Source organism: Mycobacterium sp. D16Q16, assembly GCF_002013745.1.
GTDB lineage: Bacteria > Actinomycetota > Actinomycetes > Mycobacteriales > Mycobacteriaceae > Mycobacterium.
Genome location: NZ_MAEY01000014.1, coordinates 1 through 54,476 on the forward strand (window position 1 = coordinate 1; position 54,476 = coordinate 54,476).

The 54,476-nt window shown below is 64.3% G+C and carries 71 protein-coding genes and 1 pseudogene (1 of these 72 running past the window's edge); 14 read left to right on the plus strand and 58 right to left on the minus strand.

Features of this window, described 5'->3' with window-relative positions:
* The 3 genes and pseudogenes from B4394_RS14970 to dxs all read left to right on the plus strand — a co-directional run.
* Positions 1–384 (plus strand): annotated as a pseudogene (locus B4394_RS14970) (class I SAM-dependent RNA methyltransferase); the annotation flags it as partial.
* Between the two features lie 100 nt (positions 385–484).
* A complete protein-coding gene (gene nhaA / locus B4394_RS14975) occupies positions 485–1,783 on the plus strand; it encodes a Na+/H+ antiporter NhaA (RefSeq protein WP_078315534.1) in 1,299 nt (432 codons plus the stop codon).
* A 21-nt stretch (positions 1,784–1,804) separates the two neighbouring features.
* Entirely contained in the window at positions 1,805–3,718 is a 1,914-nt protein-coding gene (gene dxs, locus B4394_RS14980; protein ID WP_078315535.1) for a 1-deoxy-D-xylulose-5-phosphate synthase, read from the plus strand.
* Here dxs and B4394_RS14985 read toward each other — a convergent pair.
* The 3 genes from B4394_RS14985 to B4394_RS14995 form a co-directional block, all read right to left on the minus strand.
* The gene (locus tag B4394_RS14985) at positions 3,715–4,374 is read right to left on the minus strand and encodes a CatA-like O-acetyltransferase (protein ID WP_078315673.1); all 660 of its coding nucleotides are present in this window, start codon (positions 4,372–4,374) and stop codon (positions 3,715–3,717) included. The genes dxs and B4394_RS14985 overlap by 4 nt on opposite strands.
* A 68-nt stretch (positions 4,375–4,442) precedes the next feature.
* The gene (locus B4394_RS14990) at positions 4,443–5,645 is read right to left on the minus strand and encodes an HRDC domain-containing protein (protein WP_078310920.1); all 1,203 of its coding nucleotides are present in this window, start codon (positions 5,643–5,645) and stop codon (positions 4,443–4,445) included.
* A 22-nt stretch (positions 5,646–5,667) separates the two neighbouring features.
* Positions 5,668–6,204 (minus strand): DUF3000 domain-containing protein, encoded by a 537-nt coding sequence (locus B4394_RS14995; RefSeq protein ID WP_286142094.1) that lies wholly within the window; start codon positions 6,202–6,204, stop codon positions 5,668–5,670.
* Positions 6,205–6,328: 124 nt separating this feature from the next.
* On the opposite strand from B4394_RS14995, the gene hemE reads away from it, so the two are divergent.
* From hemE to B4394_RS15045, 10 genes are all read left to right on the plus strand, one after another.
* Positions 6,329–7,411 (plus strand): uroporphyrinogen decarboxylase, encoded by a 1,083-nt coding sequence (gene hemE, locus B4394_RS15000; RefSeq protein ID WP_078315674.1) that lies wholly within the window; start codon positions 6,329–6,331, stop codon positions 7,409–7,411.
* An 8-nt stretch (positions 7,412–7,419) separates the two neighbouring features.
* On the plus strand, positions 7,420–8,796 hold the full coding sequence (locus B4394_RS15005) for a protoporphyrinogen oxidase (protein ID WP_078315536.1): 1,377 nt from the start codon (positions 7,420–7,422) through the stop codon (positions 8,794–8,796).
* On the plus strand, positions 8,789–9,484 hold the full coding sequence (hemQ, locus tag B4394_RS15010; protein ID WP_078310919.1) for a hydrogen peroxide-dependent heme synthase: 696 nt from the start codon (positions 8,789–8,791) through the stop codon (positions 9,482–9,484). The genes B4394_RS15005 and hemQ overlap by 8 nt, the downstream gene beginning before the upstream one ends.
* Before the next feature lie 119 nt (positions 9,485–9,603).
* Positions 9,604–9,864: a hypothetical protein gene (locus B4394_RS15015; protein WP_176138320.1), complete on the plus strand. Its 261-nt coding sequence runs from the start codon at positions 9,604–9,606 to the stop codon at positions 9,862–9,864.
* Between the two features lie 501 nt (positions 9,865–10,365).
* Entirely contained in the window at positions 10,366–10,908 is a 543-nt protein-coding gene (locus tag B4394_RS15020) for a tyrosine-type recombinase/integrase (RefSeq protein WP_286142077.1), read from the plus strand.
* 40 nt (positions 10,909–10,948) lie between these two features.
* The gene (locus B4394_RS15025; RefSeq protein ID WP_078315677.1) at positions 10,949–11,245 is read left to right on the plus strand and encodes a DUF732 domain-containing protein; all 297 of its coding nucleotides are present in this window, start codon (positions 10,949–10,951) and stop codon (positions 11,243–11,245) included.
* Between the two features lie 52 nt (positions 11,246–11,297).
* Positions 11,298–11,594, plus strand: a complete 297-nt coding sequence (locus B4394_RS15030) for a WXG100 family type VII secretion target (RefSeq protein WP_078315538.1) — start codon at positions 11,298–11,300, stop codon at positions 11,592–11,594.
* A gap of 2 nt (positions 11,595–11,596) precedes the next feature.
* Positions 11,597–11,899 (plus strand): WXG100 family type VII secretion target, encoded by a 303-nt coding sequence (locus B4394_RS15035; protein ID WP_286142078.1) that lies wholly within the window; start codon positions 11,597–11,599, stop codon positions 11,897–11,899.
* Positions 11,896–13,308 carry a GH-E family nuclease gene (locus B4394_RS15040; RefSeq protein WP_078315679.1) on the plus strand — a complete coding sequence of 471 codons (1,413 nt, stop codon included), beginning with the start codon at positions 11,896–11,898 and terminating at the stop codon, positions 13,306–13,308. The genes B4394_RS15035 and B4394_RS15040 overlap by 4 nt, the downstream gene beginning before the upstream one ends.
* A 1-nt stretch (position 13,309) precedes the next feature.
* On the plus strand, positions 13,310–13,798 hold the full coding sequence (locus B4394_RS15045) for an ankyrin repeat domain-containing protein (protein ID WP_078315540.1): 489 nt from the start codon (positions 13,310–13,312) through the stop codon (positions 13,796–13,798).
* 58 nt (positions 13,799–13,856) lie between these two features.
* Here B4394_RS15045 and B4394_RS15050 read toward each other — a convergent pair whose 3' ends face one another.
* The 52 genes from B4394_RS15050 to B4394_RS15300 form a co-directional block, all read right to left on the minus strand.
* The gene (locus B4394_RS15050) at positions 13,857–14,171 is read right to left on the minus strand and encodes a putative phage holin (protein WP_078315541.1); all 315 of its coding nucleotides are present in this window, start codon (positions 14,169–14,171) and stop codon (positions 13,857–13,859) included.
* Between the two features lie 35 nt (positions 14,172–14,206).
* Positions 14,207–14,395 carry a DUF7620 family protein gene (locus B4394_RS15055; protein WP_070940405.1) on the minus strand — a complete coding sequence of 63 codons (189 nt, stop codon included), beginning with the start codon at positions 14,393–14,395 and terminating at the stop codon, positions 14,207–14,209.
* Positions 14,392–14,640 (minus strand): hypothetical protein, encoded by a 249-nt coding sequence (locus B4394_RS15060; protein WP_139360220.1) that lies wholly within the window; start codon positions 14,638–14,640, stop codon positions 14,392–14,394. The genes B4394_RS15055 and B4394_RS15060 overlap by 4 nt, the downstream gene beginning before the upstream one ends.
* A gap of 9 nt (positions 14,641–14,649) precedes the next feature.
* The gene (locus B4394_RS15065; protein WP_078315543.1) at positions 14,650–14,856 is read right to left on the minus strand and encodes a hypothetical protein; all 207 of its coding nucleotides are present in this window, start codon (positions 14,854–14,856) and stop codon (positions 14,650–14,652) included.
* Between the two features lie 26 nt (positions 14,857–14,882).
* Positions 14,883–16,058, minus strand: a complete 1,176-nt coding sequence (locus tag B4394_RS15070) for a hypothetical protein (protein WP_078315544.1) — start codon at positions 16,056–16,058, stop codon at positions 14,883–14,885.
* Positions 16,055–16,711, minus strand: coding sequence for a M15 family metallopeptidase (locus B4394_RS15075; protein ID WP_078315545.1), 657 nt, complete (start codon positions 16,709–16,711; stop codon positions 16,055–16,057). The genes B4394_RS15070 and B4394_RS15075 overlap by 4 nt, the downstream gene beginning before the upstream one ends.
* A gap of 136 nt (positions 16,712–16,847) precedes the next feature.
* Positions 16,848–17,213: a hypothetical protein gene (locus B4394_RS15080; RefSeq protein ID WP_078315546.1), complete on the minus strand. Its 366-nt coding sequence runs from the start codon at positions 17,211–17,213 to the stop codon at positions 16,848–16,850.
* Positions 17,214–17,228: 15 nt separating this feature from the next.
* Entirely contained in the window at positions 17,229–18,281 is a 1,053-nt protein-coding gene (locus B4394_RS15085; RefSeq protein ID WP_139360221.1) for a glycine-rich domain-containing protein, read from the minus strand.
* 3 nt (positions 18,282–18,284) lie between these two features.
* Entirely contained in the window at positions 18,285–20,858 is a 2,574-nt protein-coding gene (locus B4394_RS15090; protein WP_139360222.1) for an autotransporter outer membrane beta-barrel domain-containing protein, read from the minus strand.
* Between the two features lies 1 nt (position 20,859).
* Positions 20,860–21,963, minus strand: coding sequence for a phage tail protein (locus B4394_RS15095; RefSeq protein WP_078315549.1), 1,104 nt, complete (start codon positions 21,961–21,963; stop codon positions 20,860–20,862).
* The gene (locus B4394_RS15100; protein ID WP_078315550.1) at positions 21,956–22,399 is read right to left on the minus strand and encodes a phage gene 29 protein family protein; all 444 of its coding nucleotides are present in this window, start codon (positions 22,397–22,399) and stop codon (positions 21,956–21,958) included. The genes B4394_RS15095 and B4394_RS15100 overlap by 8 nt, the downstream gene beginning before the upstream one ends.
* On the minus strand, positions 22,399–24,081 hold the full coding sequence (locus B4394_RS15105) for a Gp37-like protein (protein ID WP_078315551.1): 1,683 nt from the start codon (positions 24,079–24,081) through the stop codon (positions 22,399–22,401). Before B4394_RS15105 ends, B4394_RS15100 begins: the two co-directional genes overlap by 1 nt.
* A 4-nt stretch (positions 24,082–24,085) precedes the next feature.
* Positions 24,086–25,153: a hypothetical protein gene (locus B4394_RS15110; protein ID WP_078315552.1), complete on the minus strand. Its 1,068-nt coding sequence runs from the start codon at positions 25,151–25,153 to the stop codon at positions 24,086–24,088.
* Positions 25,153–29,028, minus strand: a complete 3,876-nt coding sequence (locus B4394_RS15115) for a phage tail tape measure protein (protein ID WP_078315553.1) — start codon at positions 29,026–29,028, stop codon at positions 25,153–25,155. Before B4394_RS15115 ends, B4394_RS15110 begins: the two co-directional genes overlap by 1 nt.
* Complete coding sequence (locus B4394_RS15120; RefSeq protein WP_286142080.1) at positions 29,018–29,497, minus strand: hypothetical protein; 480 nt, start codon at positions 29,495–29,497, stop codon at positions 29,018–29,020. Before B4394_RS15120 ends, B4394_RS15115 begins: the two co-directional genes overlap by 11 nt.
* A gap of 2 nt (positions 29,498–29,499) precedes the next feature.
* Positions 29,500–29,808 carry a hypothetical protein gene (locus B4394_RS15125; protein WP_078315554.1) on the minus strand — a complete coding sequence of 103 codons (309 nt, stop codon included), beginning with the start codon at positions 29,806–29,808 and terminating at the stop codon, positions 29,500–29,502.
* Between the two features lie 89 nt (positions 29,809–29,897).
* Positions 29,898–30,152: a hypothetical protein gene (locus B4394_RS15130; RefSeq protein WP_078315555.1), complete on the minus strand. Its 255-nt coding sequence runs from the start codon at positions 30,150–30,152 to the stop codon at positions 29,898–29,900.
* Positions 30,153–30,154: 2 nt separating this feature from the next.
* Positions 30,155–30,709, minus strand: coding sequence for a hypothetical protein (locus B4394_RS15135; RefSeq protein WP_078315556.1), 555 nt, complete (start codon positions 30,707–30,709; stop codon positions 30,155–30,157).
* Positions 30,710–30,807: 98 nt separating this feature from the next.
* Positions 30,808–31,059 (minus strand): hypothetical protein, encoded by a 252-nt coding sequence (locus tag B4394_RS15140; protein WP_078315557.1) that lies wholly within the window; start codon positions 31,057–31,059, stop codon positions 30,808–30,810.
* Positions 31,059–31,448, minus strand: coding sequence for a hypothetical protein (locus B4394_RS15145; protein WP_078315558.1), 390 nt, complete (start codon positions 31,446–31,448; stop codon positions 31,059–31,061). Before B4394_RS15145 ends, B4394_RS15140 begins: the two co-directional genes overlap by 1 nt.
* On the minus strand, positions 31,448–31,786 hold the full coding sequence (locus B4394_RS15150) for a hypothetical protein (protein WP_286142081.1): 339 nt from the start codon (positions 31,784–31,786) through the stop codon (positions 31,448–31,450). The genes B4394_RS15145 and B4394_RS15150 overlap by 1 nt, the downstream gene beginning before the upstream one ends.
* Positions 31,787–31,794: 8 nt before the next feature.
* Complete coding sequence (locus B4394_RS15155; RefSeq protein ID WP_078315560.1) at positions 31,795–32,388, minus strand: hypothetical protein; 594 nt, start codon at positions 32,386–32,388, stop codon at positions 31,795–31,797.
* Entirely contained in the window at positions 32,388–32,636 is a 249-nt protein-coding gene (locus tag B4394_RS15160; protein WP_078315561.1) for a hypothetical protein, read from the minus strand. The genes B4394_RS15155 and B4394_RS15160 overlap by 1 nt, the downstream gene beginning before the upstream one ends.
* Entirely contained in the window at positions 32,636–33,934 is a 1,299-nt protein-coding gene (locus tag B4394_RS15165; protein WP_078315562.1) for a phage major capsid protein, read from the minus strand. The genes B4394_RS15160 and B4394_RS15165 overlap by 1 nt, the downstream gene beginning before the upstream one ends.
* 25 nt (positions 33,935–33,959) lie before the next feature.
* Positions 33,960–34,715, minus strand: a complete 756-nt coding sequence (locus B4394_RS15170; RefSeq protein WP_078315563.1) for an HK97 family phage prohead protease — start codon at positions 34,713–34,715, stop codon at positions 33,960–33,962.
* A complete protein-coding gene (locus B4394_RS15175; RefSeq protein ID WP_078315564.1) occupies positions 34,715–36,019 on the minus strand; it encodes a phage portal protein in 1,305 nt (434 codons plus the stop codon). The genes B4394_RS15170 and B4394_RS15175 overlap by 1 nt, the downstream gene beginning before the upstream one ends.
* Positions 36,019–36,153 (minus strand): hypothetical protein, encoded by a 135-nt coding sequence (locus B4394_RS25780; RefSeq protein WP_286142082.1) that lies wholly within the window; start codon positions 36,151–36,153, stop codon positions 36,019–36,021. Before B4394_RS25780 ends, B4394_RS15175 begins: the two co-directional genes overlap by 1 nt.
* A 67-nt stretch (positions 36,154–36,220) precedes the next feature.
* Positions 36,221–37,792: a terminase large subunit domain-containing protein gene (locus B4394_RS15180; protein WP_078315565.1), complete on the minus strand. Its 1,572-nt coding sequence runs from the start codon at positions 37,790–37,792 to the stop codon at positions 36,221–36,223.
* Complete coding sequence (locus B4394_RS25785; RefSeq protein WP_286142083.1) at positions 37,789–38,244, minus strand: hypothetical protein; 456 nt, start codon at positions 38,242–38,244, stop codon at positions 37,789–37,791. The genes B4394_RS15180 and B4394_RS25785 overlap by 4 nt, the downstream gene beginning before the upstream one ends.
* Positions 38,245–38,384: 140 nt before the next feature.
* On the minus strand, positions 38,385–38,669 hold the full coding sequence (locus tag B4394_RS15190) for an HNH endonuclease (protein ID WP_078315566.1): 285 nt from the start codon (positions 38,667–38,669) through the stop codon (positions 38,385–38,387).
* Positions 38,670–38,675: 6 nt separating this feature from the next.
* Positions 38,676–39,074, minus strand: a complete 399-nt coding sequence (locus tag B4394_RS15195) for a hypothetical protein (RefSeq protein WP_078315567.1) — start codon at positions 39,072–39,074, stop codon at positions 38,676–38,678.
* Positions 39,075–39,215: 141 nt separating this feature from the next.
* A complete protein-coding gene (locus B4394_RS15200) occupies positions 39,216–40,211 on the minus strand; it encodes a hypothetical protein (RefSeq protein WP_406817961.1) in 996 nt (331 codons plus the stop codon).
* Positions 40,212–40,423: 212 nt separating this feature from the next.
* Positions 40,424–40,801, minus strand: a complete 378-nt coding sequence (locus B4394_RS15205) for a hypothetical protein (protein WP_078315568.1) — start codon at positions 40,799–40,801, stop codon at positions 40,424–40,426.
* On the minus strand, positions 40,801–41,097 hold the full coding sequence (locus B4394_RS15210; protein ID WP_286142084.1) for a hypothetical protein: 297 nt from the start codon (positions 41,095–41,097) through the stop codon (positions 40,801–40,803). The genes B4394_RS15205 and B4394_RS15210 overlap by 1 nt, the downstream gene beginning before the upstream one ends.
* A gap of 780 nt (positions 41,098–41,877) precedes the next feature.
* Positions 41,878–42,183 (minus strand): hypothetical protein, encoded by a 306-nt coding sequence (locus B4394_RS15220; RefSeq protein ID WP_078315570.1) that lies wholly within the window; start codon positions 42,181–42,183, stop codon positions 41,878–41,880.
* Positions 42,180–42,425, minus strand: a complete 246-nt coding sequence (locus B4394_RS15225) for a hypothetical protein (protein ID WP_078315571.1) — start codon at positions 42,423–42,425, stop codon at positions 42,180–42,182. Before B4394_RS15225 ends, B4394_RS15220 begins: the two co-directional genes overlap by 4 nt.
* On the minus strand, positions 42,422–43,507 hold the full coding sequence (locus B4394_RS15230; protein WP_078315572.1) for an adenine nucleotide alpha hydrolase family protein: 1,086 nt from the start codon (positions 43,505–43,507) through the stop codon (positions 42,422–42,424). Before B4394_RS15230 ends, B4394_RS15225 begins: the two co-directional genes overlap by 4 nt.
* Entirely contained in the window at positions 43,504–43,866 is a 363-nt protein-coding gene (locus B4394_RS15235) for a hypothetical protein (RefSeq protein ID WP_078315573.1), read from the minus strand. The genes B4394_RS15230 and B4394_RS15235 overlap by 4 nt, the downstream gene beginning before the upstream one ends.
* Positions 43,866–44,450 (minus strand): hypothetical protein, encoded by a 585-nt coding sequence (locus B4394_RS15240; protein ID WP_139360223.1) that lies wholly within the window; start codon positions 44,448–44,450, stop codon positions 43,866–43,868. Before B4394_RS15240 ends, B4394_RS15235 begins: the two co-directional genes overlap by 1 nt.
* Before the next feature lie 330 nt (positions 44,451–44,780).
* Complete coding sequence (locus tag B4394_RS25790) at positions 44,781–45,635, minus strand: DNA cytosine methyltransferase (RefSeq protein WP_286142085.1); 855 nt, start codon at positions 45,633–45,635, stop codon at positions 44,781–44,783.
* Between the two features lie 145 nt (positions 45,636–45,780).
* Positions 45,781–45,957 (minus strand): hypothetical protein, encoded by a 177-nt coding sequence (locus B4394_RS25430; RefSeq protein WP_176138321.1) that lies wholly within the window; start codon positions 45,955–45,957, stop codon positions 45,781–45,783.
* 6 nt (positions 45,958–45,963) lie between these two features.
* Positions 45,964–46,806: a DUF2303 family protein gene (locus tag B4394_RS15250; protein ID WP_078315575.1), complete on the minus strand. Its 843-nt coding sequence runs from the start codon at positions 46,804–46,806 to the stop codon at positions 45,964–45,966.
* A gap of 21 nt (positions 46,807–46,827) precedes the next feature.
* A complete protein-coding gene (locus tag B4394_RS15255; RefSeq protein ID WP_078315576.1) occupies positions 46,828–47,169 on the minus strand; it encodes a YfdP family phage-associated protein in 342 nt (113 codons plus the stop codon).
* A 2-nt stretch (positions 47,170–47,171) separates the two neighbouring features.
* Positions 47,172–48,206 (minus strand): recombinase RecT, encoded by a 1,035-nt coding sequence (locus B4394_RS15260; protein WP_078315577.1) that lies wholly within the window; start codon positions 48,204–48,206, stop codon positions 47,172–47,174.
* Positions 48,203–49,108 (minus strand): YqaJ viral recombinase family protein, encoded by a 906-nt coding sequence (locus tag B4394_RS15265; protein ID WP_078315578.1) that lies wholly within the window; start codon positions 49,106–49,108, stop codon positions 48,203–48,205. The genes B4394_RS15260 and B4394_RS15265 overlap by 4 nt, the downstream gene beginning before the upstream one ends.
* Positions 49,105–49,335 carry a hypothetical protein gene (locus B4394_RS15270; RefSeq protein WP_078315579.1) on the minus strand — a complete coding sequence of 77 codons (231 nt, stop codon included), beginning with the start codon at positions 49,333–49,335 and terminating at the stop codon, positions 49,105–49,107. Before B4394_RS15270 ends, B4394_RS15265 begins: the two co-directional genes overlap by 4 nt.
* The gene (locus tag B4394_RS15275; RefSeq protein ID WP_286142086.1) at positions 49,332–49,625 is read right to left on the minus strand and encodes a hypothetical protein; all 294 of its coding nucleotides are present in this window, start codon (positions 49,623–49,625) and stop codon (positions 49,332–49,334) included. The genes B4394_RS15270 and B4394_RS15275 overlap by 4 nt, the downstream gene beginning before the upstream one ends.
* A gap of 154 nt (positions 49,626–49,779) precedes the next feature.
* On the minus strand, positions 49,780–50,232 hold the full coding sequence (locus tag B4394_RS15280; RefSeq protein WP_286142087.1) for a hypothetical protein: 453 nt from the start codon (positions 50,230–50,232) through the stop codon (positions 49,780–49,782).
* A complete protein-coding gene (locus B4394_RS15285) occupies positions 50,229–50,519 on the minus strand; it encodes a hypothetical protein (protein ID WP_078315581.1) in 291 nt (96 codons plus the stop codon). The genes B4394_RS15280 and B4394_RS15285 overlap by 4 nt, the downstream gene beginning before the upstream one ends.
* A complete protein-coding gene (locus tag B4394_RS15290; RefSeq protein ID WP_286142088.1) occupies positions 50,516–50,746 on the minus strand; it encodes a hypothetical protein in 231 nt (76 codons plus the stop codon). The genes B4394_RS15285 and B4394_RS15290 overlap by 4 nt, the downstream gene beginning before the upstream one ends.
* A gap of 155 nt (positions 50,747–50,901) precedes the next feature.
* Positions 50,902–51,723: a phage antirepressor KilAC domain-containing protein gene (locus tag B4394_RS15295; RefSeq protein WP_139360224.1), complete on the minus strand. Its 822-nt coding sequence runs from the start codon at positions 51,721–51,723 to the stop codon at positions 50,902–50,904.
* Positions 51,720–51,920, minus strand: a complete 201-nt coding sequence (locus B4394_RS15300; protein ID WP_078315582.1) for a hypothetical protein — start codon at positions 51,918–51,920, stop codon at positions 51,720–51,722. The genes B4394_RS15295 and B4394_RS15300 overlap by 4 nt, the downstream gene beginning before the upstream one ends.
* Before the next feature lie 125 nt (positions 51,921–52,045).
* Here B4394_RS15300 and B4394_RS15305 point away from each other — a divergent pair, with 125 nt between their 5' ends.
* Positions 52,046–52,351 carry a helix-turn-helix domain-containing protein gene (locus B4394_RS15305; RefSeq protein WP_078315686.1) on the plus strand — a complete coding sequence of 102 codons (306 nt, stop codon included), beginning with the start codon at positions 52,046–52,048 and terminating at the stop codon, positions 52,349–52,351.
* Here B4394_RS15305 and msrB read toward each other — a convergent pair.
* From msrB to B4394_RS15320, 3 genes are all read right to left on the minus strand, one after another.
* Positions 52,314–52,730, minus strand: coding sequence for a peptide-methionine (R)-S-oxide reductase MsrB (gene msrB, locus B4394_RS15310; protein ID WP_139360225.1), 417 nt, complete (start codon positions 52,728–52,730; stop codon positions 52,314–52,316). The two genes, B4394_RS15305 and msrB, sit on opposite strands and share 38 nt — an antisense overlap.
* Positions 52,663–54,021, minus strand: a complete 1,359-nt coding sequence (locus B4394_RS15315) for a glycosyltransferase family 87 protein (RefSeq protein WP_502688401.1) — start codon at positions 54,019–54,021, stop codon at positions 52,663–52,665. The genes msrB and B4394_RS15315 overlap by 68 nt, the downstream gene beginning before the upstream one ends.
* 76 nt (positions 54,022–54,097) lie before the next feature.
* Positions 54,098–54,476, minus strand: the final stretch of a protein-coding gene (locus tag B4394_RS15320; RefSeq protein WP_078315687.1) for an alpha/beta fold hydrolase. It continues 1,175 nt past the right edge of the window; 379 of the gene's 1,554 nt are visible here — the last part of the coding sequence; the start codon falls outside the window, past its right edge; the stop codon is at positions 54,098–54,100.

Here is a 54,476-nt window from a genome sequence, read left to right on the forward strand (position 1 = left end):
GTGCTGGGGGAGGCGGTGGGACGCACGGGACGTGTTGTCAGTGTCGACACCTCACGTCCGGCGTTCCGTAGTGCCAAGAGTGCATTGGGAGATCTGCGTCAGGTCACCATGATCTGCGGTTCGGTGCGGAACGCCATGCGCGATCTGGGGAAGGCCGATGTCGCGGTGCTGGACCCGCCCCGAGCGGGTGCCGGACGCGAGGTCATCGGGCGAATCGCCGATGCCGGCGTGCCGAGAGTTATCCATATCGGTTGTGAAGCAGCGGCATTCGCGCGCGATGTGGGCTTGTACCTGGAGCGCGGGTATCGGGTGCGTGAGCTGCGGCTGTTTGACGCGTTCCCGCTGACCCATCACATCGAGAGCTTCGCGCTGCTCACCCGATGAGACGGCGCCCGGCGTAAAGATCTTATAAAGTAACTCCTCGGGTGTGCCGGGAAGTCTGGTCGGCGGTACTTTGCCCTGCCAGCAGAACGGACACCGACCCATGCGCCTGAGTCAACGCGTCTTTACCCGCGGAACGTGGGCGGAGTCGTCGCGCGTCGCTGGGATTTTGCGCAAAGAAACCGTCGGCGGCGTGCTGCTGGTGTTGGCGGCGCTGACCGCGTTGCTCTGGGCGAACTCTCCCTGGAGCTCGTGGTACTACCGGCTGGGTGCCATCACCGTCGGTCCGGAGCGGCTGCACCTGAACCTGACTCTCGCGGGCTGGGCGACCGATGGGCTGCTCGCGATCTTCTTCTTCGTTGTCGGTGTGGAACTCAAGCGCGAATTCGTGGCGGGGGATCTGCGGGACCCGGGTCGCGCCGCGTTGCCGATTGTCGCTGCGATCGGCGGCATGCTGGTTCCGGCCGCCATCTATCTGGCGGTGAACGCCTCCGGTGGCGGCGAAGCGATGCGTGGCTGGGCGATCCCCACCGCCACCGATATCGCCTTCGCGCTCGCCGTGCTCGCCGTGATTTCAACGCATCTGCCATCCGCGCTGCGCACCTTTCTGCTGACGCTGGCGGTGGTGGACGATCTGCTCGCTGTCATCGTGATCGCGGTCTTCTATACCGATGAGCTGCATTGGGGGCCGTTGGGCCTCGCGCTCGTTCCCCTCGCGCTGTTCGCGCTGGCGGTGCAGCGTCGCCGCCGGGAATGGTGGCTGCTGCTGCCGCTGGCACTGTCCGCGTGGGCGCTGGTGCACGCCTCGGGTGTGCACGCCACCGTGGCGGGCGTGCTGCTCGGATTCACCGTCCCGGTATTGAGGAGGGACGGACGTACCGATGTGCACGGTATGGCCGAGCGATTCGAACACCGGCTGCGACCGTTGTCTGCGGGTGTCGCGGTGCCTGTATTCGCGTTCTTCGCGGCGGGTGTCACCCTCGGCGGGTTCTCCGGGCTCTGGCAGGCGCTGCTGGATCCGGTGGCATTGGGTGTGGTCCTGGGCCTGCTGGTGGGCAAGCCGATAGGGATTTTCCTGACGACGTATCTGTTGGCGCGGTTCACGCGGGCCAGTCTCGATGACGATCTGAGCTGGCTGGATATCGTCGGCGTGGCGCTGCTCGCCGGGATCGGCTTCACGGTGTCGCTGCTCATCGGCGAATTGGCGTTCGGTGCCGGGTCGGCCGCCGAGCACGTCAAGGTCGGTGTGCTCGCCGGATCGCTGACATCGGCGGCCGTGGCTTCGGTCGTGTTGAGGCTGCGCAACCGGACATATCGGCGCATCGAGGCCAAGGAGACCCTCGATGCCGACCACGATGGAGTGCCTGATGTTTTTGGCTCCGCTCCAAGCGACCGAATCTGAATCGCTGCGTAGACTGACCTGATGCTTGACGACATCAGAGGGCCGGGTGACCTGCAGGGTCTCTCGAAGCGAGAGCTGGACTTGCTCGCCGACGAGATTCGCGAGTTCCTGATCCATAAGGTCGCCGCGACCGGCGGCCACCTGGGGCCCAACCTGGGTGTCGTCGAGTTGACGCTGGCCCTCCATCGCGTGTTCGAGTCCCCGTATGACCCGATCATCTTCGACACCGGGCATCAGGCGTATGTGCACAAGATCCTGACCGGACGTTCCGGAGACTTCGACACGTTGCGTCAGAAGGACGGCCTGTCCGGGTACCCGTGCCGGGCCGAGAGCGAACACGATTGGGTGGAATCCAGTCACGCGTCGACGGCGCTTTCTTACGCGGATGGACTCGCGAAGGCATTCGAGCTGACCGGGCAACGCCGCCGCCACGTCGTCGCGGTGGTCGGCGATGGCGCGCTCACCGGCGGCATGTGCTGGGAGGCTCTGAACAACATCGCCGCCGCCGATCGGCGCATCATCATCGTCGTCAACGACAACGGGCGAAGCTACGCGCCGACCATCGGTGGGCTCGCCTCCCATCTGGCCGGGCTGCGGCTCACCCCCACCTACGAGAAGGTGCTTGACGAGAGCAGGAAGCTGCTGCGCGGCATGCCGGTGGTGGGACCGCTGGCGTACGCGTTGATGCACAGCCTCAAGGTGGGGGTCAAGGACGCGGTATCTCCGCAGGTGATGTTCACCGATCTGGGGATCAAATACGTTGGGCCCGTTGATGGTCACGACGAGCATGCGGTCGAGGATGCGTTGCGCCGCGCCCGCGGCTATGGCGGCCCGGTCATCGTGCACGTCATTACCCGCAAGGGCATGGGGTACGCGCCTGCCGAGGACGACGAGGCCGAGCAGATGCATTCCACCGGCATCATCGACCCGAAAACCGGCCGCTCCATCAATGTTTCGGCTCCGGGCTGGACGTCAGTGTTCTCCGATTCCTTGATCGATGTGGCCAGTGAGCACCGCAATATCGTGGCGATCACCGCGGCCATGCCGGGTCCGACCGGGCTCAGCAAGTTCGGTGAGCGTTTCCCCGATCGGCTTTTCGACGTCGGTATCGCCGAGCAGCATGCCGTCACCTCCGCGGCCGGGCTCGCGATGGGCGGCCTGCACCCGGTGGTGGCGATTTACTCCACCTTCCTGAACCGTGCCTTCGATCAGGTGATGATGGATGTTGCGCTGCACCGGCTTCCGGTGACGTTCGTGCTGGACCGGGCGGGGATCACCGGAAGCGACGGCGCCAGCCACAACGGCATGTGGGACCTGTCGATCCTGAACGTGGTGCCCGGAATGCGGGTGGCCGCGCCGCGTGATGCCTCGCGGCTGCGTGAGGAGCTGACCGAGGCCCTGGCGATCGATGACGGACCGACCGCGCTGCGCTTCCCGAAAGGTGAAGTCGGCGAGGATATCCCGGCGGTCGAGCGGCGCGACGGCGTCGACATATTGGCGCGGCCGCTCAGTGGATTGCATGCCGACGTGTTGTTGGTGGCGGTCGGCTCGTTCGCGTCGACGGCGTTGGCGACAGCCGAGAGGCTCGGCAAGCAGGGGATTGGCGTGACCGTCGTCGACCCGCGCTGGGTGCTACCCGTACCCGACCATGTGATCGAGCTGGCTCGCCAGCATCGCCTGGTGGTAACTCTGGAGGACAGCGGCGTACACGGCGGTGCCGGCAGTGCGGTGACCGCGGCGATGCAGGATGCCGATGTAGACATTCCTAGCCGGGATATCGGTGTGCCACAACAGTTCCTGGACCACGCGTCGCGGGGGCAGGTTCTTGAGCAGCTCGGTTTGACCGATCAGCACATCGCCCGCAAGATCACCGGTTGGGTGGCCGCGATGAGCCGCGAAGCCGCCGACAGTCCGGTTTCCGAACAGGTGGACTAACCCCGTACCCAGTCCGGAGTGGCGAGGATCTCGCGTAGCTCTTCTACGAGGCGCGCGCTGTGGTACCCGTCGGCCGCCGCATGGTGAATCTGCATCGCCAGCGGCATGATGGTTTGGCCGTCCTGCTCATGGAACTTGCCGATGGTGAAGATGGGGGACAGATGTTCCCAGCCGGGGGCGATGGTCAGCGTGAAGCCGGAAAAGCTCGTCCACGGGATGCTGGAGATATCGAACACATTCCGGGGCCGGGGCAATCCTTGTGGGAAAAGTGTTGAGGAGTGCCGATATTCGGCCAGCAGGTCGACGACTTCGGTGTGGAACTCGTCGAAGTCGGTGCTGTAATTGGCGCTGATACCCGCGAAGGTCTCACGGTCGGTATTGAACACGGTGAACGCCGGGTCCACGGTGTCCCAGATTCCCGGATTTCCTTGATCGTCAAGGGCCATGCGGAATTCCGGATAACGATTCACGACGGTCGCCAATGCCCAAATCTGTGTCGGATATGTCTTGCGACTGGATGCGCGAATTGCCCGGAGGAGGTCGGTGACGTCCAGATCGACCGTCATCGAGTAGTAGGTGGGGCAGCGGTCGAGATAGTGCGCGAACCATTCACTGCGTGGCCACTGTTGCACATCGATGGGTTCAAGGGTCGCCATGGAGATCAGCAGAGCGCGTCCTGCGCGGCCGTGCAACTCAATTTCGCCGGCCGGCGAGTTCGCCCCGGCTAGTCGGTCAGCGCCTCGGTGAGGATCGGCACCGTCAGTTCCCGTTGCCATGGGCGCGCGCCGTGGCTGGCGAGTAGCTCCTCGACGTCCCCGTTTCCGTCCCAGTCCCAGCACAGCCGCCGCACGATCTCCGGGGTGACAATGTTCTCCACGGGTACCGAGATCTGCTCGGAGAGCGCCGACAGGACCGTGCGTGCGGCCTCCAGGCGCGCGTAGGCCTCGGGTTTGCGTCGGGACCATCGCGACACTGGCGGTGGCCCGATGGTGGGTTCATTGACCGGCGGAGGGGTGGCTGCGTCGCGGGCTTTCGCCAGCGCCGTGAGCCAACGATCGGCCTGCTGTTTCTGCCGGGGACCGCCGAAGACCGGGAGGGCGATCAGTTCGTTGCGTGTCTTCGGGTCGGCCATCGCCGCTTCGACGATCGCTGAATCGGGTAGCGTCCGGCCGGGGGCTACGTCTCGTGCGCGCGCCAGTTCATCACGGCTGAGCCATAATTCGCGGACGGCCGCCAACTGTCCGGGCTTGCGCACCTTGTGGATTCCAGAGGTGCGGCGCCAGTTGTCCCGTCGGGTGGCCGAGGCAGGCACGTGCGCAAGGTATTCGAACTCCTGCCGGGCCCATTCGGTCTTGCCTTGCTCGTCGAGAACTTTGGCGATCTTCTCGCGCAGTTCGATGAGCACCTCGACGTCCAGCGCCGCGTAGTTGAGCCAGTCGTCCGGCAGGGGACGTTTGGACCAGTCGGCGGCGCCATGTCCCTTGGCAAGGCCCAGGCCAAGCAGTCGATGCACCATCGCCGCCAGGTTTACCTTCTCGAAACCGGCGAGGCGCCCGGCCAGTTCGGTGTCGTAGAGCGACGGCGGTCTCATCTCCACTTCGGCCAGGCACGGCAGATCCTGGTCGGCGGCGTGCAAGATCCATTCGTCGGCGCCCAGCACCTCGACGATCGGTCCCAGGGCGTCCGGAACATTAGTCGGGTCCAGCAGCACCGTTCCCGCGCCGCGTCGGCGGATCTGGATCAGGTAGGCCCGGTTGGAGTACCGGAATCCGGAGGCACGCTCGGCGTCGACGGCGAAGGCGCCGGTTCCGGACGCCAAACGTTCTGCGGCCATGCGGATCTCATCCGTCGAGGCGGTGAGTGGCGGCACCCCTTCGGCGGGGCGAAGCAGCGGAGTCGGTTCGGGAAGCTCGGAGTCGTTGTCCATATCTGAATCAGCAGCGTAGGCCCTAGGCGCGGTGGCGCGACCCCAGATCGGTCACACCCACCGGTGGCAGGCCAGCCGCATGCTCCAGTACCTCGCAGAACGCCTCGACGTGGGTCCCGATGTCGGTACCGGTGGCGGTCCAGGACGCCCGCAGCTCCAACTGGTGAGCACGTCCCGGACCGGCGATATCGCCGTAGCGGACGGAGGTGGTTGCGGTCACAGTTCCGCCCAACGCCGTCACGTCCGCGGTGCGCGTGTTCAACGCGTCCACGAGCCAGCTCCACGCAACTTCCGGCAGCAACGGATCGACGGCCTCGGAGGCATCGAGATCGGCCTGGATATAGGCGACCAGCCGCATGGTGCCGTTCCACGCCTCATCACCATCAGGGTCGTGCAACAGGATTAGCCTGCCGAAGGCGTCACCCTCGGATTGTTCGGGCACGTGATCGGTATCGAGGTGCTTGATCTCCGCGCCGAGTGCGTAGCTGAACGGAGCCAGCCGCTGCGGGGGACGAATAGTGCCCAGCTCAATCTCCGGACGCGCGGTCACGGAGTTCATCGCGTCGACCGCCGCGCGGAACGGGGCTGGTTCGGCAGACGTCACAGCAATGAACGCTAGCGCGCCGGGCCGACATGCTCCCGAAGGCGCGCCGTACGAGGTTGCCGTGGCAGCATGGGCAGTGATGACCGGATTGAACGAAGATCGCGCGACGGAGGCAAAAACCCGTCGTGAGCTGCCGCTTTCTCCCTATCTCGCGGCTGCCGCGGGCAGGGTTCCCAGCCGCCCTCCGGTGTGGTTCATGCGGCAGGCCGGGCGTTCGCTGCCCGAGTACCGCGCGGTACGCGCCGACCACGCCATGCTGGACGCTTGTTTTAAACCTGAACTGGTTTGCGAGATCACGCTGCAGCCGATCCGCCGGCACCAGGTTGACGCCGCCATCTTGTTCTCGGACATCGTGGTGCCTCTCAAGGCCGCCGGGATCGATCTGGACATCGTTCCCGATGTAGGACCGGTGATCGCCAACCCGGTACGCACCACCGCCGATGTGGCGGCACTGCCGCGCCTGGAGCCCGGACAGGTCGAGGCTGTCAGCGATGCCGTGCGACTGCTGGTTGCCGAGCTGGGCGCCACTCCGCTGATCGGCTTTGCCGGTGCCCCCTTCACGCTGGCTTCTTACCTTGTCGAGGGTGGCCCGAGCCGCCACCATCAGCGCACGAAGGCGCTGCTACAGGGCGACCCCCAGACCTGGCACGCGCTGATGACCGCGCTGACCGATATCACCATCGCGTTCCTGCGCGCGCAGCTCGATGCCGGTGTGGACGCGCTGCAGCTCTTCGACTCGTGGGCGGGCGCGCTGTCGCTGGCAGACTACCGGGCTGCGGTATTGCCGCACAGCACAAGGGTTTTCGATGAGTTCGCCGACGCGGGCGTGCCCATGACGCACTTCGGGGTGGGCACCGCCGAGCTGTTGGGTGCAATGGGGGAGGCCGGCGCCACGGTGGTCGGTGTGGACTGGCGCACTCCACTGGATGTCGCTGCGCGCCGGGTTGGCTCCGGAAAAGCCTTGCAGGGCAACCTCGATCCGGCCGTGCTGTTGGCCGGGTGGCCGGTGGTGGAGCGTGAGGTGCGCCGAATCGTGGGCGAGGGGCGCCAGGCCGTCGCCCACGGTGCTGCCGGGCATATCTTCAATCTGGGGCACGGGGTGCTGCCGGATACCGACCCGGCGGTACTCACCGATGCGGTGGCGCTGGTGCATTCGTTGTGACCTCAGCGATGCCGTCGGCCGCTCCCTCCATTGCCATTGTGGGGGGCGGTATTTCGGGGCTGACGGCGGCGTACCGGTTGCGATGCGCGCTCGGCGACGACGTGCACATCACCGTGTACGACCCCGCCGCGCAGCTGGGTGGGATCCTCCGCACGATCACCCTCGGTGAGCACCGGATCGACCTCGGGGCCGAGGCCTTCATCACCCGCCGCCCCGAGGTGCTGGACCTGTTGGACGAACTGGGGCTGGCGGACCGCAGGCTCGACACCACGGGCGCGCGGCCACTCATCTATGCCGGAGGCAGTCTGCATCCGCTGCCCACGCGGACCGTGAACGGCATCCCGGCCTCGGCGTCGTCGGTGGTCGGACTTGTCGACGAAGACACCGTGGCACGCATTGAGAGCGAGCCGCGGCGCGATATGCATTGGACCATAGGAGCCGAACCCACCGTCGCGGACCTGGTCTCGCTGCGGTTCGGTCCGCAGGTGGTCGCGCGGCTGGTCGACCCGCTGCTTGGCGGCGTGTACGCGGGTTCGGCCGCGACGACGGGTCTGCGTACGGCGGCGCCCGGAATCGCCCGGGCGCTCGACGAGGGGGCGGGCAGCCTGCTCGCCGCGGCCCGGCAGGCGTTGCCGCCCATCTCGGATGCCGGCATCTTCGGCGCCATCGACGGTGGTTACGCGGTGCTGCTGGAGGAACTCTGGCGCCGCGCCCGTGCCGAGCACCGGCAGCTCGCGATCACCGGTGTCGCGCGTGATGGCGACGGCTGGGCGGTTACCGGCGGGGATCAAGCCGACAGCACGGCTGACCATTTCGACGCGGTCATCGTCGCGGTGCCGGCGCCCCGCGCGGCGGGGATTCTGGATGCCGTGGCACCCGAATCGGCGGCGGCGGCGCGGACCATTCCGGTTGCTTCCTCGGTGGTCGTCGCGCTGACACTACCCGGCGATGCCCCGATTCCCGCAAATTCCGGCGTGCTGGTGGCGTCGGGAGAAGCCTTGCACACCAAGGCCATAACGTTCTCGACCAGCAAGTGGGGATTACGCGGGCGGAGCACCCAGGTGGTGCGGTTGTCCTATGGGCGCTTCGGTGACACCGTGGCGCGGGCCACCAGCGACGATCAACTGCGGCACTGGGCCGTTGTCGACCTGGAAACCGTGCTGGGTGCGCCTGTCACGCCGATTAATTCGGCGCTGGCCCGGTGGATCGACGCCATGCCGCAGTACGGTCCGGGCCACGCCGACGTGGTCGAGGCGATCCGTGCCGGGTTGCCGCCCGGAATCGCGGTGGCAGGCTCGTACCTGGACGGGATCGGGGTGCCGGCTTGTGTGGCCTCCGCCTCTCAAGCGGTGCGAGCCACCGTGGCACGATGGGGACATGGCTAGCCTCGATTTCGACACCCTCAACTCCACCATTCGCTACCTGATGTTCTCGGTGTTCCAGGTGCGCGACCAGGGTCTGGGCGAGGACCGCGATGCCGCCGCCGACGAGGTGGCCACCCTGATCAAGCGCCATGAAGACGACGGTGTCGTAGTGCGCGGCATCTACGACGTGGCCGGGCTGCGCGCTGATGCCGACTTCATGATCTGGTCGCATGCCGAATCCATCGAGAAGCTGCAGGCGCTGTACAGCGACTTCCGTCGCACCACCGCGCTGGGCCGGGCAAGCACCCCGGTGTGGAGCAATGCGGCCCTGCACCGGCCGGCCGAGTTCAACAAGAGCCACATCCCGGCATTCCTTGCGGGGGAGGAGCCCGGCGCTTACATCTGTGTGTATCCCTTTGTGCGGTCCTACGATTGGTACCTGCTGCCCGATGAGGAGCGGCGCAAGATGCTTGCCGATCACGGCATCGCCGCGCGTGCGTACAAGGATGTGCGGGCCAACACGGTGCCCGCTTTCGCCCTCGGCGACTACGAGTGGTTGCTGGCGTTCGAGGCGCCCGAGCTGTATCGCATCGTCGACCTGATGCGCGATTTGCGTGCCACCGAGGCGCGGTTGCACGTCCGAGAGGAGACACCCTTCTTCACCGGCCCGCGCGTCTCGGTCGAGGAGCTCGTCGCCCGCCTCCCCTAGGAGATCAGGACGGCTGCAGCGTCAGTGAGATCGAGTTGCTTCAATAAGCGGGTCGCGCGCGTAGTCGAATTCCCTGTCCGACTCGCCGACGCTGCATGAGCGCCCCTGAAACCCGTTGCATGACTGCGGGGTTGAATCTGACCGGTCAGCAGCGCATCGAACGCGCAGCTCACGAGCATGGCTGGATCTCAAATGGTGGCGGCGTTGACGATGTGGGGCTCTACAGCTACCGCCGACCCGGCACCGCGTCGTTCGTCCACGTCGCGTACGCAAACGGCATCATCCTGTGGGCCGACGGCCTGACGGCAGCGCGCGAGCCTCGACACTTCGACGGCATCGGCAAGGCCGACCGGCTCGTCGCATTCCTCGCTGAGCGGTAAAAAGAGCCCGACATTCTCATCGCCTGTCAGTTGAATTGTCGTAGCAAATCGCTGACCGTTATCGATAATTAGCTGGAAAGTGTCCAAATGGCAATGCGCAACCATTCCGTTAGCTCACCTTTGTATCTAGTGTCTTCTCACAGCGGGGATACAGAAAAGGGTTGGGGTGGGGGTACCGGGTTGAGTCAGATGTCCGGGGGGTACTACGGGTACAACGTGTCCTACCTCGACGAACATTGCCGTTGGATGATACGTGCTGGCCGTGCTGAGCGAACTGTGCGTGTTCGTCGCATGCATATGCAGTATGTTGCGGATTTTCTTCGACGTGATCCTATTGACGCCACACAAGAAGAACTTGAGTCTTGGCAGGACAGTTTGCCACTAGCGCAGCTCAGATACAAGACTGCCGTTGTTCGACCATATTACGTGTACCTACATCAGCGGGGTATACGTACGGACAATCCGGCTGCGCTGTTGGTGACTCCGCGCAAGAAGCGCAATTTGCCGAGGCCAATCGTGTTCGACGCGATGGAGCGGGCTATACGCACCGCGCCGACGCCGCGCATGCGCGCCTGGTTGATCCTTGCCGCCTACGCCGGGATGCGCGCGAAGGAGGTGGCCTACCTCGAGCGCGATTGCTTCGAGAAGCGACCCGAGGGCGGCGTGTTCATCCGGCTCACGCGCACCAAGGGCGAGTACCAGCGGGTTACGGCACTTCCCGAATGGGCCTGGCAGATCATCGAACCGGCCCTTGCTCCCGAGGGGCTGTGCTTCCGGCGTGAGCGGGGGACCGGGCCGGTCACACCCCAGCAGATCTCGCAGTTGTCGAATGATTGGCTCCACAAGTCGGGTACGCGCTCGACGTTCCACTCGCTGCGTCACTGGGCTGGATCCTCGGGTATCGAGCACGAGGATTTGCGGGTGGTTCAGGAGTTCCTCGGGCACACGAACCCGCAGACAACCGCTATCTACACCGCCGTCAACCCGCAGAGGATTGCCCGGATGGTCGATTCATTCCGTCGACTGGATGATCTACCTGCGTGATCTCCACCCGGTAGCGCCGCTGGCCTGTAATCTCCGGCGCATGAAGAGTGCGAAGGTGGCCGCGACCGTGGCGGCAGTTGCGGTCGCCAGTGTGATGCTTAGCAGCCCGGCGCGGGCCGACGAGGATTCGTACCTCGATGCACTCTCTGGCCAGGGGTTCCAGGTCATGTGGCAGTCCCGGCCATTTCTGATTTCGGCCGGCAATGGCATGTGTAACGACCTGCGCAACGGTGAGACCCCCGAGCAGGTGGCCAGTCACTCGAACTACCCGAACGCGACTCGGGCGAACCTGCTGGCGATGGCGGCGGCGGCCAAATCGCATCTATGCCCGTCGTAGCGAGTGTTGGTACTGTGCCCCGTAGTCGTTAACTACAGGGGCAGGGGGCTCGATGTCGGCACCATTGAATGTTGATCCTGCGCAGCTCCACGCCGCCTCTGGCCTTGCCGCGGAATCGGCACGCGATTTGCAGCGTGAGCTTGATCAGCTGGTGCATCGGTGGGAAGACCTGTCGGGCACGTGGGACGGGGTTGCGTCGCGGGCGTACGGCCCCGAATTCGACGAATGGCGCGAGGGTGCCCGGAAAACCATCGCGGCGCTTGATTCGGCCTCGGTGACGCTGGCGCAGCACGGGTACGCGTTCACTGAATCCGAGGCCACCTCGGCGTCGAACATCGCGGGGGCGTAGCGGTGCACAACGACGACGCGATCCCGTACCGCGTAGACCTTGACGCATTGCAGGCGTTCATCGACCAGTTGGCGGCGTTCGACCGCGCGGCCGAGCGCCGCGCGGCCGAGGTCGACCGGCGTATCAACGATCTGCACGTCGACTGGTCCGGCGCGGACGCGGCAGCGAACCTGGCGTTTCACCAACAGTGGATGGACGGGGTTGGTGAGATGCGCAAGGCCGAGGAAAAACTCGAGGAGGCCGCCGACAAGGCTCTGCGGAACTATCGCGGCGTCGGCGAGCACAACCAGCGGATGTGGCCGTGACTCAGGATGTCGATCCGGCCGCGATCAAACGTGCCGCCGCGAAGTATCGCCAGCTCGCTACCGAGATCAATATGGGCGTCAGCGGGCTTGCGAACACCCTGGGCGGTCTATCGGGAATGGCGGGCAACGACAACGCCGCCAAGGACTTTTGCGAGAAGTACGACCCGGCTGCCAAGGACGCCATGGAGGGCGGTTCGTACACCGTCAACGCGCTCAACACCTGCGCCGATCTTCTCTTTGCGACAGCGGCGAACCATGAGGCCGCCGACAGCGCCTCGGCGCCGAACGGTCAGACCGTCCCCGCCGCCGCGCCGCCCGTGACGCCAGCAGTCGCCACGCCGTCGCTGCCATCGGCTCTCGGCGGCACGCCGCCCCCGAGTTGGTGGGCATCGATTGAGGGATACGTGCAAGGCGCCATGTGGCCCAACGGCGATCCGGAGAAGCTGCGCCAGGCGGCGGGTCGATGGATCACCAACTCCGAGAACATCGAAGGCGAGATTCGGCGGGCGTTCTTTCCGCTCGACGGCGCCAACCCCATCACCGATGTCAGCCACCAGCGCTCGCCAGAGATACCGGCCGCCGTCTCGTCGATGACCTTGGCCCATGACTCAGTTAAGGTGCTGCAAACCGAGTGGGCCGCAATCGGGAAGACGTGCGCGGATCTCGCGACCCGGATTGAGGAAGTCCACAACCGCGTCACCAACGAAATGGTGCTACTGGCCGCGACAGTCGCGGTCACCGAAGGCGCCGCCGCGATCCTGATCCCACTGACGGCCGGTGGTAGCGAGGTCGTCTCCAAGCTGGTGGACACCGAGCGGCTGGTCGCTACAGGCGCGCGCATCGCGGCGATACTCAACGAGTTTCGGATTGGCGCGTCTGCTTGCGCGCTTCCGAACGTGGCTGCCGCTGCAAACCTCATGCGATCGGTCCAGTCGCTCGGTCCGCTCATGGAAGCGCGCGCGTCGCTGTTCTTGGCCGAGGGCGCGGGCGTGGTTCCGGGGCTCACCGCCAAGGAGCTGTACAGCCGCCCAGAGCTGCGGGTGGGAACCAAACGCGACGTGCAAGCCGCAGCGGACACGGCTGGTGGTGGGAAGTACTACGTCAGCGCTACCGACGACACGGTGCTGGTGCCCGTGAGCAAAAGCTATGACGCCGATATTCTCGCGCTGCCGAAAACACCTGACGGCAAGTACTTTATCGATTCCAACGGCATCAGATACCCGGTTAACCCGATCTGGCACTACGGCCATGTTCGCGGCGAGGAACTGTGGCGATGGCAGGAAATCGCGGCCCGTGAAGGGTGGACCCGCCAGAAATGGCTCGATGAAATGAACAACCCGCGCTTGTATCAAATCGAAGATGGCCCAGGCAATTCCGGCCACTACTGGGAACTACCGCGAGGAAAGTAAGATGACTGACGTACACCAGCGAGACCGCGCGGGCCGTACCCCCCTGCACTATGCCGCCATCGACGGGCCGCGCGAGCAGATGGGCTCTGCCTGGCAAGAGGAAGACCCAGCGCGAAAGGCTGAATTGCATGAGCAGAGTGTGGAATTCAAACTCGCCAACGTGCGTCATCTGATCGACAGCGGCGCCGACGTCAACGCCAAGGATGACGAGGGTTGGACCCCTTTGCATTTCGCCGCGACACATGACAGCGCCGAGGTGGTGCGTCAGCTTCTCGATGCGGGAGCGGAGATCGACGCGGTGAATAACAAGGGGGAAACGCCGCTGAGATGTGCAGTCAGCGCGACTTGGATGGACCCGAAGACATTGCAACTACTTCGGGACCGAGGCGCCGACCCATTCAGGCCAGCCAACAACGGACGCAGCGCTATTGACTATCTGCGCATGATTGACCAAGAGGACAAACGAGCCCCATTTTCTGACCTTCTTTGAGGCACCGAAAAAGCGCCCCTGCCGTTATTGGCAGGGGCGCTTTGGTTTTCGGATGCGGTCAGCGTCGTTGGTACCGCACAATCGTGACGCCCAGGCGTACAAGCGTGACGGTCAGTGCGGCATAGAGCAGGGCGCGCACCTCGGATCGCAATGGGTAGTCGTCACCCCACCAGGTCGATAATGCGTTCTGGGACAGCACAAGTGACAGCGACATTCCGAGGGATACGAGATTGCGTCCAACCGGCCGAACCCACCAGGGCGACCGGAGTAGATAGAGCAGCGTAAACGCCCAAGATGCCAGGGCTGCCACGATGAGCAGCACGTCGGCGACCCGGTTGGCCGCGACCCCGCATAGAACGGGCAGGAATGCCACTAGTCCAACACAACTGATGTGCGCGAGACACGCTCTCACGTCGCATACCTCTTTCTCATGGTGCGCTCGATGGCCTCGGCGAAATGGTTTCGGTCGAGTAGTTCGTCGGCGCGGGCCGCCAGCGCCTCGGCGTGGGCGAGGTCGGTCCGAGATTCGTGATGGATGGCGCGCGCCTTCTCGATGCCGGGATCTTCCTCGCGTCCCCAGCGTCGTAGCCACTTCACGACGGCCCCTGACCAATAGCCTCGGCGACCGCCACGCCCAACCGGCTCGACTCGGCCAGCCGTGTGATGGCGGCCTTGTCGTTCTCGTGAGCCTTGGTCAGTAGTGCAATCTGCTGGTCCTTGGTCGCCATCATCTTGTCCACGGTCGTCTTGGGGACCAGGCGGCCGGTGAACACAAGAATCAGCACCCCGCCGAGCAGGATCGCCCACAGGTAGTCGTCCGGACTATTGAGCAGCACGGACATGTCGCCCACCTATTCGCCATTCGTCGGCGGTGTGCGCCGGTCCTGAATGAGCTTGGTCGTGGATAGACCGGCCGTGATGAGACCGGTGCCGGTCACGATCCAGGTAAGGCCCTCGGTCCCTCCGAGCTGGCCAAGGGCGACTAGTGCGACCACGGAGATAATGAATATGAGAAGGCTGGCGGCGTGAATCGCCAACCTTGTGTTGTCACCGGGCATTGCGAGATCCTTTCCAGGGGTGTTGGTTACGCTGCTGCGATAGGGGCGCGGGTCGCCCAATCGCGGACGTGCTGGATGGCCAGGCCGAGATAGGTTTGGCCGGGCCACACTTCGCGGAATTCGTACTGAATGTGCGGCGCCGTGGGGGGATTGGCGGTGACGAATCGCAGTGCGATCACCGCCGCCTGTGCTGCGGCGGCCGGACCGGTCAGCTTGTTGACATCCCCCCAGCCGAGTAAGCCCTGTAGCCCTCCCATGACGAGCGGAACACCCAGCGCCGCAATGCCGGTGGGGCCGCCAGTGAGCGCGCCGAACACGGCCGGGAGCTCGATACCCAAGGCCTTGCTCGCCACTTCGGGGATCTTCGGCAGGATCGCGCCAGCGGCCCCGAGCGGGTCGGAGAGCTGAAACGCGGTCACCATGTCGAAACAGTCGTCCATGATGTCGCCGACGACCCCGAGCGGGATATTGCCGTACATGTCGCCAGGGTCGGTGAGCCAGCAGTGCCGGTGGTCCTTGACATCGCCGAACCGCCACGACGAAATGCCTTGGCCGGCCAAAATGGGGCCGCCGTAATAGCTGCCACCGTAGGGGCGGGTGGGGTCACCGATGCTGAATGAGCACAGGTAGTTGTTGGGGTAGTGCTCGGCGAGCCAGGCGCGGAACTTGGCCGCTGCCACGGCACCGGCCGAGTACCCACCGATGACGACCTTGATGTTGGGGTTGATCCGGAACCGTTCCAGGAAGATGCGTTGCGCATCGGCCACCGCGATCTCGACGGCCTTGGCCATGGAGATGTCACCGGGGCCGCCAGCGGCGCCGACCGGCAGACCACCCATGGTCGCGGCGAACTCGGGGTGCACCTCCTCGACCAGGTTGGCCACGGCCTGCATGACCCGGCTCACGTAATCCAGGCCGATGATGCCCCCGGTACCCCGGAACATCAGGCCGAGGTGCCGGTTGGCGGGCGGGGCCGGGGGCGCAATACCCAACGCGCGTAGATCATCGTCGGAAACCTCGCCCGTGGGTACCTGGCCGGTGCGGCGCTGGTACTCACTTGCCCATGAGGCGGCGCGCGGACCGAACTCGTCGGTGTCTCTTGGCAGAGCGCCGAGTAGCCGGGTGTAGAGCCCTCCGAATCGGTCATTCATCACGCCGCGCCATTGGCGCACGGCGGCATTTCGATCACCGATGCGGATCACTTGGACCACACCTTGTCGCGCAACGTCATTCCCTTGGACGCCCACGTGGGGTCTCCGGGGCCGAGCTGAGCGGCGATGTATTCGAGCAACTCACGGTCCGAGAGATCCTGCGGAAAGCGCTTTTCCACGGGTGTCGATGGCTGCGCCTGCCCGTAGATGCCGAGGTACCCGGCGCGCAGCTTGGCGGCGAATGCGTCGTTGCGCTTGTCGCCCTCGGGCCACGCCAGCTGGTAGTGCATTTCGTCGGGGCGGGACCAGTCGCGTCCCCAGAATACGGCCCCCTCGAATAGTGCCAGGCCCTTGCGGACCTTGGCCTGAGTCGCGGCGTCCATCGTGTACCGCTGCCAGGGATACTTGGGCGCCATCACGTCAACAGCGGTGGCCGACAGGTGATTAGATCCGTCGTTGCGCCCCGGCGTACCCAGTACGTCGTTGGTTGCCGACCAGCCCCACACTGGCGAGGTGATCTCCTCCACGTTGCGGTCATACCAGAACAGCCACGCGCCGAGGATTATCAGCGGTGCGCCCTTGCGTAGTGGTGCGGTGTCGACGAGATACAACTCGGGGATGCGGGCGATGTCGCATTCGTCGCGGTTGCAGCACCGCCAGCCGTCCTCGGTATGGGTGTTGCCGTTCACAGTGCGAAAGCTCATCGTGTGTACTTCCTTTCGATTCGTGGGTCTATTTCTTGTGCGTAGGACGAGAGTTGGTCGGATGCCCACCACCCGAGCCGGAACGCGGCGGCGCTGAGGGTGAGGCACAGGGCAAGCACCGGGAGCAGCTGGCGCATTACTGGCCACCCTTGAATCGGGCTTTCGGGGTGATGTCGAAATTCACGGGGTTGGAACCGATGACTATCGACTGATCAAGGGCGTGGCCGCGTAGGAACGTCGACCCGTTCCAAACCCCATACCATCCAACGGTTTTACCGGCCGGGCCTTGCAGCGTTACGGGGGAGCCTTGCGAGACGCCGTAGCCGGTATCGCCGCCTGCGCCGTCCGTCGCCGATGGCCACGTGGTGGTTCCCGAGGCGGGGGTGGTGGCGATCAATCCGGCGCCGGTTGTTCCGGGGTCCGATTCGTGCGCGGTGATCTTGTTGCCTCGGCCGGTAACGAAGTCGCACCCGGCGCGGTTTTCAGCCGCTGTTGCTGCCATAGTTGTTGCCTTTCTTTAGGATTGACGTGCCCTGAATGAGGCTTTGCCGTTACCGCCCGGACCGCCGCGTGTGCGGGAGCCGAAGATGCCGCCGTTGCCGCCCGCGCCAGCGCCGCCCGGTGCGGTTCCCGTGCCGCCGTTTCCGGTGCCGCCAGCGCCGCCCGTGTAGTTGGTCCCGTCAATGGTTGCGCTGGAGGCTGTTTCACCGTTCTGCCCAGAGGCTTGTCCCGTGCCTCCGGCTGCGGTGACCGTGTTGCCGTTGATCACGGCGGTTGTGCTGATACCTGCGGTGGGTCCGGCGCCGTCGCTGTTGGCGGGCTGCGCACCACCGGTCCCGACGGTGCCCGTGATATTGGCCAGGCTCCACGGAATATCGACGCCGCGTATCAGGGTGCCGGTGATGAGCTGACCGGCCTTGCCGCCCTTGCCTGCGGTGTTGATGGCGCCGTTGCCGGTCTGTCCGGATGCGGCGCCGCCCCAGAGCGCGTAGTCGATGATCAATGACCATTCGGGGACGGGGTAGTTGTAGGCGCCGGTCGCGGTGATGTCCGTACGTACCGGCGCAACCGGTGAGCGGGCGACAGTGCCGCTGTCGTAACCGATCGCATCGTCGCGGCCGGTGAGGTGGACAAGCAGTGCAGCGAGGCTGGAACCGAGCCCGTCGTCGCGGCCAGTGAGGTGTGCGAGCAATGCCGCTGAGTCGTAACCGATTGCGTCGTCGGCGCCTGATAGGAAGTACTTCAGGAACGCCGTGCCCGAGCCGTCTGCAATACCGGTGTCCGTGCCGGTCAGGTGCGCCAGTAGTACCGCCTGGCCGGAACCGAGGCCGTCGTCTTGGCCGGACAGGTGCGCGAGAAGTTCGGCGCGGTCCTCGCCGATGCTGTTGCCGGTCGCCGTCAGGTGCGCCAGGAGGCTTGCTGAGTCCTCGGCGATGCTGGTGTCGGTGGCACGCAGACGCGGTATCCAGTTCCACTTGCCGCCACTGCTTTGGGGCGGCACAACAGGATTCGGGGTCCACTTGCCGCCCGGACGCCTCGGTGGGACGGTCGGGTTGGGAGACCAGGGCATCGGCTAGCCCATCTTGTAAATGCCGAGAAGACCCAATGTGGTTCCAGTCAGGGTGAATACGGCATTGCCGGATCTTGACGAACCGCCGGTGTTTTTCAGGGTCACCGTGTAGCCCAGTTGGATAACATCCCCGGCGTTGAGCCGCACGAACGCCGGTATCGGGACAGCGCTGTGACCGGTCACCCCCCAACTACCCGTGTCGGTGTTCGCCGTGCCGTCGAGCAGCTTGTAATCACCTTCCAGGGTGATGTGATTGACGGTGTTGACCACAACATCGAGTGCCGACGCGGAGGGTTCGATGGCCGTTCCCGCCGTCCATGTCCAGGCGGGGTCACGGTGTTCGACGTAGTAGAGCCCGGAGGTGTTGACGGTGATGGTGCCGTTGGCCGTATTTGGTGTCACGTCATCGGAGTTGAAGCCGATGACGCCGAAGGCTCCCGCGCCCCAGGCGCCGGTCACCGTGGTAGAGGCGTTGCCCGCCAACGAGTATGGATGCGTGGGGCCAGCAGTGTTGGCCGCGCCGACGGCGCGCGTGAGCCGGGCGCCCGTGTAGTTAGTGGCCTTGGCGTAAAAGTCGCCCAGGAACACCGACGCCAGCCGCATCGAGTCATACTGGTAGCTACCCGAAAACCATCCGCCGCTTGAGGTTTTGCGCATCATCACGATGCCGCCGCCGTAGCGGTTGGACGCCCCGGTTGTCACTGTGCTGTTCGTTGCGGTGGCCTTGACATCGCCGCCCACGTCGAGCACCCAGTTGTTGGTTTTGCGGTACGTTGTCACCGCGATGCCCTGCCCGATCGGCCCGGACCAGGACATGAACGGCGCCGCGAACGTGAATGTGGCACCCGAGCGGGTGTACTTGCCGACCTGCACGGTGTTGCCGTTTACCGCCAGGTACGCACCGGTTGAGTCGGTGCTATCGGAGCTGAAAAGGGTGTATGTAGCAATGGAATTCAGGCCGCCCGCGTCACCGATGACAACCGTGGTCTGAACGTCGTCGGTCGTCGTCTGCTTGTTGCAGGTGACGTAGTAGGTGCCATCGGCCTTAGATGCGTCGATACCGCAATAGCCGTTGGCTGTACGGATTTTCAGATCCGTGCCGGTGAACTCGGCAGGCAGCGCAGACCCATCGGAGCCACCGAAGGTGGTGATATAGGTCATCAGTCCCGAGGGCGCGGCCACCTGGTTGCGTTGGTACTGCGCCTGAATGGCTGCGGCGGCTGCTGCCGCTTGTTGGGCGAGCACCGCAAGCTGCGTCGTCTGATTTTGCGCGTCGGTATTGCTGAACCCGGAGCCCCCGCCGCCTAATAGGCCGACCATGCCGTTCACGAACGCGTCCCGCACCGCAGTGACACCGGTCTGCGCCTCGGAGATCGCACCAGCGATACCCGTAGCCCCGTTGATTTGACCGGTAGAGCTGAGCTTGGACAGCCGGTTGAAAATGTCCGTCATGGACGCCCCGACGGTGCCGCCCACGGTGTCCATGAAGGTCTGTATCGCGCTCTTGAGCGCGAAGTCGGCCAGCTGCGCGGCAAGGCCCGAGATCTTGCCAATGGCTATGGCGGGGATGTTGGCGATGTTCCACAGTTCGGCGGCGTCGATCTTGCCGTCGGCACCGATGGCGGCAAGGCGTGCCTCGATGTCGTCGATGGTGGCGTCGACCGCGCCGCCGATGGTGTCGAACAGGCCCTTGATGCGGTTGGTGAAGTCGGTCAGCGCTGCTTCGAGTCCATCAACGAGGTGGGTGGGCAGTAGGTTCGAGGCCCATGGCCGCACGTTGGAAATCCACACCGTGCCTGCGGTCGCGCCAGTGTCGAGAATGACCAGCGGAGTCACCTTGGCGACACCAGCCGGGACAATCCACTCGTCGGTGGGGATCGGTTGCCAATCCGCGGCGTCGGTGGTCGATGGCTGCAACACGCCCTTGATCACGTCGGCCATCGGATTGCCATTGGCGTCGTACGGCGTCCAGCCGACCTTGATCGGATTTGAGCCGGCCGTTGCGGTGAGCCCGGTCCAGCGCGTTCCAGCGCGCAGGTTCAGCACTTGGCCTTCGAACACGTCGAACGGGTTGTCCTTGCGCAACACCTGCTCGGTGCCATTGGCGGCGGCCCTGATTGAGCCACCAGAGAGCCAGCCGGGCATAACCGAGTCCCAGGACCAGAACGGGTTTGCGTCCACGCTGTCGACGTTCAGGAACTCGCCCGCGCCGTTGATCAGGTCTTGGATCACGTCGCCGATCCGGGAGATAGAGATGATCCCGTTAAACAGCTGCTCGGCGCCGTTCTTTAGCAGATCGCCCAAGCTAGCGACGAGCGCCTGCGGGCTCGACAGGTCCAGCTCGGACCGTGAGATCAGCTGGTCGATAAACCAATCGAAGAACTCGGTCGCCGCCGTGAGGTCGATCCCGGTGGCGTCCTTGAGCCACTGCGCCCACGTGTCGCGGATCTGCAACATGAAATCGCGGATGCCCTGACCGGCATACCCGGCGGCCTCGGTGAGGTCATAGCCGAGCAGCCCGGCAAGGGGGTCCTTGTCAGCGACGCGGCGCGGGCGCCGATCGACCACTCTTGGCATGTCAGCTCACGGGGTAAGCGCGCAGGGCCAGCTGGGACCATTCGGCGTCGACGATGTACGAACCGTTACCGCCGATGCGGCGAGCGATTACGTAGACGTTCACCGGCTGGTTCGCGGGTATCCGGCCAACTGCCGACGTAGGCGAGACCGCGCGCATGGGATCGCCCTCGTGGGAGAAGTGCGGCGCGATGTGCGAGACGGTCGTGGTGTCCAGCGTGGAGGGGTCAAATGGCCCCAGGGCGCAGATCGGTGCGTTTCCCGGTACAGACGGCGTGCTGTTCTCGAACTCGATGCGTACCTCGATCTGAACCTGCGCGGTGGATAGCAGCGCGCGACGCCAGCGCACGTGACCCATCACGTCCGGGTACCAGGCCGTCGAACGCGCTTCGATGGTGAGCTGGCCAATGATCTGCTCGCCCGTAGAGAAGCTGCCGTTCTGGAACGCGCCCTGTGGGATCGTGTACAGCTCGGCGGCGTAGGGGGAGAGGTCGCCGGGCTTGTACTTTCCGCTCGCCAGGTCGAACACGATGCCCTGACCGTCGAGCGGGTCGGCGCTGTTGTCGTAGTCCAGGCTGCCCCGGATCGTCGAGTTGTCGCCCTGCGGGCCGGGAATGCCGGGGATCTTGAGGTGAAAATGCGGATCCTCATCGGTGCCGCTGCGGTCCACCACGATCTCGCCGTACGGACCGGAGACGGGCTGGGGCACGATCTCGGCCGACATCGATAGATCCGGCGTCGGTCCGGGCGGGCCGTCGAGGCTGCCTTGCTCCTGGCGCCACGCGCTGCCGGTCCAGATGTTCCAGGTGCCGTCGATGTACCAGGCGCGGCCCGCGTCGAGAATCGTCAGGGCATTCTCCCCGGCGTGCAGTGCCGCGACATTGCTGTAGCCGTGGCCCCACTGCGGCCGGATGATCGGCGACGGGGTACCAGGCTCACCCTTCTCGCCCTTGAGCGCGTTGAGCACCACCACGGCATCCTCGGAATCGAGCGTGAAGGTGCCAATAGTCAGTGGCGGGTCTCCGGGCTTGCGCTGGTAGGCGTAGAACCGCAACAGGGCTCGATGATCACCTAGCCACGTTGGGGCACTGGGCAATACGTCAACCACGGCTGTCCTCCTTGTTTGCCTCGTTGAATGCGTCGGTCATCTTCTGCGCCACCAGACGGCGCACCTCGTCGGGAAGTCGTTGCGTGAGTGCGGTAGCGATCCGCTCGGCCTCTGCCTCGTCCTGTTCGGGCTCGACATCGGCGGCGTCCTCGCGTAGCACCCACTCGACCGAATCCTCGAATACCGCGTGCTGGTCGGGTTGTTTGACGGCCACGATGTAGGCCAGGTCTGGATGCACTCGTACACCGGCCAAAACGCCATGCACGCACCAGAGTTGGAGCATGCCCTCGTCAATCCACAGCGTTGCGCCGTTCGGGGCCTGGCCGTCGCGCATCGCATCGGCCAGCTTGCGCGCCTCGTCGGCAATCTCATCGATCTCATCGCGCGTGAACTTGCGGTCATAGGGGAACTCGGGAAAGACCAGGGAGTCGGTCACTAGAACATGCCTCCTGCGGATGCGATGGTTGCGGCGAAGTTGGCCACGTCGCCGATGGTGCGGAATGCGCGCAAGAGCCCGTCCTCTTCTCGGGTGTCATCTCCCACGAGAAGCGTTGGGCGGCAGGGCTCACCGCGCTTTAGGGTGCGCCGTATTCCCTTGACTTGCTCGGTGTAGAGAATCTCTGCGCGCTCGACGTTGACTCGGTTTCCGAGGCTAAAGTCCTTGTCCAGCACGAACGGGGCCACGTCGCCAACGTCCTGATTGAATGAGACGTATGCCCGGTTCTTGTGGTCCCCGTCGGCTAGCGCCTGCACGGAGCTGACGGTGTACGCCGCCCCGGAGCCCGTCGCCATGAACTCGTTGCGCGCGTATGGCCCTGCCTTGGCTGACGCAAATGGGTTGCGCCACTGCATGAACGGCAAAAACACGTCGTCGAGCTGGCCCTGATAAAGGTTGTCAAGGCCATTGACACCGTATTGCTGGTAGGCGCCGAGCCCGTAGTTGATGACCTGGGAGAGCTGGGCAAGCCCGTAGCGGATCATGAAGCTGATGGCCTGGTTCAGCCACGCCGGGGACTTGCCTCCGGTCAATATGGTGACGGCGCGGCGCTTGTGAATTGACATGGTGGACTTGCGAATACCTCCATGCTCGGCGTCGCGATATGTGTACGGCGACGGTTTGGGCGCTACCCCGAGTAGCTTGCGGATGAACGGATCGGGGATGCCGTCGCCGTCCTGATCCAGCGGGATGATGGTGGATGCCAGGAAGTCGTCGAGAGTTGCTGCGATGAGGTTCATGGCGCCGTCGATCAGCGTTCCTGTCGGGCCGCCAACACCGCTGTTGTCCTCGTAGGACAAGATGATGCATGCCCGCGTCGGCCGGAATATCTCGGCTAGCTCCGGCCCAAACATGGTGTACGGGGCTGGATCTGTGGGCAGCCACGTGTATGCCCGGCATGTCACGCCCGCGTCCTTGAGTAGCGGGGCCTGCGCCTCTTCCAGTGACTTCCACCGCGACGAGAGCACGCACCACCGCGTCTGGTCCAGCAGCGGCACCATCGGCATGACCTGCACGGGCCAGTTCAGAATGTGCAGGTTTTCGAGCCATGTCTTGGGCGCGAACAGGTTTCGCGGGATCGGGTGAAACCCGTTGAGGGTGTATATACGGAATAGGTTGATGAAAGCCGTACTGCCACAGGTCCAGGCCGTTGGGCCGCCGTTCATGAAAATCTTGGGCGCCTGCACCTCCGGAGGGGTGATCGGGTTACTGGCTACGGAGATATACGCCGGGTGATCACGAAAGCTGGTGCATTTCAGCACTGTTCGTGTCGGTTGGCCAGCCTCCACGATGTCGTCAATGTCATCGATCCACCCGCCCCAGCGCGCCTTGAAGTCGTGCGGGTTGGTGACATCAGGGTCGACCGTGAGCATGAGGTTTTCGTCGTATGGGATGTCTCGGGTGATCAGCTTGCGCAGCCACGAGAACCGTTTCCCGGCGATGGTGACCTCGGCGCCGCCAACCTTGTCGTCGAGTTCTTCCCAGACCGCCTCTTCGGGGTCCGCGACCTGGGCGAGTAAACGCATGTCCTTGTCCCACACACGAAATAGCGGAACTAGTGGGGGCCGGTTGATGTACGCGTACCGCTGGCCCTCCAGCCGGTCCATCACTGCGCCGGTCATGGCACTAGGTGGCATGGTCGAACCTCTGTGGCACTACGCACCAGATGCGCCCACCCGGCCGCGAGTGATACACCGGCAACGACGCCTCGGAACGTGCCGGTATCGGAACCGAGAATCCCTGGCCGCGTAGCCGTTCCATGATGGTTTGGCCGCGCTCGCCCGCATTGCCGGTGATCAGCGAGGCGATCTCGGAATTGCGGATGAACTGCAATCCAATGTTGTCTACCGGGTCCTTGTCGCTGATCGCGATGCGGTTACATGGGTCGGTATCGATCAGCGTGTGCTCGTCCTCATAGAGCGTGAAGTCGATGATCATTTCCGGCTCCCGGTGCCGCCGCAGGCCACGCGGGGTCAGCCAGGACAATCCGAATAGTCCGAGTAGGCCAGGGAAGTCCTTGTGGTCCTCGGCGTCTGGGTCGGTGATGACAGCGGAGGGGCCATCGGGGAGCATGACGCGGCCGGGCGCCTCGCAGATGAAATACGGCTTGATCGGTACGTCACTGCGGTTGACCACGCGGATTGAGCCGGTCTTCTGGCCGTTCGTCGACTTCCACATACCGACCCGATCGGGCCGACGCCAGCGCGGGTCACCAGAGGCGGCGAGCACCAGCTCGTGCAGGCTGTAGTTGGTGTCATCCTGCGTCGGGTCGTCTTCGTAGATGGTGTGCACCGAATCGCGCAGCACAGGGAGCCAGACCTCGCCGTGTAGCCGCGAGGTGACGGTGAACCACGACGGGGTATCAACCTTGATGCCATCCATGAACCGGCGGCGTGTGCCGTACCAGCCGAACGCGTGATCATCAATGAGCAGAGCCCGAAACGCGATTTCATGCCGGCCATCGATCCACCGCTCGAAATACGGTGCACTGTTGGCTGTCTCGGACCACACTCCCTTGCCGGGAATCTCGCCAAGGCCGTCGATTGCGCCATTGATCATCGCGCCCTCGACACCCGCATTCGGGCCGGACAGATGCCAGACGTTGCCGTTGGTGTCGATGATCCGGGACTCGATGTGTTCGGCGCGCATCCGATCCGGTAGCGCCTCCCATGAGGTGTCGGTGGGTAGCACCATCAGAATCCCGTCGGGACGGCAGCGTTGAGCCGCGTCTGTTGATCTGGGGCCGCGCGCCTTACCGCCGTGGCGATCTCGTCGGCGCCGGGGCCGTTGGCGGTGACGCTGATCGAGGCATCCACGGGTGGGCCTTGGAATCCGGGTAGGTTCAGCCCGGCGATGTTCAGGCCGCCCTCGGTGCCGGGGGCATCGCCCTTGCCCGGCGCTGCGGTGCCACCGGCTGACACCGGGGCCGCCGATGCGGGCTGCCAGTCCGAGCCGGGAGTCCAGCCGGGCTGTTGAATGCCGAGCTGTCCATCGATGGCGCCTTGTATCGGCCCCTTGAACGCCGTCATGAACGAATCCATCATCTTGAGCGGACCGAAGTTCGAGATGTCCGGCAGCCATGAGCCATCGAGTCCGAACGTCTCCTTGAGGAAGGACCCGAAGATGCCGCCCGCGCCGCTGAGATCACCGCCGCCACCGGCACCCCCGCCAGCGCCGCCACTGCCCTTGGGCTGCTTCGACTCGGTGAACTTGCCCTTCTTGGTGTCCTCCAAGTCAGTACGGGCGTCCTGAGCCTCACGCTTGGCCTTATCGAGGCTGTTTTGCGCCGCCGTGCGCTGAGACTCCTTGGCGTCGGCCTTGAGCTCGGAGAGCTTCTGCTCGGCGATTTTGACCTTTTCGTCGGCGTCGGAGACCTTCTGCTCGGCGTCGCGCAACTTCTTGGTATCGACGGTGTAGTAACCGGATTCACCGTTGGGACCGGTCCCGGCGGTCGCTCCGGAGGGCATCCCACCACCGGCCGATAGCGGGGCCGTGGCGCCGCCAAACGAGGTGGAGCCGCCAGTAAGGGACTGCCCTGCCACGATGTTGCCGGTGGGTAGTGCGCCGCCACCCTTCTGGAACCATGCGTGTACGTGGTCCATGTGGTTCTGGGTGGGAGATCCGCGGTCTTCCATCTGCTGGCCGGTGGTATCTCCGGCCTTGTAGATGCGCTGGCGCCAGATGAAGTGAGTGAGCCCGAACGTGTTGGCGTTGGCGGCAACCCATCCGGCCACCTGGTCGCCGAGTGCCTTGCCCTCGGGTGTGTTCCAGTCCGGAATCATCACGTCGAGCGCATTGCCTGAGCTGTGCTCGTTGTAGCCGTCCGGGGGCCGGTAGCCGCCAATGTTGGTGATCTGCGGCCAGCTCTTCTCGATCAGACCCTTGACGTACTCGGCACCGGGGTTCAATCCGTTGGCGTAGCGGGGGAGCCCGCCCTCGGTGAGCATGGCGCGCAGGTATTGCGCCGAGGGTGTCCAACCGGCATTGAGCGCCGCGACCACCGCCGCACCGTTGCCCCGCATCGCGGCGGCCTTGACCACGCCCTCATCGGTGGACACCAGCGCCGTGGGGTACCCACGGGGATCAACGCCGATGATTGAATCGCTGGTGCCGGTTCCAGGCCCCCATAGGCGCCCAGCAGGCGTGCGGCCAGCGACGCCGCCACCGGCCAGCATGGGCAGCGAGGGGATGGGCTGAATGGTCTCGCCCCGGCGCGGGACACCGGGGATGTCCGGAATGGTGAAGGTCAGCTTCGCGGCCATCCCGTTCCACATGCCGATCAGCCCGTTGACCATCGCCTTGAACGCGCCTGTGATGCCGTCCCACATGCCGAGGGCCTTCTCCTTGATGGCAGAGGGCAGGCTGGAGAAGAAATCGACCACCGCGTTGAACTTGTCGCGTATACCGGTCCACACCGCATCGGCGGTATCGACCAGCCCCGTCCAACCGGCCTTGATCCCTTCCCAAACCTGTTGCAGGAAAGGCCAAGCGGTGTTGACGAACCAGTTCACGACGGCCTCGGCCGCGACCTTTATGCCCTTCCATGCGGCATCGACGATCCTGCGGAAGGTCTCGGAATGCTTGTATGCGTAGATCAATCCGGCTGCCAGGGCGGCGACTCCGGCGACGATGAGCCCGATGGGGTTGGCCGTCAATGCGGCATTGAGTAGCCACTGTGCAGCGGCCCATGCTGTCGTGGCGATCTTGATGGCGTTCGTGGCCAGGTTGAACGCGACCATGCGCACTGTGGCGACGGCGAATCCAGCGGCGGCCGAGACCAGCGCCGGACCAACGGTAATCGCCAGCACCACACCCAAGGCGGCGGCGATCTCCTTGTTTTCGCGGAAGAAATTGATGATGCCCGCGCCGACGCTGATCACATTCTGGATCGAGCTGACCAGGGTGCCAAGTGCAGCAACGAGAATCGGTCCGGCGATCTTGCCTATGTCCATGATGGCCGTGCCGACCCCCTTGGCGGTCGCGGTGATCTTGGGCCACCACTCGTCGAATAGGGAGACCACCTTGCCGACAAAGTCCTGAACGCCTTGGCTGCTCCAAATCGACTTGAGGACACCGCCGAACTCGCGGATGTGCTTGACGCCCTCCCCCCGGAACCACAGAATGCCGGTCTGCATCACGCCGAACACGCGGGTAACGATGGGCTCCAGCAGGATCATCACGTTGTTCTTGAACATCTGCCAGGCACCGGCCATCCCGACGACCGCGCCCCCGGCATCGAGAATGCCCTTTTGCTGGTCACCGAGGCTGGTATTCAGCTCATTAAGGTTGAGCTTGCCCGCCTTGATAGCGTCCAAGAACGGGCCGTATGCCTTGCCTCCAAAGACCTTTGTTGCCAGGGTGATTGCGCCAGATTCATTACCGGCCTTGATCATTGCCTGAATCTCGGAAACCGCGCCTGAGAACTTCTCCTTGATGTCACCCCCACCCTTGGCGAGGTTCTTCATTGCCGAGGTCAGGCCGACGGTGATCTTCTCGCTGTTGATACCAGCCTTTTGCATGGTCCCCAAGAGGGCGGCGGTCTCGCCGAGATCGAACCCAAATCCCTTGAACTGCACAGCACCTTTAAAGGCAGTGTCGGCGAGCTGGTCCATGCCGAGGCCGGTTGCGCGGGACACCTTGAACAGGTTGTCCATCTGTGCGGCCATCTGATCGGCGGGAACACCGAACGCGCGCATAGCCTGCGTGAGGCTTTGAATATCGGCGGGCTGGCCTACGGTGTTGAGCTTGATGATTCGCTTTGTGATGTCCTCCAACGGCTTTCCGGTCAGCTGGGTTGACCGGGCAACCGAGGCCATCGCGTCGGCGATGTCGGTTAGTGACTTGGGGGAGTCCTTCCCGATGTTGCGTACCGACTTGTTCAACTCTTCGAGCTGCTGGCCAGTGGCGCCCGTGGAGAACGCCAGCGTCTTGTTGACGTTCGCGAACGTGTCGCCCATCGCTACCAGCGACGAGGTGATGCCGGTGATGTTCAGACCGGCGCCGAAACCGAGGCCGGTCACCAGTGCCTGGCCGAATCCTCTTGTCTTTCCGATTAACCCGTCGAGCGCCTTGCCAGTTTGGCCGGCCGCGCGCTGGATGAGCCCTTGCTTGTTGGCGGCTTGCTGCGCGGCGTCTCCGGCCGCCTTCTCTGCACGGGTGAGGCCGTCCTGCGCGTTCTTGAGTGCGCCGGTCGCGTTGGTGTGCGCGTTGGTGGCCGCCGTCTCGTTGCGTCGAGCGGCGGCCACCTTCTCCTCGGCGGCGGCCAGCTTTCCGGCGTCGGTGATGCCCTTGGCCAGCAGTGCTTGATGCTGAGCCTCCGCGACGCGAGTCTTGCCCGCCTGGTCCTCAACCTTCTTGAGCGCCGTCGCGACCTTGGTTGAGGCGGCCTCGACCTTGCCCTTGGCCTGATCAACCCCGGCTGCTATCGCGGCCCCGGCGTCGGCTCCAGCCTTCATGCCAGCGGCCTTGAGCGGAACCCCGAGCTTGCCCGCGATCTCCCCGGTGATGTTCTCGAATGACAGGGCCACGGGGAGCATCGCGTAGCCGATGTTGGTTCCCTTATCCGTCATCGGTTACCCCCTTCTGTCCTGCTGTCGCATTGCTTTTGGCGCGGGCGATGTCGGCGGCCACTGATCGGTTGTTGTGCACGCGTGCGCGTTTGCGCGATGCTTCGCGCCGCTTCTGGCGACGAGAGCTGCGTTCCTGATCGGCGCCGGACTGCTCGCCGGTTCGGTCGTACTTCTGTCCGGTCCACGCCGTCGCCAGATCGGCCAGCAGATGGGCGTGTAGGTCCCACACTGAACGACCGTTTGAGAAGTGAAGGGAGAGGGCAGAAGTGGCGGGAAGGTGACGGACGCGCACGTGGATCATGCGCAGTGTCAATCGCCGGACACCGTCCGCGTCGCGGCGCCAGCGGTCGCGATAGTCGATCTGATGGAAGTGGGACAGGTCGGCCTCGATCAGATCCGGATGCGCCCGAAGCAATGCCAGAAATCCGCGCAGCACAACACATGTCGATGCTGCGCGGATCACTGGCATGCCTAGTTTCCCAGCGCGGTGAATCCCGACGTCTGTGCGATGAGATCGGACATGTCCCGCAGATCCTTGACGGTTCGGTGTCGCGCCTTGAACGCCGCGTACTGCGCAGGTCCGAGCACGCTACGCATCAGCGCGGACGGCAATCCGGCCTCGGCGGCCTCCAGTGCGTCGATGGGCCATCCGTCAACGGTGGACGGGATCTCGTAACCGTGACCCCCGAATTCCAGGGTCATGGTCTCGATGCCCTTGGCCTCGGCCTCAGCCGCGCTATCGGCCTTATCTTCGTTGGAAGGTGTTGTTTGCTTGGTCATTTCAGTTCTCCCTCGGCTCCCCGGCGATGGAAAGGTGGAGCCACCCTGCGCCGCGCCGAGGGTTACGGCGCAGGGTGACGGTTGTGGGACTACTTGGAATCCGGTGCCTTGTCCGGTGTTTCGGGGCCGGTCTCGGCCTTGCCATCGCTGTCGCCCTTGGCCTTGGCGGCGGCGTTGATGGCGCGTGCCCGCTCGCCGCCCGACTCGACCACCTCGGGCTCGGTCTGCTTGACGAGCTTGGCCTCCTTGCGGGCGATGAGCACGCGGGCCGAGTTCTCGTCGACCGCGATCACGGACCCCTCCGGGAAGTGTTCGGTTTCCTTGGTCAGCTCGACTTTCACCATGGCTACGCCGCCGACTTCTGGAGCGCGAACAGCTCCTTGTTGCTGTTCGGGAAGATGCGCGCGGTGAACGGGTATCCGTCTGCGGCGCCTTCCTTTTCGTTGGCGTTGGCCGCCCACACACGAGAGCGCAGCTTGGAGATGTAGCGCGTGGTGTGGCCGAGGTCGTCGACCAGCTGGAACGCGATGAAGCGGCTGGCGGGCTTGGGCACGACGATGGCCGTATCCGAGGAACCGGGCCAGATCAGCGACGTGGTGGTCTCGTTGTCCTCCAAGGCGGTGAACTTGCGTTCCACCTTGAGGTTCTTGGACGCCACCTTGACGACGCCGTAACCCCATGCGGTGATGTCGGTTTCGTTCCACTCGCGGGTGTTCTCGAAACCGTTGTCACCGTGCAGAAGTCCGACGTACTTCCACAGAGGCGGCCACGGATCGGTGATCGTCGCCGGGAGGTTGTTGACGGTGGCTGGTGAAGTGATGTCGTACGGGCTATCGGTGCCGGTGTAGATCAGCACATCAGCGCCGTCCCACAGCTTCACATTGTCGGCATTACCTGCCATGTGATTCTCCTTCTGATCGAGTCCGGGCGACGGCGCGCACGGACAAACACCGGCCACCGGGCGGTGGTCGGTGAAACTTTGTTGCGGCCTAGTGCCGCTTACTGAGTGGTGATGTGAATTCCGGCCGACGCGGCAGCGCGTGAAAGCACGCCGTCGGCGGCCTGGTCGAACGCTGGAATCTTGACGGCGGCCACGGCGCGGTCGGTGGTGTACTCGACGACCTCGGCCTCGCCGCCGATCGCGGCTGCAACGTCGCTGGCTACCGAGGTCACAACAGCCTGTGCCTGAGCGCTTTTTGCCAGCTCGGCGATGGCCTTCTTGTTCAGGGTGAACGTCGGGTCCTTGGCCATCAGATCTCCACGGATCGCGCCTGGGCGTTCACGAGCGCCGAGGCGAGCAGTGCGCCAGTCTCGGGGTCGCGGGATTCGAGCACCGCGCCGACGCCGTAGATCTTCATGCCCGGTACGCGTGCGGTCGACAGATGGCCTACTGCGGTGCGGGCGAGTTCGTTGACCGCGGTGCGGATCCGTCCGCGCGCAGTGACGCGAATGACGTGATACGACCGCACAATCTGACCTGACCACGACACGATGACGGGGCCGCCGTCGTCGGCGAGCACGATGACCGGTGCGTCGTCGGGGGTCCATTCGTCCGGTACCGCGTCGGCGACGGTGATGCCGGGGAACTTGGGGGTGAGCCAGGCGCGCAGCGCTGGCGCCGGGTTGGCCTGTATGCGCATCAGGCGCCCTTGCCTGTTGCGGAGTGGCACAGTACGGCTATGCCGCCTCGGCGGCGTGAGTTCCATTCCTGCATGCGTCCAAGGCATTTGCGGTCGCGTACCTCGATGCGGAAGGGTGTCGACAGCACGGCTGCGCTCGGTGTCCACGTGCCGTCGGCGCCCCGGTGGCGCAACGGCAGGTAGGTGGTGAATTCCACAGAGTCGAGATCGCCGCCAATCCCGAACCGCAACAGCGTGTTACCGGGCGCGACTTCCAACGCCATGAGGCGTAGCGGTGTGCCGTCGGGCAGCTGGTCGCCGGTAATGGGGTCCTTGCCGCCAAGCGGTGTGACCGTCACCCATTCGCTCATGGTGCGGGTTCAAGTCGGTAGAGGTTGAATGTGTCGCGCTCAGCGTCGCTGAATTGGGAGTGAGCGCTCGACGATGCGGTGGCTCCGTACTGGAACGGGCCAATCGCGATGAACGGCCCGCCGCCGGGCATGGTTGATGCGCGATCGACAGCCGAGAGCACCGCCCCCTGCCAGTCCTCGGCCTCATCGGCGGTGAATCCATGGGTCATCTTGACCGTGATTGCGCCGAGATCCTCGGTCCACCAGGGGCCTTGACCTGCGACGCCGCGCCTTTTGCGTACGATGCCTCGACGGGAAACCTCGAGTTGAGCGGGCGCGTAGACCACCTCATCGACGGCCCCGCCGTATGAGGTGGCCCGCTCGCGGACCTCGGCGAGTGACACGAGTTTGAGCGTGGGCAGTATCAGTGACCTACCGCCCGGCCCGTCAATCTCCACCATGTCGTCAGTTTTGATCGGTGCCACGTGCCACCCGCAGTAGGTGCGAGCAGCTGCCAGGGCGGCACGCAGAAGGCGGCCAGTCTCCGGATCATCGGCGACTAGCCGCCCCTGCGTGTACTGCTCGACGGCAGCCTCGTCCAGCTCGGGCATTACGCCTGCGCGCTGTCCTTGTTGACGGGAGCCTTCGGCGCGGCCTTGTTGGCCGGTGCCTTGGCTTCCTTCTCGCCTGACCCGGCGTCTCCGGAGTCCTCGCCGGTCTGTGCCGGGTCGGTCCCGTCCGGCTCGGCCTCGGCCTGCGGGATCAAACCGCGCGCCTTGGCGTCCTCGTCGGAGAGCTGGACAGTAGTTGTGCGGCCCCAGGGGTCGCCTGTAGCCACCTCGTACTCGCGCAGAGTCATCACGCCACCGCCGTCTTGCAGAAGGCGGGCGGGCGGGTAACGCCGAACGCGTTACGCTCCTCGGCCAGCACCGCGACTAGGTTGCGGATGAAGAAGTCCGCGTGCGAGTCGGTCATGGTGATGCTGGTCTGCTCGCGGTCCCAGATGACAGCCTTGGAGAAGTCACCGGGCAGCGCATGCGTGTCGGGCATGATCTCCGAATCGACGACCGGCAGGCCCCAGAGGGTCGTGATCCCGGTGTTGAACGGTCCGGCGTAGTAGTACCGGCCCATCTCGTCCTTGGTGAGCTCGATCTGCTCCTTGACGGCTGGGGACACAAGGATCGCGTTCGGCTGAACGCGGCCCACGGTGCGCAGCTTCGTGATCGCCTTGCGCAGGGAGGTGAAGATGTCGGTGGTGAACGCCTGCGTCTGAATACCGGAGGTGTTCAGGATGCCGGTGTGGTTCTCACCCGTGCCGTCTCCGTTGAGGAACTGGTTGTCCTCGGCCTCGGCGATGTCGAACTGGAGCTCGTCGTTGATCAGGCCCTCCAGCTGCGCCACGTCGGCAAGTGCCCGCTTGGAGACCGGCACCCACTCGGCGATGGTCTTGACCGTGGCCTGCTTCACCTCGAAAGCCCAAGAGCCTTCGGGCTTGTAGCCGCCGTTCGGGTTGTTCACCAGTGGGCCGGCCGAACCCGGCGCGGTAGGCGCCGCCGAGCTGGTGGCCTCCGGAACCGGAGCGGCGTTGTTGGTGTGACTGGTCTCGCGCACGAACTCCACCACGTCCGAGGTGGTGCGACGCTTGGCGCACAGATCACGCAGACGCAATGGCCGACGGCCCAGCATCTCCACGATGTCTGTACGGTCCGGGACGATGAACGCGCCAGCGCTGGTACGGGACTGACCCACAAACAGCGACTTGAGCGAGATCGCGTCGGACTGGATCTTGGCGCGGTCCGGGATGCGGAACTCGCCATTGCCGGTCTTGAATCGGTCCATCATCGCCTTGAACTCGGGCGACTGGATCACGGTCGCGCCCAGGCTCAGATTGAGCTCGGCGTGGCCGCCCTTGGTCTCCGGAACACCGATGTTGTCGGCAAAGCTCTTAGCCTCGGCCAAGATTGCCTCGTCAGCCTTGACCGCCTTCATGGCGTCCAAGATGTCCCTGGCCGCCGCCACAGCGGTCTCGTACTCGACCTGCTCGTTGTCCTTGAAGTCGCGGCCACCGTCGGCTACGGCCTTCTCTGCGATGTCGCGCGCCGTCTTGAGTGCCGCGTCGGCGCGCTCCTTGAGCTGCAACAGTCGTGCAGTCGTCATGTGAATCTCCTTTTGATTCAGGGGTTTAGATCGCGCTGGCGAGTTCCAGCTCGATCAACTTGTGCGCCGAGGATGCGACGGACGACTTGCGGCTGGTCTGCACGGGCACCTCGTCGGGTGCTGGCGCAGGCGGGCCGGATTCGCTGGCCTTTTCCTCGTCAGGTGTGCTGTCGAGAGCGGACAGGACGCGGCCGATAGCCTCATGCGCCCCGCGTAGCGCTCCCTCATTTTTGGCCGACAGCACGCGGCCAGCTTTGACCTCCTGGGCGACGTGATCGCAGATCGCTTTCACTGCCACCACGGAGGTGTCCTGATTCGCGCCGCGCGGCACGAATGAGAATTCATAGACCTTGAGTTCACGAAGTTCGTTGGCCTTCACGCCATTTTCGAGTTCGACACCCGCCTCATCGATCACGTCATACGCGAAACTGAGCTGATTGAGACGGCGCCCCTTGACCAGTCGATAGACCTGCATGCCCTTGGGGGACTCCAGATCGAACTCACCCTTGACCCACCAGCCATGCTCGTCCTCGCCCATATCGAGCGCACCGGCCACGAAGAAATCGGGATCATCCATCCGGTGGCCGAACAGTCCGGGCAATGTGTCGCCCGAGTTCTTCCACGTCGCAATGGTTTTGAGGAACGCACCGGGGGCCACGATGTCGCCATAGCTGTCTGGCACCTTGATGAATGTTGAAGGGTAGACGATGAATTCGCCTTCTTTGAGCCCGTCATCCGGGCCTGCCTTCACCTGGCCTATGGGCGTGTTCTTGGTGAGCATCAGATCTCCTCGTCGTCGTCGAGTTCGTCGGTGGCCGCGTCATCAGCCGGTGCGTCCCGCGTCTGGTCCTCGGCCGGTATCGGGTTGGGGTCACCGTTCTGGGTGACGTTCAGCGGCTTGATCAATTCGTCCCCGCCCTCCACGGGTGGGCGATTGTCCAGCGCCCGAGCCTCATTGATGGTCAGCCAGGGGCCACCAACGGCGGTCTGCATGATGCCCGCGCGGTCCTTGAAATTGCCGGTCAACTTGTCGCGCAGGTTGAACTCACAGAAAAACCGTTCCGGTGTAACAGGTTCCAGCTCGGGAAGCAGCTGGAGGTCGATCTCGTCCTCCACCTGCTCCAGCAGTGGGCCGAGGGTGTCCTGGTACAGCATGGCGTGCTGCTCGGTGATGTTCGCGAACGTCGCCCGGTCCAGAATGCCGATCATGGGCGGCGGGATGAAGTAGGACCGGCAGACCTCTTCGTCGGTGAGCTTGCGACCCTCGATGTACTGCAAGTCTTTTGCGGTCTGGCTGGCCTCGACGAACGTCATGCCGTCTTCCAGGATCGGCGTGCCGCCCGCCTGAGTGGCGTCAGCCCCCGAGTACTGAGATCGCCACGACTCCCTAAACCGCCCTCGGGCCTTGTCGGTCCACGCGGGTGCGTCCTTCGGGCGCGAGAGGTAGCCCGACATGCGGGCACCGTTGCGCATGATCTGATCGCGCATCTCGCTCGCGGACCACTCTTCACGCAGGATCTGGCGCAACGACTCCAGCGGGGAGATCCCGATGTCGTAGATGCCGCCGTACCCGCGCACATAGAACACGTCGTCAGCCGGGATGACCTCACCGCCCGCGCCAGCGGGACCGGCCAGCTTGAATGACGTAGGGGACAGGCCCGGTGTGTTGTAGTTGTCCGGGGTAACCAGGCGCGGCGGCAAGTGTTGTAGGCCAACGAGTCTGGACCCGATGCGCAGCTTGCGCCAGTACGCAACGTCATAGATGCCGAGATCGTGAATCAGTGTCGACTTGAACCGATACGGCGTCATCTTCGGGTTCGGCCGCGCAAGGATCTTGGCCAGAGGATGATCGGGGACCTTGGCCCGTTCGGAGTCTGACTCGCGCTCGAACACTCCGATGCCGAGTTGCGCGATGTTGCGCGCCAGGAAGGACACCACGCGCCGCACCGACGGTTGTAGGCGCCAGATCTCGAAGTACTCCAGCGACAGGAACGGTGATATGTCGATGCGCTGTTGGATGGGGGAGTACCGCGACCACGGTGTACCGATGGGGATCGGCATACCGCCGCTGACCGTGATGCCCATCAGAGAACCTGTACGTAGTCCACGCTGGTTGCGTCGATGATGATCTCCCCGTCGGCCGCCACCCATTCCCGGCCCGGCTCGTAGACGCTCGCAGCTCGCAAGATGAGTTTGGGACCTACCTCGGTCGCCAGCACAGCGCGAATAGTGCTACCAGAAACCAGATTCCAGATCGCCTCGCGGCCAGACGCGGGGTGCTTTCGCTTAAACAACCATCAACTCCTCGTCCTCATAGGCCGAACGGCTCTCCGGCTCAAGTGTTTCCAGGCCCCACACGGCGCCTATCAGTGCTTGCAGTGGCGCGGCGTCGGTGGGTGACTTCGCTCGGTCGATGACCCATGCGCCTTGTGAAAGCACCTTGATTGCCGCGCTGGTCGCGGCGGCGTCCAGGCCGGGGTGCTCCAGGTGGCGCATGCTCTTGTCGTTCATGTGGTCCCAGACCTTGCCGGTAGCAATGCCGAGGTCTGCGCCGCCCCACTCGATTACGTTCAGGCCCTCGGCCTTGGCATCCTCAATCAGGGACGTGACGGGCGCGCCGTTGGACTGCATGACCACTCCGGCGAAACCGTCCTTGTGCTCGACAAGCCAAGGGATCACCCAATCGGTTCCGGCGCGGTCGGCGCTTATGCCGGCCACCGGCTTGCCGTCGTCGTCAAGGCCTACCCGCGCGACGTAGGAATGCGTTCGGGTCCACGAAACATCCACGCACACAATCCGTTGACTGCCCTCGGCGGGACGTGCGGTGTTGTCCAGGGTCTCAGCCCAAGATCCCTCGGGGAACGGTCCGGCGTCGGCCATCGAGACCCACCGGCACAACACCTCGGTCTCGAACATGTGCGGCGGGTTGCCCCGCAGCGCCCCGGCAATGGTGGCCTCGGTGACGCAATCCTCGGTGATCTCAGTGTGATTCATCGAGGGGTTGGCCTGCGCCCACGCCTGCCGGTCAGTGCGCTTAGCCTTCGGTGGTGCCGACCATTCAAACCAGCCGGTCATATCCTCGTCGGCGTGCTCGGCGAGGTATTCCTCCATTTCGGCGTCCAGCTCGCCGAGAACTGCTGCGTCCGCGTCGCCGTCGGGCCACCCGAGCGCCTGGTGTGCCGTCGTGCGCAGCCAGCGCAGGACGATGGACATCGCATCCCCGGCATTGGAGAACGCCCACGCCTGACCACGCGGGCGCGCGTTCATGGCGTTGGTGACCGCTGCCCACGAATCCCAGTTGGTGTGCTCACGCAACTCGTCGAGCAGAATCAAGTCGCCGGAGAAACCACGACCACCGCGCCGGGTGGCAGCTGCCACCCGATACTCGCGATACCAGGGTGTCTCGTCAGTCTTGGCCAGCCGCATGAACTTCGGGTGCCCACGGTCCACCTTGTCGATGAGGTGTGCGAGTTCCTCGTCGTCCTCAGCCCACTGCACGGCTTCGTCCCACGACTTCTCGGCGCGGGCGAGATCCTGCGCGGTGCCGATCACCATCTTGGAATCGAGCGCGTACAGGTGCCAGAGCGCCAGCACGAGCAGAACCAGCGACTTGCCGTTCTGCCGGGCCACTTCGACCAGGACGAACCGGAACCGATAGGTGATCCCGTCCTCGTTGAGTTCGAGTGCGTGGATCAACAGCCACTCTTGCCACGGGAACAACCGCAGTCCAAGCAGCTGCTCGGCGAACGCGATGCACGCGAACCCGTGCGAGGTCTGTGGCGTCAGCTCGCGGCGCGGCGGGGTGAATATGCGCGGCTCGGTGCATCCGAGGATGCGCTCTGCGCACGCGGTGCTCAACCCGTGGCCTCACCGGTTCCGGCCTGGCGGGTCATCGCCCGCACGGCGGCGAGCCTGCCCTTGCCGACGCTGCCACTCTTGCGCAGCTTGTCGATCAGCTCCGAGAGTTGCCGGGCGGCCGAGGGGTGCTGTGCGATGGCCAGCTGGCTGTCGAGCACCCGCGCCAGCGCGTACGCGGTCTGCACCAGGCCGGGACGCGACGCCGCGACCCCGAGTGCATCGATCTCGGTGATTACGCCGGTCTCGACATCGCCAGGCTCACCGCGCGGGGTGTTGACGACTGGCGCTGTGGGTGACGCGCTGAGCCGGGTGACCGGCGCGACGCGCAGGCCTTCCGGCTCGCCCTTTTTCGTCTGCCGTCGCTGGCGCTGGTAGGTCGATTCGGCCAGCTTGCAGGCCTCGCAGTGGCATCCGGACTTGTAGCGGGCTCTGGTCCCATGGGCGGCAGGCATGGGCACCTCCTCGGGTGACACCAGATGTCACCGGTGTTACTCGATGAGCGTTTGCGAAAATGGAGCCTTACCGCGGAGTCGCCTGGCCTGTCGTTTACAGAGATTGCGACCCCATACCCCCCGTCGTGAGGCTCAGAGGCTCACCAGTCGGCCGGAACCCATCGGCCCTGTTCGGGTGGGGTGTCCTGCCGTGCTCGGTTACAGCGGCAATGGGATGGCCGCAGGTTGGTCATGTCGTAACCGAGGTGGGGATGGGTCTCGACAGGGTGGTAATGGTCGGGCTCGAACGCCTCGGGGGTCTGTGGTGGTGCGTCGTAGTCGATGGCCTGGCGGCACAGCCAGCACACCGCACGTGTGGCCTTGCACCGCTGCCGGAACTCACGCTTGACCTTGCGCTCAAGACTGCCGTTGCGCAGGTTGCTCATCAGTTCCTATCGACGAGTGCGTGCAGCGTTGTAGGCGGCCAGCACGGCGGCGGCGAACGCAGGAGCATCGTCGATGGGTAGTCGCGAGGGGATGTCCACGATGACCAGCCGGTCGCCCTGGTCGCTGATGCGTACCTCGCCGTAGGCCCACGCCTGGCCGTTCATCGGAACCCGGACGGTGCGGCTTCCGTACTCGTCGGTCTCCACGGGCGGCAGCTCAACAACCAGGCATCCCTTGGTGTGGATCTTGTCTGCGAGATTCGCCGCGACGTGACTGGCAATGTCTTCCTGGGTGTAGACCCTGGTCTCGGTCTCACCCTCGGCCCCGATCGTCACCTTCTGGGTAAGCCCGAAGAAGTTCGGCATGCTCTCGATGATCTGCCGAATGGCCGTGTAGGCGTTCATTGGCCAGTTCTACGCCGGGGGTCTGACACCTGCCCCTGATACGACGAAACCCCCAGCTAGGCCGGGGGTTTCATGCAGTAGATACAGATCACCCACTGACATGTTGAGCGCCATTTTGCCACACGATCACATCATCGCTGGTCAGGCACGCTTTGCGTGTCGCGGTCGTCTCGCACGCACTCGCCGGACATCGCCAATGCGAACCATCTGGTGATCGTGAGCGTCGTGGCCACGCACCGACACCTCACCGTTCTGGATCCAACGCTCGATGGTCCGCTGTGGTACGTGCTCATCGAGACGGGGGAGTATCACGTCGACCAGCTCGCGCACGGTGGCATTGCGGTCGTCGAGCTCGCCGAGGTTGCGTGCCAGCACATCGGACACCAGGTGTCCGGTCTCGCACTGTGGGCACACGATCAGGTTGGCGTGGTGCGGCGCGGTGAGCGCATAGCCGCACCGGGTCGCCCTGTCGCCCTTCTCGGTTCGCGCCGTGAGTACCTCGTCGGGCGCGGGATCGGTGGTGCACGGCCCGATGGTCATCGGCTCCGGCGGGCGGTTGACTGCGCGGGTCGCGGCCCGGAATACCCGTTCGATCTCGTCGCACACCTCGGCGGCGTTCTCTTGCAAGGCCACGTCACCAGCGTGCCGGTACAGCCATTTGGCCATGCGCGCCATAGCCGTCACCGGCAAGGTGTCCTCGTCGCGCTTGCCGGTGTACGTCACCCGCAGGTTGTCGGCTGGCGCCGGGGTGGGGGTGCGCAGCTCGGGGGCTCCGTCGCAGTCGTCGCACAGGGTGCCGGTCGCGGACGTTGGCAGGGCCATGTAGCACCGTGCGCAGGCGTTCGGCAGTAGGGAGGCCGCGACATCAGGGACGTAGGCCCGCGCGGGCTCGGGATCGTTGACGGGCTGCACGTTTGGCCGCGTGCGGAACTCGGGCACATCGAGACCGCGCGTCTCGCACATGTCGCGGATGGTGGTCGACAACGCGTTGCCAATGCGGTCCAGTTCGTCGCTGGCGTGTCCGTTGACCCGTCCGAGTGCCAGCGCATGCCATAACGCGGCCTGGTGGCGCTCCCGCTGGTCCTTCTCGGTGGGCGTGGTGTCCTTGTCGCGAGGGAACGGCTCGACGTGGCTCACGAGGCTGTCGTCGCCGTGCAGCACAGGGCGTCGGCCGCCGCGACCGCTTGGGCTCAATCGCGCTTGGCCGACGGCGGTCTCGGTGAGTCGATCGAGCCACCACGGCAGCGCGCGCAGGCGGTCGCGCAGCTCGCTCACACACGCCTTGCACACGAACAGCTCGGTAGCACGGTCGCAGCGCTTGCACTTGGTCAACTGACGAATTCCTTTGTCTAGTCCGGGCATTTCGGGCATGTCCAGGCATGGCCCCACTGCGGGCCACCCTCGCAACATGGCGGGTTCTCCAGCGCGTGGATGCGGGCCTCCAGATCGGCCTTCGGCGGGTCGTTGTCGAGCATGTACCGCTCCCATGCGAGGGCTCGTTGACGTGCGTCGTGGTGCCGCTGAGCAGCCGCCAGCGCGTCGTCTTCACACACGCCGCGATAGACCGTTTCCTCGGGCCAATTCTCGCCAAACGTCGTCACCCATAGGTCAGGGCCGCGATGCAACGCAACGACGTATATCCCGTCCGCTACCAACGCGCGGCGAATTCCCTTGAGATTGGGCGTATCCGGGCGGTTCGCCCATTCGAGTGCGTTTGGCCGGCTCATCAGAACACTCCCGGCTCGAACGCTGCGAACGCCTTGTAAGCCTCTGCGCTGGTCTCGAAATAGCACCAGGGCTCGCACTCGTCGAGTGCGTGTTGCTTGCAGATGGCCCAGCGAGTCCAACCGCCGTCGGTCCGCTTGTGAATGCGCCACGGCGCCAGCGTGCGCGTCTTGGTGCTGATCACCCCGTCGAGCCACACTCCGGTGCACAGCAAGCCGTCGGGTAGCGCAATGGCCACGCGGTCACCGTTGGACAGGTGCGGTCCGACGAATTGGCCTCGGGGTGCATTCTCGGTCATCGTGTGTCTCCGTTCGGTGGTCGTTTTCGGGGCTGAGTTGGCCTGTGCATAACGGGGGGTACGGCGGTACCGGCAAGCCAGTGTTCGTCGCTCCTGGGGCGAATTGGGCGGCAATGCGAGTGATTTCGGAGTGATTCCGGGGCGTTTCTCGCGTGCGTTACCCAACATGAGATTTATCCCCAGAAGTAAGAAAAGACGTTCGTTAGTACGTCCGTCCGTACGTACGTGCTTTGCTTGGGGTGCAATGCATTTTGCATATGCCAGACGCATTGCTTGCCGCATGCTCATTGGGCACCCCCGCCATGCCAACGCTTCTTTGCGGCAGCGCTTGCACGAGCCTTACGCGCTTGCGTCTCCTCATTGGACGGCTGAAACTCCAACCAGCCGTTTATCTCCCATCCGCCCGGCCTCTCGAGCCATAGGCCAACGTCAACCAATGAGTTTGCGTCGGCCTTCGTCGCATGCAGGAACGGAAGGCACGATTTGGGCAGAAAACCGTCGGTTCCGTGCGTTCCGGCGTACCCGAGCGAGGCCGTCCACACGAACGCTGCGCGGAACTTTTTGTCCTCAATCAGGTAGAGAATCTTCGGATTTGACGCGAATTGTGAGTCCAAACGGACCCATGGGAGGCCCATTACTGCCCTTTCTGGTTGGTCGCGGTAGTTCGGAGTCGCTTCTGATCGCAGGCGTCGCACCGCGGCCTACCCGGCGCATGAGGCTCGGTCAGGCAGACGATGCACAGACCGGCGCGGTAGGCGGCTGAGCTCTCGGGGGTGCGCGTCATTCGTCCGGCCAATCGGCAATCGAGTACTCGGGTCGGCTACTGGGGGCACCGAGGATCATCGGCTTGCCGTCGGCCTGGTAGAACGCGATGTTGTGCCAGGCCCTCGCTTTCGGGGTCCGAGTCGATACCACCTCGCCGCCGATGACCGGCGAGTGTGCGCTCCACACGTGCACGCGCCGTAGGTTGATCAGCCGGTGCTCGTGGTCGGTGTACTTCCACTTGCGGCCCCAATGGATGAGCGTGCAGCGGTGCGGTATCTGATTGCGCCACACGACGACGAGCGGCTCTGCTGGCGGCCTCATGCGCAGGCTCCGCAGCCGCAGACGTTGGTGAGCTTGCCGTCGATGGGGAACCAAGTGCCTCGGCATCTGTGCTCGGGGCACAGCGCCAGCGCGTAGCCGCTCACATCACACCTGACGAGTTGCCAACCCTCCGGCGCGTACGACCGCACCTCTGAGCCGTTCTCCATGTCGTTGAAATAGACATCAACTGTCTCGGAGGCATCGCAATCGGTTGCATCGCATTCGAGTTCGACGAAGATCACGGCACCACCTCGAACAGAGGGTCCATCATGTCGAGCAGTGGGTCGTGCCCGCAGCTCGACGAGCACACGGCGTTACGGGCGAACTCCTCCACCTCGTCGGGGTCGGCATAGGCGCCGCCCCAACCCCACCGCTTTCGGTGAGCCGGTATGTCGTCGCGGTCGGCAATCTCGGCCTCAACCTCGCCTACCTTGATGATGAACGGATCATCCGGAAACGCTTGGCGCCAGCGCTCCGGCTCGCCGGGGCTGGCATTGGCAAGACAGCCGCACTCGCCGGACATGCCGAGGATTCGGGCGACAGGGTTGCGCGGAATCTCGGGGTTCATCAGGCGGTATGTCCGCAAGTCAGCTTTGTGCCAAACCGCCATCGGGGAGTTCCAGTCGAGCGTTCCGTATGCATCGTGATAGGGGACGGTGGCGCGGACTCTGGACTCTGGCCGTCTACGTCCACCGATGAATACCACGCGATCCTTGCGTGACCGACTGATCCCGAAATCGTGTGGAATGCGTTCTAGAGCACGCTGTTTGAGTCTCTGGTACATGATCGCGTGCGCTGCCGGGCCGGGGAAACCGCCAGGCCATGAACGCACGAACTCGCCAGATTTACGACTGCGCGCCATCACATTTCCGCGCACCAGATCGAAATAGCCCTGGCCAGGCTTGGGGCGATGCTCGATCAACGGCATGTCCCACTCGGCGGCGGTCGTACGGACGAACTGGCGCGTAGCCTCGATGCCCGTCTCGGTGTTGGCGTGGACGTGATGGGTTGTCAAATCACGGAATACGTTCGCGACGGTGTAGGAATCGTCACCGCCAGACACCAGCGCGCAGACTGCCACGACATTCTTGCCGGTCAGGTATCGGTCCATCGCGTACTCGAACTTGCTGCGGGACAAGGCGACAAGTGCCTTGTTGCGCTCCTTGCGTTCCGACAGCGTGAGGCGCATGACCAGCTCAATTGGCGTCGGAACTTCCGGATGCGGGTCGAGCGGGTCATGCACGATTGGCACGTCGTCGGTGTATCCATATGGCAATGTCGGCTCGGGCGGGCGATGTCGACTCTCCCGTGCACTACCGCTCACCGCACTACCTCGAACATCGGTTCCATCTGCGCCTCGAGCGCCGCTGTACGCGTCCGCTGGCGGGTCTGCGCGTGGTGCTCGGCGTCGTAGTGCAGATGGCACCCCTGGCACATCGCGCGCAGGTTCTCGTCGCGGCAGTCCTCGGGGGTGTGGTTCAGGTGCGCGACGGTCAGAACGACGCGACTGCCGGTGCCGTATGCGCGCAGCCCTTGCCGATTCGGGCACCGGCCACGGTGCGTGTTGCGGCCACATTCGCCGACGCACTCACAGCGGCCTTTGGCGCGCTCGAAACGGATGCGACGCGAGATCTCGGCCCAGTCCTTGGGGTACCGGTCGCGGTTCTCCGGACGGATGGGCATTACGCCACCGCCGTCTTGGCCGCGTCGTACCGGCTGATGCCCCACACGATCGCGTGCAGCGCCACCAGGAAGTGGAAGTCGTAGTCCTTGAGTTCCCACTCCCAAGAGTCGACGAACTCGAAATCGCCGTGACGGAATTCCTGTAGTGCCATATGCGCGGCGGTCTCGTCGTAGTCATCCGAGTACCGCAACAGCCCCTCGCAAATTGCGCTCCAGAGTGGCCAGTGCGGGCCGTCGTTCCACTCGCACCAGTGACGAAAGTGGCCGTAGACCAACCGTTTGAACACGTCCGCAGAGAACGACATTGACCGTGTTGGCCCACAAAGCTTTTCGGCCCAGTAGTGCGCATTGACGTACCCAACGGGATTGCGGAAGAACTCGAACATGTCGGGCAGCCGCGCAAAGTGGTAGCCGCCGATGTCTCCACTGATCACCAGGTGGCCTGGCCATGTCACGAGGTCGAAATGCCAGATGCTGGTACCCGGCTGAGCGAAACGGATGTGCCGGTACAGGCCATCGTCTCGAATGGCCGTCATCTGGTGCTCGCGGGTTGACACTTCGAGCATTTCCTCTGGGGCCGTCATTTCGTCCACCTCTCTGCACATCTCTTGCAACGGATTTCGTCTCGGTACTTGGCCATTAGCTCGCCCGGCAGGATCACATCGCCACAGCCGCCTGCACAGGGGCTGCTCTCGCGGGGTGTGGCGTAGTAGCGATAGATCGGCTCGGGGATCTCGATGGGTGCTGGCGCGCTCATGCGCCACTCGCTTGCCCGACCTCAACGTCGGCATAGGGGAACGCTTTCCATTGCGCGAATCGACAGCGAGGGCAGTCGGTGACCACCTGTACTGACCAGAAGTGGCGCGAGCATCGATGGCAGATGAACCGGAATCCGGGGGTAGGCGTGGCCGCGCTCATGTGTCCATCTCGAACAGTGCTTCTTGGCCGTCGTCGGTCGGCTCGCGGTCCTCGGCCTTCCTGGAGCGCTTGCCGGACATGGAATCGCGCACACCGGCCTTGGCATTGGGCGCACCGCCAAGGGCTTGCCGCAGTGCTTCATAGTCGCTGTATCCGCGTCCGGACATGTAGGCGGCGAGGGCGTCGAGTACCGGCATGCCCTCGGGTGTGCGCATGTTGAGGATGCCGGTCACGTTCTCCATCACGAACGTCTTGGGCCGGATCTCGCACACCAGGCGGGCGAACTCGAACACCAGCGAGTTACGTGGGTCCATAACGTCACGACGGCCAGCTACGGAGAAACCCTGGCACGGTGGCCCCCCGAAAACACAATCGAGCTCGCCCACTTCCATGCCGAGATCGCCGAGGATGCGCTCGCCGGTCAGGTTCTTCACGTCGTAGACGTAGAAATGCTCACAGCCGGGGTCGCCGGGTTGGGTGGATATCCAGCCGGAACCAATGTGCGCGTCGAACGGGACAGCGCCCTTGCTCTTGGACTTCTTGGGCCGGTGGACGTTTGGGCCGAGTACGGGGTGGTCGGGATCGACGTGGATCTTCACGCCGGGGCGAGCGAGGTTGGTCAAATAAGTCATTGAGGCGTCAACGTCGTGCTCGACGGCGGCGGCCACGTGCCATCCCGCTTGGTGGAAACCACAGCTGAAACCACCTGCGCCAGAGAACAAATCGAGACCCACGGGCAGATCATGCCTACGTTTACTGACATCGGGGGGCACGAACAATCCGGAGGGGGAGGCCTCCCAATCGCCGCCGACAGAGTGGTTGCGGATCGTGGCGGTGTGGCCAAGCATCATGCCGTCACCTCGCGATGCGGCATAGGGCGGTAGCTATGCCACCGGCCTCCCAAGTACTCGAACGACGCTGACCAAAATCGAGTTCGGCCGGCCGAACGGCTCGGTATGACATCGATGTACTCGCCGAGCGAGTAGTCGTCGTCCATCATTGGTCCTCGTCTTCCATGCGCGCGATGTGCACCAGGCGGCCAGGTAGGGGCTGGCCGAGGCTGAGAATGTTGCGGCAGTCGATGCCCGCCTTGGCGCCACAGATGACGCAGCGGCGGGTGAGCGCCCCGGCATATCGGGGATCGGCCCGATCGGTGATTACCGGGGCGCTCACGGTGGCCTACTTGCCGAGGTTGGACGCGTAGACCGGCACGCCGAGCTGCTCGGCAAGATCGCCGGTTACCTGCGTCCAGGCATCGCGCACGAGGTGCTCGTACGGCTTGGGGATCAGGCCGAGGTATAGGCGGCCCTGAGCGATCCGCAGGCGCAGCCAGCACGTCACGTCCACGCGGGGGTAGTCCTCGAATGGCCGCGCCGAGAGGGTGACCTCACGCGGCACCTCCAGCGGTCGGGTAACCGATCCGGCCGTGGTGTTGACTTCCTCGCTGTAAGTCAGGGTCTGGCTGCCGGTCGCTCGCTTGATCTGGGACTCGAACGATCCCTTGCTCGATGCCCGGATGCTGTCGATGATCTCCATGAGTTCGGCGGCCGGGTGCGAGACGATGAGGTGCCCGGCCTGCTCGATGAGGTCGCCGAATTCTTCCTGACCGTGGTACTCGCCATCGGCAGCGGTGAACAGGGTGTTCCAGTCGGGATCTCGCACGAATTGCAGGACCAGCGCGTCGTTGCGCCGGGTGTATTCCTCCTCGGCGTTCGAATACAGCTCGTCGTAGATCGCGGAGACGGTCCCGTACTGCCGAGAACCCCACACCGTTGACCGACCGTCGAGAAGCGGGCGACGCTTGATCTCGGCGAGGAATGAGGCGGTGTCGGTGACGACTCGGGTGGCGGCGTTGCGCGGCGGGAACGCATTGGGGGCCTGCTCGCGTGCATCGATGATGCGGGTATCGAGCCCCTGCTGACCGTTGGCGGTGATCAGGTAGACCGGTCCATCGGTCGTTGTTTCGGCGGGCTCGATAAGCTCGACGCGCTCGTTGGGGTAGTCAATTACGTTGTCGGACATGTGTTTGTATTCCTTTCTCGGTTACTTGGTGCCGTAGTACATGGCGGCGTTGTCGCGGGATAGGCTGCCTTCGCCGTCGGCAAAGAAGATGGTTCCGGCCGGGTCCTTGGCGGGGCTGCTGACGACATCGGGGACCAGGCACACCGCGCCGGATTCGCGTGGTTCGACCTTGATCTTGAGCGTGACGACGCCGCCCTTCTTGCCGGTGGCCATCGCCGCCTCGACGCACTCGTGTAGCGCCTTGGTCGCGGCGGTCTGCGTGCGGCCCTTGTCGAGCTGCGTCAGTACCACGATGAACTCGGTGATGTCGCCGGGCGCGAGTTCGGTACCTTCCTCGGCCTTCTCGGTTTCGTTGTCGGACATGGTTATTCATTCCCTTCTGTTGTGGTGGGTTGTTCCTCGGTCGGCTGGTCGAGCTTGTCGATTACCGTGATGGCCTGCGCCTTAGTGAGATCTTTTGTGCTGGCGACGGTCTGGCCGAGCGCCGCCGAGATCCAGGCGAGTGCCGCGTCCTTGTCTTCCAAGTTGTTCGCACGCAACAGGGCGTACAGCTTCTTGGACTGCGCTGTCGTGATCATGGCGACCTCGGGAGCTTCGGGGGTCGGTTCCGTGGGTGCTGAATCGTTTTCAGGTGTCGCGGGTTCGGGCTCGGCGTGCTCGATGAACTGTGCCTCTACAGCCGCGCGCAACCCCTTGATTCCGCGGTCGGCCCGGTCGGCGCGAACCCGGACCGGCTGGCTGATTACCTCACCGTCGATCACCTCGTGACGGTCAAACTCGGCGGCCTCGAACACGCCGGAGAAGTCTTGCGGGAACGCGGCCCGCCACGCGGCGGCGTCAGCGCACTTGCCGATCATCACCGTGGGCTTATCCCGCCACATCCCGGTCAGCTCGCCATTGGCCTTTGTCTGCGCATACTCTGCGAACTTGACCACCGCCTCGCCCACAAGCTGTCCGTCGCAGAAGATCTCGGTCTTGGCCGCCACGGGCGGCCCATTCTCGACCAGCACCTCTTGCCAAGCTCCATCACGGCCGCAGAACTGGCGGCGCACCACGGGGCGCCCAAGGCGCTCGCGGCGGGCAATTCGATGCCCAGTAACGCGATAGCCGTCAATGCTCGTCTGGATCGTGTACTTGGTTTCCCAGCGTTCCGGCTCGCCCCGGTAGCCGCCGACCTTCGTCTTGCGGCCGATCAAATAGATCTGCCGGGTGAACGGGTCCAACCCGAGGCGCTTGGCCGTGTGGAAAAACACATCGAGGTCACCGCGCGGCGCGTCGTCTACGCCTAATTGCTTGAGCGCGGCAATCTGTGCCGGAGTGAATTCGGTTTGCGTGTCTGCTATTACGAGCGCGGTCTCGGTGGCCGAAACTACCTCGGTGGTTGTGGCGTCAACGGTCATGCGGGTATGCCTTTCTGGGCGTCGATTTGGTCGCTGAGTTGTTGGATGTTCTTGCCTGCCAGCACCAGGGCAACGGACCCCTTGGCGTGTGGTCTACGGTCGGCAATCTTGAGGTCGCCGACCATGGCGTATTGCGCTGAGCCCATCTGGTCGAGTAGCGCCGTCTTACGGCCGCGCAGTTGTTTCTCGACGTTCTTCAATGTGCCGTCGGACGCCAGTAGCTCGTAGGCCTCGGCCGGTGGGAGCTGGATTTCCGTACCCTTGTCGATGTCCGGATGCATCGCCCGCACGGTCTCGTAGGTCGAGATGGTGTTGTCAAGCTCCGGTTTATTCTCGGTGGCAAGGGATTCGACGAACTCGGCGCATAGCCCGATGATCGCCTCGGCGATTCCGGCGTCGTACTCGACGTGATAGATCCGAGGCTTTCCGTACTGCGCCCAGCACACCAGGTCGGCGGTCTCGTGCCATCCCGTGATCAACATCTGCATGAGGATCTGTGCGGCATAGTCGCGGGGGATCTCGCCGCTGCCGTCGTCACCGAACTCGCCGAGATCCCGTGCCGTTTTTACCTCGACGACGCGGCGCAGGCTGCCCCGAGATCCGCGCAAGTCGATGGTTGCGAGGTTGGGGAACGGTAGATCCGGGTTCGAGATCTGCACCTCACCACGCGAGATGCGCCAATCCGGATTCTTGAACTTCCAGTACTCGCGGGCGGCCAGCTCGCACGCATGGCCGTAGTCGAAGTCATCCTGCCGAGCCTCGGAGATCGGCGCCGGTTCGATAATGCCGGCCATTTCGTGCCACAGAGTGTATTGCGACTTCCAGCGCGAAATACCAAGGATCGATGGGACTTTCGAGGGTGTGATGATGCTCAGCCATTCAGGCGAACCGGGCTCGATCATTCGGCCACCTCCACCCACTCGCGACCCGTGTTCCCGAACCACTTTTCGCCCTCGTGCTCGCTGGTGCACCAGGCGAGTTCGCCGTCCCAGATCGCAACAACATGGCTCCCCGTGCTTGCCATATGGCTGCCGGAATGTAAGTAATCGCGCGTGCACTCATAGTCGTGTTCGTCGCGGATGGGGAAGGCGGCCGGGCAGTCGCTTCGGTTGTGCGGGTGCGTCTTCATTCCTTGCCCGCCTTCGGCTTAACGTCGAAGTGGTGCAGGATCACGGCGGCGGCGTAGTCGGGGTGCGCGTCGGCGGGGAGATGGGCCAGCATGTCCGTGAGCGCTTGCTTGCGCGCGTCGCGCTCATCGAACAGGTTCGTCCACTCGGCCACGTATTGCCGCAGACCGTTTGGGCTCCAGACTCGACCGACGAAAGTTGGTGCTTCCGGGTCGATTTGAGCTGTTAGGTCTTGGAGCTTGTCGGCCATCTCGGAGACCATTTCGAGCAACGCTCTTGTTGGTTCTGGCATTACGCACCTACCTTCCGGCGACTGGCGCGACGACGACCCGCGCGCATTTCGGTTGTGACCTTTGTGGTTCCGCAGATTCGGCAGATTCCGACAGCGTCGATTAGCCGTTGGAACATGAGCCGGTGACGGCAGTTGCTTGAGTCGCGATGTGTGGTCATTCGGCTGCACCGGCTTTCGGATCGACCATCTCGGCCAGCGCCTCGGCGGCGTTCATTCCGGAGTCACGCAACCGCTGGTATGCCCCGCGCACTCCGTCCCAGCTGGATAGATCGGGTTTATCGTCGGTGACCACCAGCCATGGGTTACCTGGAACGGCGCCGAGCAAGTAGCCCATGTCGTAAGGCATTCGGCGGCCAGGGCGCCGCACTTTTCGATTGAGCCGAGCCTGTCGGCGCAGGGCCGAGACGTTGCCGCGTCGAGCGCGGCGGGCGTCGCGGTTCTTGGCCCGCCGCTGCCGTACCACCGACTCGGGGACGGTCCCGGCGTAGACGTGCTTGCTCTGTAGGCCGATGATGATCGCGGCGTTGTTGATGCCCTTGATGTCGGCGTGCTGTTTGTTCAACGCGGCCAGCAGCTCCGGGGTGACTGTGCTTTCAGGCAAGTTCATTCGTGTATTCCGTTCTGGTGGTGGGTGATTGGAGCTGCGTACGCGGCCGGTGCGGAGAAGATCCCGGCAACCACGATGGCCACGAATGCGATGACCATCAGGACAGCGGACCGATCGCGATACCGGCCCCGTCGGTGCACTTGGAGATCGAGCAGCACCCCGACCAGAAACAGCGCGGCGAGGATGGCGAATACCGTGTATTCCCTAGAGAACTCGGCGAATAGCGCACCCAAGAGGGCGACCAGCGCGACGACGCAAAACACATGGCGCCTGATGGCGTTCGTCATCGGGCGCCCCCGACCCGCTCGCGGTCCATGTTGGCGACGGCCTGGTGCACGCGCTCGCGCATGATGTCGTCGAGCACCTCCGGAGGCAGGGTGACGAGCGTGCCGCCGTCGAATTGGATTTCGAGAACGCGGTCAATACCGGTGCCGAGGCGAACCGACTTGAGGGCGCCGAGGGATACGACCAGGCTTGCGTACTCGGTCTGGTGCGAGACGTGGCCGACGGTCATCGGGCACCACCCCCGACGCGCTGCGCAGGGGTGTAGATACGGTGGGACATGACCGGCCTCCTTTAGGCTGGTTGAAGTGGCCCCGACGGCCGGGTGGTTCTTGGCAGAGGTGCCCGCCGTCGGGGTTTTCCTATTCAGTTGTGGTCGAACGGATTTCAGCTCTTGTCGTAGTCGGCGAGTAGTCGTTGAATCCCTTTCGGGGTGACGCGCGGTTGTGGCGGGTCGAGCACCAGCACCCCGGTTTTCGGGTGGTAGTGCGACTGGGGGAGCACCGACATATAGCCGGTCTCGATGGCCGATTGACGCACCCGGTATCGGCCGTCCTCGCCGCCGCGCTTGATCCACCCTCGGCGGTCCAGCTCGGCGAATAGGCGGGTGGCGCCAACCTTGACGCCAGCGCGGGTGAGCGCTTGGGCGGCGTCGCGCACCGAGAGGTCGCCATCAGCGTCGAGCAGCTTGTCGGCAACCTCGGCCTTGGGCGCCAGCTCGGCGATCTTGGCCTCGGCCAGCTCTGCCCGCTCGGTTTGATCAGCGGCGGCGCGAAGGGCGGCGGCGTACGTCTGGGGGATCTGGTGTTGTACGACCTCTGCCTCGCGCGTCTTGATGACGAAATAGGTCTGCGCGGCGGCGATTTCAGGCTTGCGGGGGTCGCCGTTGAGTGCCACCAGGTAGCAGGCGTAGCGGGATAGGTGGTAATCCTCGGCGTCGCGGCCCTCGGACTTCTTGACGGCGCTGGCAAAAAGCCTGGTCACCTCGTGTCCGCTGTTGCGGGCAGCGATCTTGGCCCGGCTCACCGCGTCGGCGAATCGGCGCCAGGAGTCATAGCCGAGTAGTGGCATTAGCGCGCGCGCTGACCAATACTCCCGACCCTCGTACGTCACACACCGGATCGCATCGAACGGTGAACTGAGCGTGGTCGGCCGTACGGGCTCGCCGTCGTCGCCCACCATCCGGAAGGTACCGACGATGTGGCTCACGAGGCCACTGCCTCATTCTCGAACCAGCGGGCAATCGTGGTGTGGGAGACCGGGATTCCCGATTCACGCGAGACAACATCGGCGATCTTGCGCCAGCCGTGTCCGGCTGCTCGGCCTTGGCGTACGAGGCCGGTAAGGGACTTCCGCTTCGTCGATCCGAGCTGGATCTCGATCAGCTCACGGGTTGGGGATGGCATGCCCAGAAGTGTTAATTACAACATTGTAGTTGTCAACAACCGAGACAGTGTTGGAGTGTCGTTTGGTGTGGTCATGGCGTAACAATGTGTTGCAGCGTGTCATGCGTGTTGCTATTGTTTGTGGCATGACAAGCGCAACACGTCCTGCCCAGGGATGGCGTCCTGCCGACAGGTTTGGGCACAGGGTCAAGCTGGTTAGAGCGGAGCTGAGCATCACTCAGAAAGAGGCAGCGGAGCGCTGCGGAGTGACCCCTCGCGAATGGCAGAACATGGAAGATGGCCGGACGCCGCGACGGATGGACCTAAAGGTCCGTCAGATCGCGATGGCGTTCGGCGTTGACCGTGACTGGCTAATGTGGGGCGGCGAGCTTGCACCCGAGGGTGACGGTGGTCCTACGGGCGCGGCTGTAACGTCAGACAAATGGAGTTGATGCAGTAGCGCTGATCGGTGGGCGTCGGGTAGCCCTCGCCCTCGAACACATGCCCCAGGTGGCTGTGGCAGTTAGCGCAGATGACCTCGACACGACGCATACCCAGCGACTTGTCGGGCTTCAGGATCACCGCATCCGAATCGGCCGGGTCGAAGAACGACGGCCAGCCGCAATGGGATTCGAACTTCTCGGTGCTGCGGAACAGTTCGGCTCCGCACGCCCGGCAGGCGTACACGCCCTCGGTCTTGGTGTCGGTGTACTCACCGACGAACGGTCGTTCGGTACCCGCGCGGCGCAGCACCGCGAACTCCTCAGGAGTCAGTCGCTCCCGCCACTGCTCGTCGGTCAGATTCACCTTCGGGTCGTTCGATGTCGTCATCGGTCGCTGACTCCTTAGTGCTTGTCCCAGCCGTCATCCAGTCCGGATCTAGCCCGTTATCCAGTGTGCCAGCGGCCTTGGCATCCCGGTATCGGAGTACCAGCACCATCATCACGACGATCAGCAGCAGGCACCATCCGTAGGTGATCTTCAGGTACTCCAGGGCCCGGCCGGTCGTCAGCCAGTGCACGAGCAGCCAGCGGTCCATGGTGAAGAAGCCGTAGATCGCCAGCCAGGCCGGCCAGTTCCGCAACACCGAGTTGGGCAGCACGATCGTCATGACGAACGGGAACAGTGCCATCGAGTAGTAGCCCTGCCCCAGCCCCAAGAGCAGGAACGAGGCGGTCAGCACCACACCGCCGGTGGTCAATGCCCAGAATCTGGGGTCGCGCTGGCGGTAGTACTTGTACAGCAGCCACACGCTCACCAGGGCGATCAGCAGGAACGCGATGCGCAGGAAGTCGATCAGCGGCGTGGGGAGCCCGTAGTACACGCCATTGCCGGCGATGGAGCTGTTGAAGTAGTCGCGGGTCTCACCCAGGTACCTCATGGTGCGTCGGAAGTAGTCCCAGCCATCGACGATCCGCACCTTGTGCGGGCCGAACATCGCCACGAGATTGAAGAAGGCGGGGATGCCGAAGGCGGCCGCGAAAACCCGCCACTGCCGGTTCAGCAGCGGCAGCAACAGCAGGGGAGCCAAGAGTGGTTTGATGACCAGCGTCAGGCCTATCGCGACGCCGGCCAGCCATTCGGAGTTCTTGTTCCCGTCCAGTAGCCAGCGGAAGAACAGCACCTCCAGCAGCAGCACCACGCCGTTGATGTTGGTGAAAACAATGGTGTTGGTCACGCTTTCGGTGCAGAACATGGCCAACAGCAGCGCCGGTGCGGCCACCGAGGCCAGCGTGAGGTTGAACAGCCTCAGCAGGAAGTAGGCCGCGATCACGATCGCGATGGTGTTGATGGTGATGAACCAGTACCGCGATGCGTCCACGGGCAGATATCCGAAGGGCGCCAGCAGCAGCGTGCCACCCGGTGGGTAGATGTAGTGCGGGTCGACGTAGCTGAAGTTTTCGTTGTAGACCGGCAGGTGCCGCTTGAAGGCGATGACGGCGCGGTAGACGGGCCCGAAGTCGTCGGTGATGTAGCCGTTGGTGCCCAGCACGTAGCTGCGGTGGATGACCGCCAGGATGGCGACGGGCCACAGCACCGATCGCAGGATCGTCGCGACCGAGGGCGGCGCGGTCGGAGGTTTCAGGGCCTTCGAGACGGAGTTCTTGAAGCCTTCAATCAGGCCTGAAAAGGACGTATCGACTGACACCACTCAGGCACCGTACCTTGAGCGCCCAGGGCAGTTCCGGCAAGTAGGACTAGGCCGGGCAGAACGTGTCGGTCTCCGGGAGCTTCCCGTCGTTCAGGTAGGCGAGGAAGGGCGGTTGCGCGCATGCGGTGTAGACAATCGCACCGTGGCCGATGCCCTGCCACATGACCCGCTTGCTCGCGGCCTTGGCGTTGATGATCACCGCGGCGGTTGGCGACACGCCCTCGCTGCCGGAGATCGGGTCGTGTTGTCCGCCGAGGATCAGCACGTTGATCTTCAAGTCCTGCGGCGGGTTCGGCTTGGATCCGCTGGGCCATTGCAGGCAGTTCACCAGCCCGAGGGCGGAGGTGCGCCCGAACAGCGGGTATTGCTTGCCCCAGGCCACCACGAGCTCGCGTACCCGATCAGGGGTGGGTCGTGCCAGCGCG

Coding starts and splice junctions, on each gene's coding strand:
- B4394_RS15005 (WP_078315536.1), top strand. CDS start 7,420: ATGCCGTCGGCCGCTCCCTCCATTGCCATTGTGGGGGGCGGTATTTCG.
- B4394_RS15210 (WP_286142084.1), bottom strand. CDS start 41,097: ATGACCGAGAATGCACCCCGAGGCCAATTCGTCGGACCGCACCTGTCC.
- B4394_RS15275 (WP_286142086.1), bottom strand. CDS start 49,625: ATGCCAGAACCAACAAGAGCGTTGCTCGAAATGGTCTCCGAGATGGCC.
- B4394_RS15255 (WP_078315576.1), bottom strand. CDS start 47,169: ATGTCCGACAACGAAACCGAGAAGGCCGAGGAAGGTACCGAACTCGCG.
- B4394_RS14990 (WP_078310920.1), bottom strand. CDS start 5,645: ATGGACAACGACTCCGAGCTTCCCGAACCGACTCCGCTGCTTCGCCCC.
- B4394_RS15205 (WP_078315568.1), bottom strand. CDS start 40,801: ATGAGCCGGCCAAACGCACTCGAATGGGCGAACCGCCCGGATACGCCC.
- B4394_RS15305 (WP_078315686.1), top strand. CDS start 52,046: ATGACAAGCGCAACACGTCCTGCCCAGGGATGGCGTCCTGCCGACAGG.
- B4394_RS15145 (WP_078315558.1), bottom strand. CDS start 31,448: ATGCGCATACAGGCCAACCCGGCGCCAGCGCTGCGCGCCTGGCTCACC.
- B4394_RS15285 (WP_078315581.1), bottom strand. CDS start 50,519: ATGACGAACGCCATCAGGCGCCATGTGTTTTGCGTCGTCGCGCTGGTC.
- B4394_RS25785 (WP_286142083.1), bottom strand. CDS start 38,244: ATGCCTGCCGCCCATGGGACCAGAGCCCGCTACAAGTCCGGATGCCAC.
- B4394_RS15165 (WP_078315562.1), bottom strand. CDS start 33,934: ATGACGACTGCACGACTGTTGCAGCTCAAGGAGCGCGCCGACGCGGCA.
- B4394_RS15140 (WP_078315557.1), bottom strand. CDS start 31,059: ATGGCCAAGGACCCGACGTTCACCCTGAACAAGAAGGCCATCGCCGAG.
- B4394_RS15160 (WP_078315561.1), bottom strand. CDS start 32,636: ATGACTCTGCGCGAGTACGAGGTGGCTACAGGCGACCCCTGGGGCCGC.
- B4394_RS15300 (WP_078315582.1), bottom strand. CDS start 51,920: ATGCCATCCCCAACCCGTGAGCTGATCGAGATCCAGCTCGGATCGACG.
- B4394_RS15025 (WP_078315677.1), top strand. CDS start 10,949: ATGAAGAGTGCGAAGGTGGCCGCGACCGTGGCGGCAGTTGCGGTCGCC.
- B4394_RS15030 (WP_078315538.1), top strand. CDS start 11,298: ATGTCGGCACCATTGAATGTTGATCCTGCGCAGCTCCACGCCGCCTCT.
- B4394_RS15015 (WP_176138320.1), top strand. CDS start 9,604: ATGACTGCGGGGTTGAATCTGACCGGTCAGCAGCGCATCGAACGCGCA.
- B4394_RS15190 (WP_078315566.1), bottom strand. CDS start 38,669: ATGAGCAACCTGCGCAACGGCAGTCTTGAGCGCAAGGTCAAGCGTGAG.
- B4394_RS15075 (WP_078315545.1), bottom strand. CDS start 16,711: ATGAGCTTTCGCACTGTGAACGGCAACACCCATACCGAGGACGGCTGG.
- B4394_RS25790 (WP_286142085.1), bottom strand. CDS start 45,635: ATGATGCTTGGCCACACCGCCACGATCCGCAACCACTCTGTCGGCGGC.
- B4394_RS15090 (WP_139360222.1), bottom strand. CDS start 20,858: ATGCCAAGAGTGGTCGATCGGCGCCCGCGCCGCGTCGCTGACAAGGAC.
- B4394_RS15130 (WP_078315555.1), bottom strand. CDS start 30,152: ATGGTGAAAGTCGAGCTGACCAAGGAAACCGAACACTTCCCGGAGGGG.
- B4394_RS14995 (WP_286142094.1), bottom strand. CDS start 6,204: ATGAACTCCGTGACCGCGCGTCCGGAGATTGAGCTGGGCACTATTCGT.
- B4394_RS15250 (WP_078315575.1), bottom strand. CDS start 46,806: ATGTCCGACAACGTAATTGACTACCCCAACGAGCGCGTCGAGCTTATC.
- B4394_RS15270 (WP_078315579.1), bottom strand. CDS start 49,335: ATGAAGACGCACCCGCACAACCGAAGCGACTGCCCGGCCGCCTTCCCC.
- B4394_RS15290 (WP_286142088.1), bottom strand. CDS start 50,746: ATGACCGTCGGCCACGTCTCGCACCAGACCGAGTACGCAAGCCTGGTC.
- B4394_RS15260 (WP_078315577.1), bottom strand. CDS start 48,206: ATGACCGTTGACGCCACAACCACCGAGGTAGTTTCGGCCACCGAGACC.
- B4394_RS15170 (WP_078315563.1), bottom strand. CDS start 34,715: ATGCTCACCAAGAACACGCCCATAGGCCAGGTGAAGGCAGGCCCGGAT.
- B4394_RS15280 (WP_286142087.1), bottom strand. CDS start 50,232: ATGAACTTGCCTGAAAGCACAGTCACCCCGGAGCTGCTGGCCGCGTTG.
- B4394_RS15120 (WP_286142080.1), bottom strand. CDS start 29,497: ATGCCAGTGATCCGCGCAGCATCGACATGTGTTGTGCTGCGCGGATTT.
- msrB (WP_139360225.1), bottom strand. CDS start 52,730: ATGACGACATCGAACGACCCGAAGGTGAATCTGACCGACGAGCAGTGG.
- B4394_RS15240 (WP_139360223.1), bottom strand. CDS start 44,450: ATGACGGCCCCAGAGGAAATGCTCGAAGTGTCAACCCGCGAGCACCAG.
- B4394_RS15115 (WP_078315553.1), bottom strand. CDS start 29,028: ATGACGGATAAGGGAACCAACATCGGCTACGCGATGCTCCCCGTGGCC.
- B4394_RS15060 (WP_139360220.1), bottom strand. CDS start 14,640: ATGTCCGTGCTGCTCAATAGTCCGGACGACTACCTGTGGGCGATCCTG.
- dxs (WP_078315535.1), top strand. CDS start 1,805: ATGCTTGACGACATCAGAGGGCCGGGTGACCTGCAGGGTCTCTCGAAG.
- B4394_RS15220 (WP_078315570.1), bottom strand. CDS start 42,183: ATGAGGCCGCCAGCAGAGCCGCTCGTCGTCGTGTGGCGCAATCAGATA.
- B4394_RS15265 (WP_078315578.1), bottom strand. CDS start 49,108: ATGATCGAGCCCGGTTCGCCTGAATGGCTGAGCATCATCACACCCTCG.
- B4394_RS14985 (WP_078315673.1), bottom strand. CDS start 4,374: ATGGCGACCCTTGAACCCATCGATGTGCAACAGTGGCCACGCAGTGAA.
- B4394_RS15085 (WP_139360221.1), bottom strand. CDS start 18,281: ATGCCCTGGTCTCCCAACCCGACCGTCCCACCGAGGCGTCCGGGCGGC.
- B4394_RS15065 (WP_078315543.1), bottom strand. CDS start 14,856: ATGCCCGGTGACAACACAAGGTTGGCGATTCACGCCGCCAGCCTTCTC.
- B4394_RS15125 (WP_078315554.1), bottom strand. CDS start 29,808: ATGACCAAGCAAACAACACCTTCCAACGAAGATAAGGCCGATAGCGCG.
- B4394_RS15080 (WP_078315546.1), bottom strand. CDS start 17,213: ATGGCAGCAACAGCGGCTGAAAACCGCGCCGGGTGCGACTTCGTTACC.
- nhaA (WP_078315534.1), top strand. CDS start 485: ATGCGCCTGAGTCAACGCGTCTTTACCCGCGGAACGTGGGCGGAGTCG.
- B4394_RS15155 (WP_078315560.1), bottom strand. CDS start 32,388: ATGCCCGAGCTGGACGAGGCTGCCGTCGAGCAGTACACGCAGGGGCGG.
- B4394_RS15235 (WP_078315573.1), bottom strand. CDS start 43,866: ATGCCCATCCGTCCGGAGAACCGCGACCGGTACCCCAAGGACTGGGCC.
- B4394_RS15110 (WP_078315552.1), bottom strand. CDS start 25,153: ATGGTGCTACCCACCGACACCTCATGGGAGGCGCTACCGGATCGGATG.
- B4394_RS15045 (WP_078315540.1), top strand. CDS start 13,310: ATGACTGACGTACACCAGCGAGACCGCGCGGGCCGTACCCCCCTGCAC.
- hemE (WP_078315674.1), top strand. CDS start 6,329: ATGACCGGATTGAACGAAGATCGCGCGACGGAGGCAAAAACCCGTCGT.
- B4394_RS15195 (WP_078315567.1), bottom strand. CDS start 39,074: ATGAACGCCTACACGGCCATTCGGCAGATCATCGAGAGCATGCCGAAC.
- B4394_RS15175 (WP_078315564.1), bottom strand. CDS start 36,019: ATGGGCATCACGGTCAGCGGCGGTATGCCGATCCCCATCGGTACACCG.
- B4394_RS15105 (WP_078315551.1), bottom strand. CDS start 24,081: ATGACCGGCGCAGTGATGGACCGGCTGGAGGGCCAGCGGTACGCGTAC.
- B4394_RS15135 (WP_078315556.1), bottom strand. CDS start 30,709: ATGGCAGGTAATGCCGACAATGTGAAGCTGTGGGACGGCGCTGATGTG.
- hemQ (WP_078310919.1), top strand. CDS start 8,789: ATGGCTAGCCTCGATTTCGACACCCTCAACTCCACCATTCGCTACCTG.